This window comes from Collinsella sp. AF36-3AT (assembly GCF_003475205.1).
Lineage (GTDB): Bacteria > Actinomycetota > Coriobacteriia > Coriobacteriales > Coriobacteriaceae > Collinsella > Collinsella aerofaciens_AF.
Window position 1 is genome coordinate 115,344 of record NZ_QROZ01000003.1, and the last position, 57,671, is coordinate 173,014.

Genomic DNA, 57,671 nt, shown 5'->3' on the forward strand with positions numbered 1-57,671 from the left:
CTTGCGGAGGAACTGGTCCGCTTTGGCTTTGAGCCCACGCACATATACAGCTTTTGGCTTTACGACACCGCTTTGGTCGCTGCTTGGCTGACCGGCACGTACCCATGTGCACGCGCCGTTGCGCGTGCACATGGGTACGATCTGTATGCAGATCGTACCGATGTGCATTATTTGCCCTTCCGGGGATACCTCCTATCCAAGCTTTCCGGAGTGCTTCCCTGCTCGAAAGACGGGGAGGAATACATAAACGCGAACTGGCCGGGCCATGAGGGCAAGGTGACGACCTCCTATCTCGGAACGCGGGAGATGCCAGACAAGTCCGGCGAGCCGTTGACCTGCCCGTTGCGGGTCGTCTCGTGCTCGCGTATTGTCGACGTTAAGCGCGTGCCTCTTCTTGCTAAGGCTGTCACCCTTCTTGATGCCGAAGGGCTTCGCGTCGAATGGACCCATTACGGCGACGGCCCACAGCTCGAGGAGGCGAGGGCCGCCTGCTCGTTGCTGACGCACTCCACCGCGAAGTTCGCGGGGGCTTTGCCGAACGACGCGCTTTTGGGGGAGTACGCAGCGAAGCATTTCGACGTCTTCGTGAACGTCTCGTCAAGCGAGGGCCTGCCGCTTTCGATCATGGAGGCCTGCGGATTCGGCATTCCCGTCATCGCCACGGACGTTGGCGGAACCCACGAGATAGTAAGCGATGGCGTCAACGGCTTTCTCCTACCTAGCGACTGTGGACCGGAAGATGTCGCCGCGGCCATAAAGCGATTCGTCTTTTTGGGCAAGGCCGAAGGGTCTTCTATGAGGCGCGCTGCAAGGGCCGTTTGGGAGAGGGACTTCCGTTTGGAGGCCAACGTGGAGGGGCTTGTGCGCTCGCTCGGAGTCGATTACAGAAACGAAGGTGAATGATGGGCCAGATTGCGCAGAAGATGACCATGCTCAAAAGGTGGAGCAAAATGCTCACTGGCAAGACGGCTGTGGCCGTAGAGCAGAGCATGGGCAGGGCCTATAATGTCGGACAGTTGTCCGGGTACTACAACGATTTGACCGGCAAGGTCACTGGCAGTACTCTGCTCGACGAGGGCGGTGTCCCTGTTAGCGTCATCGCCGGTGGGGCGCGGGTGCATTTCCCCATCGCCATTTTCCAATACGGTTTGGGCTGTTACGACTTGAGCATTCTCAGGTCGGATGAAGTTGAGCGCTTTCTCGACGCACTAAGGGTATGCTCGGATTGGGCGATCGGCGCCCAGCGGGATGACGGCTCTTGGGACGCATTTGGTCCGATAGGCAGCGCTAAGTACTCCGTCTCCTCGATGGCCCAAGGCGAGGGGTGCTCGATGCTGCTGAGGGCCCATGCGGCTTTCGGGGACGAGTGCTATAGAGTTGCGGCGCTGAAAGCTGCCGAGTTCATGCTTATCGACATGGACAATGGCGGCGTGTCGTCGCATGACGGGGGAGAACTGTTCCTGGAGGAGTACCCTCAACGCCCCAGGCGCAGTGTCATGAACGGTTGGGTGTTTAGCCTTTTCGGTCTCTATGACGCATCGTTGGTCGACGCGCGCTTCGCCGGGCCATTCAAGCACTCTGCGGAGACGTTGGCTTGCCATTTGGATGACTACGACGCCGGCTTCTGGTCTTATTACGACATGGAAAAGCGTATCGCCTCTCCCGCCTACCATCATCTACATATAGCGCAGCTCCGCGCAATGGCGGATCTTTCAGGCGACGCAAGGTTCGCGGTGAAGGCCGAGGTATACGAGCGCTATCAGGAATCTCCGGCCAACCGCAGGAAGGCGATTGCTAAAAAGGCGCTGCAGAAGCTGATCGAGAAATCCGATGCGGTGATCGTCCAATGAAGAAGGCCCTCTATATCGTGACCTCGATGGACACCGGCGGGGCCGAGACGGTATTCATGAAGTATTACCGGGCTTTGGACAAGTCGCGCTATCAGCTCGACTTCTGTGTGTCGTCCGACGTGCCGGGCTTTTACGACGCCGAAATCGAGTCGATGGGCGGCAGAATTGTGCACACAGTCAAGAAGACCGAGGCCGGGCCGGTCGCTTCGTTCAAGCGGCTCATGCAGATAGCCCGGGACGGCGGTTATTGCTGTGCTGTCAGGTCGTCTCAGCACAGTCTTTCCTGTCTTGATTTGCTCGCCATGAGATTCGGAGGCGTGTCCAGAACCATATTCAGGTCAAGCAACACGGGTACAGTTTCGAACAGCAAAAAGGAGACCCTGCTGCACAATCTTTTCAAGCCCCTTGTCAGGGTTGCGGCGACCGACTTCGCCGCCCCGTCTACCGAGGCGGGCGTCTACATGTTCGGCAAGGCGGGGGTATCGGGGCCGCGTTTCCATCTCATGAAGAACGCGCTCAACCTCGAGGACTACGCCTATGACGCTTCGACACGGGACGATGTTAAGCGCGAACTGGGCGTTCCTGCCGAGTCCTATGTCGTCGGGCACGTCGGGAGGTTCAGTGAGCAGAAGAACCACCTCTTCCTTGTCGATGTTTTTGCTGAAATCGCCCGGAGAAGGCCAGACGCCGTCCTCATTCTCGTCGGCAAAGGCGAGACACGCACGGCCGTTGAGAGGCGCGTTGCCGAGCTCGGATTGACCGATAGGGTGGTGTTTGCCGGGGTTAGGAGCGATGTCCGCCGTCTCTATTCGGCTATGGACGTCTTCATCTTCCCCTCTGTCTACGAAGGCCTGCCGAACGTCGTCGTCGAGGCGCAGGCAAACGGACTCCCTTGCGTGATTAGCGACTCCATCACGCGGGAGGTTGGCATTTGCGAGAACGTCGTTTACAAAAGTCTGGGCGACGCTCTGGACGAATGGGCCGACGCCGCGCTCTCCGCGGATCGCATAGGGTCAAGCGCCAGTGCGAGGGATTTGAAAGGCTCGGGCTATGAAATCAATTCGGAGCTTCCCGGTTTCGTGAGGCTGGTATTCGGATGAACTTTATCGAAACATCGCTTTTCTACTTTCTTGTCGTTTTGCTTTCAGCGGCGCTTGCGCGCATGTCGGAAAACGGCAAAAGTAAGGCTGGGCTGGTCGCTGCCGTGGTTCTTCTTACCGCCGTCGGGGGCTTGAGGTCGTATGCGGTTGGGCAGGATACCCTGGGTTATAAAGAGGGAATCGAGTACTTCTACGCGTATGGGACCACGATGTGGAACCATACGTTCAGCGTTCCGTACGGTGTCTTCACAAGTGCGGTGCTCCATATCTGTAACAATTACTCGTTCTTGCTCGTCGTCGAGTCGCTGATCACCAACGCCTTTTTTGCTTTCAGGCTTTGGGATTTTAGACGAACGGCATCGCTCTCGTTTGCGATGTTCGTCTATACGGCAACGGTGTTCCCGCTGTCTATGTGTCTGACGTGCCAGATGATTGCAGTCTCGCTGGTTTTCTACGCAACCAGGTTTTTAGAACAGAATAAGCCGTTGCTTTTTTGCGCTTGGTGGGCTGTTGGCGCTCTTTTGCACGCGTCCGCCCTGATAGGGGTCCTATTCCTCATCTACTACCTATTTTCCAACAAAAGCAAGAGCCGATCGCAGTTCGCCGCGAAGATGCTTGCATCGGTTGCCCTGCTGTTCCTGGCAGCTTATGCGGGCTCTAAGCTCGTCGACCGGTATGCGCGTTACTCCGTGAACGAATCGAGCATCGGGTTGATGGTTTTTGCGCAGGCGACCGTCCTCGCGATCGCATATTTCGTCAGCCGCGAAACTGCGAATGTTGCCCCGGTTGAGAGCGACGGAACGTCGCGGCTCAAAGCCAACCGGATGCCGCTCGTGTTTTACGCTTTAGGCATTTTGGCTTCGGCGTCCTCTTATGTGATTGCCAACGCCGGCCGCATAGCCTATTACTTCACCGTATTAGGCCCCGTGATTTTCGGAGGCTTCGTGAAGGACGCTCGGAAAATAAAAGCCCGTTTTTGTCTTGGCTGTTTTCTAGTTGTCTGGTTCCTTTTCTACGCCTTTTATGCCTATCTGCTTCATACCGGGCTTGGTATCGAGTCTTATTCGTTCGTCTGGATGGGGTAAATAGTGCCCGAAACCGTTTCGGGCATATACGAGCAAAGTCTACGTTGGTGGTTTGCATACGCCCAGGGCTTGTTCCATGTGTAGCGCAGAGAATTAAAAAGTAAAACGCTTTGTTTAAGCTCGGACTTAAGGAAATTGTATATATGGAAAGCAAAATTAAAAAATACCTAAGTGACCCGTGGATGGCCTACTGTGCCTTTACGTCGAAGGGTCTAACGAAATGGGTTTCCGACAGGACGCACCTTCGATTGATGCATCGCGCCAAGTTGGGCATGTGGCCTAGCATAGACTCGCCGGTGACCTTCACTGAGAAGATGCAGTGGCTGAAGCTTAACGATCACAACCCTGCGTACACGACCATGGTCGACAAGTACCGCGCTAAGGACCTCATTGCCTCGCGTGTGGGCTCCGAGCACGTGGTCAAGACGTTGGGCGCCTGGAATTCCGCTGATGACATCGATGTGAGTGGGCTACCGGAGAAGTTCGTACTCAAAACGAATCACGACTGCGGCGGCGTGCTCATCTGCACTGACAAGGGACACTTCGATCTCAACAGTGCCAAGGACTTTTTTCGGGGTCATTTGAAGCAGAATTATTTTTACGGGTGCAGGGAATGGCCTTACAAGAACGTGAAGCCCGTCGTGTTCGCCGAGGAGTTCTTGGAGAGCGAGGGCGATAATGCCCGTGATGAAGACGATAACTGGGAAGGCATCGACGAGTTCGACTTCTTCTGCTTTGACGGGGAACCCCGGCTGATTTCTTATTGCCACGGGGACAAGAACGATTCTGAGAAGAGGTACAACGATTTCTACGACACTGAGTGGAATCTGCTGCCTTTGGCGATGGGATACGCGAGTTCCGAAGAGACGATCCCTGCCCCGGAGCAGCTCAGCGAGATGCTCGAGCTATCAAGGAAACTGAGTGACGGTGTACCTTTCTTGAGGGTCGACCTCTTCATCTGCAAGGGGCGCGTTCTCGTCGGCGAGCTGACTTTCTACCCGTGGGGCGGGTTTACGCCTTTCAGCCCCGCTGAGGCGGAGAGGACGTTGGGGCAAATGGTTTCTTTGCCCCAACGTGAAAACGAGGAATGATGGCAAACGAAAGCTGCATTCAGTGCGTGCGCATGGATAATCAGCCAGTAAGCGCGCTCCGGCGTTTCTTCATGGAGGTTTAGTATGTCCGACACAAAAGACCTCCGGGCGAGGTCGGCAAGCGCGGCAAAGTGGTCTCTGGCAACCGAGATTATCGCCAAAATCATCTCGCCTATCTCGCAGCTCGTCTTAGCGAGGCTGCTGGCGCCAGAGGCGTTTGGCATGGTGGCGACCGTCACCATGGTAGTGAGCTTTGCCGACATGTTCGCGGACGCCGGGTTCCAGAAGTACCTGGTGCAACACAGCTTCCGAGACAAAAAAGACCTGCATGCCAACGCTAACGTGGCCTTTTGGACGAACTTCGGCATATCGGTGGTCCTGTGGTGTCTCATTGCCATATTCAACGATCCGGTGGCCACCTTCGTGGGCAATCCGTCGCTGGGCTTTCCCTTGGCCGTGGCCTGCCTCTCTCTCCCGTTGACGTCGTTTTCGAGCATTCAGATGGCGTTGTTCCACCGTAATCTCGATTTCAAGTCGCTTATGCCGGTGAGACTGACGTCGACCTTACTTAACTTCGGCTCGACGCTTGTACTGGCGTTTATGGGATTTGGTTACTGGTCACTTATCGTTGGCACTTTGGCGGCGAATATTGTAAATGCAGTGGGGCTGACTCTGCTGTCTGAGTGGAAGCCGCGTTTTTTCTACTCCTTCAACATGCTGAAGGCTATGTTCTCATTCAGCGGATGGACGCTTTTGGAGTCGTTCACCATATGGCTTTCCTCTTGGGCGGGCACCTTTATCGTGGGGCATTTCCTGGGTGCGGCTGAGTTGGGATATTACAAGACGCCAGTCACCTTTGTGAGCGGGTGCTTCGGGATTATCACGAACGCTACGACGCCCATCTTGTTCTCGTCACTTTCGCGCCTTCAGTTTGATCGGGAAGAATACGTTGCTTATCTGCGACGCTTCCAGTTCATGGTGGCATTGTTCCTGTTGCCGTTGTCTGCGGGTATCTTCGTATTCCGCGAGCCTTTGGTGGCCCTGTTGCTCGGCGATCAGTGGGGCGAGGCGACGCTCATGTTCGGGTTGTATGGGCTGGTGCAGGGGCCGATGGTGCTGCTCTCATACTACAGCAGCGAGATGTATCGCTCTCTTGGTAAACCGCGCGTGTCTACGCTTGTGCAGGTGATGTACCTCGTGTTGATGACGCCGCTTATGACCGTGGCGGCTATGCAAGGGTTCGATGCCGTCGTGTGGGCTGATGCGGGATTGAGAATCCTTTTGATTGCTATCAACCAAGTGGTCACATATTTCGTTGTTGGCCTTTCGTTTGGGCGCACTATGTTGTCGCTCAAGGAGCCCATTTTCTGCACATCGATGATGTGCGCATTTGCATGGGTGACGTATGGACTCGCATCTAGCAACTGGCTTGGCGTCGGGTTGGACATTGTAGGGTGCGTCGTTGTCTATTTCGCGATTTGCTTTGCTTTGCCCAAGAGTAGGAGGGTGCTGCTGAAGCTGGTCAAGGGCGGCGGCTTTAAAACGTTTTGAGGTCTGTAATTAACTTGTTGGGAGTTCCATCTCAGGACTTCCTTAAAACGAAAGAGTGGGGTATATATGCAGGATAGAAAAGTCCTCGTCACTGGCGCCGCCGGCTTCATCGGGGCGTTTCTGGTGAAGCGGCTGCTCGAAACCACCGACGACGCGATCATCGGTCTGGACAACGTGAACAGCTACTACGACCCTGGCATCAAGGAGGCTCGCCTGCGAATGCTGGCGGAGGTGGACAAGGCGGGGCGTTTCGCCTTCGTGCGCGGCGACCTGTGCGATGCCGCGTTGATAGAGCGCCTGTTCGCTGAGAACGGCTTCGACGTTGTGGTGAACTTGGCCGCCCAGGCCGGTGTGCGATACTCCATCGAGAACCCCAAGGCCTACATAGACAGCAACCTGGTAGGGTTCTTCAATATATTGGAGGCTTGCAGGCGCCACCCGGTGAAGCATCTTGTCTACGCGAGCTCTTCCTCCGTCTACGGCGGCAACGAGAAAGTGCCTTTCTCGGAGGACGACCGTGTAGACTCTCCGGTGAGCCTGTACGCCGCCACAAAGAAGTCCAACGAGCTAATGGCCGCGGCCTACTCCAAGCTTTACTCCATCCCAGCCACGGGCCTGCGCTTCTTTACGGTGTATGGGCCCATGGGAAGGCCCGACATGGCATACTTCGGCTTCACCGAGAAGTTGCGTCGTGGCGATACGATTAAGATTTTCAACATGGGCGATTGTAAGCGCGACTTTACGTACGTGGACGATATTGTGGAGGGCGTGCGCAGGGTCATGGACGGCGCTCCTGAGGTCAAGATCGGTGTTGATGGTTTGCCAATGGCCGCTCATCGCGTGTATAACATCGGCAATTCGAATCCCGAGAACTTGCTGATCTTCGTTGATACGCTGCAGCGTGTGCTGGTTGAGGAGGGCGTGCTCCCCGCCGATTACGATTTCGAGGCGCATAAGCAGCTCGTTCCTATGCAGCCTGGTGACGTGCCTGTAACCTATGCGGATACTGGCGCCTTGGAGCGCGATTTTGGTTACAAACCCGCAACGCCGCTCGAGGACGGTCTTCGTGAATTCGCGAAGTGGTATCGCGAGTTCTACGGGAATTAGCTGGGTGATAGCAATGTCGAATGTATACAGCAGTGACCGTATTCGCTTTGGGGAGGGGTCTATTCTCTCAAACCATGCTTTGAGGTTTGTTTGGCTACTTCGAAAGTGCCAGAATTCGCACAATCCTTTATGGCATCTTTTTCGAAAGAGGATGGCTTGCAAATATGGTCTCGAGATCGCGCCTGCCACCTCGATTGGCGAAGGCTTGTATCTGGGTCACGCTTTTGGCATTACGGTAAACCCGAATGCCGTTATCGGTCGCAACTGCAATATGCACAAAGGTGTGACATTTGGTCGGGAAAACCGCGGCAAACGAAAAGGTGCGCCTGTTCTTGGCGATTGCGTTTGGCTTGGTGTCAACTCAACTATTGTTGGTGGCGTTCGTTTAGGCAACGACGTTCTCGTTGCACCGAACACTTATGTTAACTGCGACGTACCAAGCCATTCGATTGTGATTGGGCACCCATGCAAAATCATTTCTCGAGATGGGGCAACAGACGAATATATAAACAACAGGGTCTGAATAATAAAATCGGTTTTACATGTCTTATCCAGGATAGAGGGGGGTGTTCCTATAGTTTTGTCAACTGGGAAATGCTCTCCGTGCGACCGAATCGCGGCATGCTGACGCCAAGCCATTAGGCCGGTGGGCTTCAGTCTGCTCGGTGCGTTTCGGCTAGGCTGCGTAAGGCACCCTGTCTCGCATGACCGCGTAGATGACCTTCAGTCTCTTTCGCGCCAGCGCCTTGAGCGCCTTGCCGTGCGACATGCCCCGCTCCCGGCACCTGGTGTAGTAGTCGCCCCATCTCCCCTCTGTCCGGGTAAGGCAGTTACATGAGAATATGAGCAGGTTCTTCAGCCTCTTGTTGCCTTGGCGCGATGCCGTCACCGAGGAGATCGAGGTTCCCGACTGGCGGTTGCGCGGCGCCAGGCCGCAGTACGACGCGAGCCTGTCGTGACTGGGGAAGTCTTCGATGTCGATGGAGATCGCAAGCTCGGAAGCGGTTTTGGGCCCGATGCCCGGCACCGTCAGGAGGCATCGGTAGGTATCGTCGCCCTCGAGCAGGGCGGAGATCTCCGCCGTGATCGCCTCGATCTCCGCCGAGTTCTCGGATATCCTGCGCGCGAGCAGTTTCACCGCCCGGTCCTCGGCGGCGACGACCGACGCATCCGGCCTTGTCGAGGAGGTTGTCGAGCGGACGAGGGCCTCGATCTTACCGCGCGCCGCCCCACGCGTGAGCGCCGCCGCCCTGCGGGGCCCGGCGTCGGCTACCGACCAGGCCCCGCCGAGGGATGCCATGAGCCTCAGCTGGGGCCCGTCGGACAGGTCGACCAGTGCCTCGAAGGCGGGGCACGATTCCAGCAGGATGCTGCGCAGCCGGTTCTTATTCCTAGTGTTCTCGCAGGTCAGGAAGTTCCTCTGGGCGGCCAGCGCCCTCGCCGCCGCAATCGTCGGACCCGGGTCTCCGACCGGCAGGAGCGCGTCGGGGATGCCAAGCGCCGTCTTCGCGATGACCATCGCGTCTCGCTCGTCGGTCTTGGCGTCGCCGGCGAAGAGCCTGGCGGCCCCGTGCGCCGCGAGTCCCGGCAGGTACGCCGCCGACATCCCGGCCGCCCTGGCGCGGGCGAGCGCGAGGGCGCCTATGTTGCGCGACTGGTCGACGACCACGAGCGCATCGGGGAAGCGGCCGAACAGCGAGTCCAGGTCGTCCTCCCTGTTCGCGACGGGGGTGCTCAACAGCACCTCGCCATCTCGAGTCGCGACGCATGCCCAGTGGGACGATTTCCCGACATCGAGCCCGATGACGGCTTCCGGCATTCTAATTGGTGCCACGGTGGTATCCTCCAATCGGTAGGCCGATCGGAACCCCTCCCCGCGACACCCACATTACCTGGCCGTGGCGCTTGCGCCCGGCAGTTTCCTATCAGTCGTCCGGAGCGGCGAGCGCCCCCGGTGGCAACACCCCCCGGGCCCTCTACGGGGCAGGGGCAGACGGCCATCCGGAGGCGCCCGATCGGCGGCCCCTCGGGGCTTGCCCGTATCGTAGGCAATGCGCCGAATGCTCGCCATCGAAATTTATCGATGGCCTATTTCAGACTGTAATGGGGATCGTCTTCGCTAATTACAGCGAGTTAGCGACTCAGTGAGCTTTGGCGCGCTCTGATGCGAGCGGAAGGTGAAGCAAACTGGAACGGGTAGTAGATTCCCAGAAGCTATATGCAACGTGAGTGTCAAAGATAGCGCGTCTTAACGCATAACCCTGCATTCCTCCTTTCACCGACTGGCAAAACGATTCACACCTAATTGTCGACATTACCCACGCGATTTATCTTTGCCCCCGCATCGATCTCGCTAAACTAATAACTGCTGCTACCAGGGCATTTTCTGGTGCACATTCTATTGGCTCCTGCGAAGATCGGAGCGGGTATGTTTGCCGCCGAGTCCCACACCAGCCGTCATCACATCGCGATCGCTGCCATGGCCTGCCTATGCGTTTTGCTGGGCGGGCCTTCTTATGCCGCGGGCGCGGAGAGCCTCATCATCGCGGGCGCGACGTACTGCGAGCCGGGCGCGTCGGGCCCCGGCTGGGCCTGGACCGATGCCGACCACCTGGAGCTTGACGGCTACGCGGGTGGGGCCATCGGCGCCGAGGGCGACCTGGTGCTGACGCTTGCCGGGCAAAACTCCGTGACGGAGTCGCATGCGCCCGATGCGGACATCACGCTGTGCGGTATGGAGGTGTGGGGCAACCTGACGCTTCGCGGCACCGGGACCCTGACGGCGACGGGCTCGCAGTGCGGGATCCACGTTTCGCAGGCGCTCGTGGTGGACGGCTGCACCGTCGATGTCCGGGCGGACGGGGCCGATATTACGGACGAGGCGTTCGCCGGCGTGATCGCAGGCGACATGGCCGTGCGCGGCGGCGGGCGCATCGTTGCCGCGGGCGCCGGGTCCGGAGCGGGCGTGCGCGCCTACGGCGTGTATCTGCAGGATGCGGGCCTTGGCGCTGGCGCGGCCGGCTGTCGGCTTTCCGTCGATGCCTCGTGGCTCGATGCGACCGGTGCCGACGGCGGCGTTGCGTGCCTGGGCGGGTCGCTTGTGTCTGCGCGGTTTGTGACGCCTGCTGGTGGGGTCTTTGGTGCGGGTAGCGTGGTGGATGCCTCCGGTGCGGTGGCACCGCATGTGGTGGTTGAGCCCGATGTCGCCACGCCTCCGGCGGGGGAGACCGACGGGCGCGAGGTGCCCGGCGGCGCGGGCGAGCCGGCCGGCGGTGCCGGTCCTGCCGTTGAGCGGCCCGGTGCCGGGTCCGCGACGGATCCCGTCCTAAAGCCCGCGGCTGCGACGCCCAAGACAATCACGACAACCAAAACGACCGTGACCAAGACCATGGCGTCCACGCCATCCAAGGCCAAGACTGCTGGCGTCTCCACCGTCACGCTCCCCAAGACCGCCGACGGCAACTGGATCGCCGCCTCCCTGGCGCTATTCCTGCTGGGAACAGCGCTTGTGTTTGTTAACGTCGTGATTGCGGTTCTAGGTAGGCCAAAGCGTAACGGCGATTGACCGAAGTGCCATACACTTTCTAGGTAGGGGCAATTGCAACGTGTATGACGCATAGCAGGGGCGCGCCGGCTATTCAAAGAAGCTCGGAAGCCTCTATGCGTCTGTGCAAAAGCGCGTGAACGAGCTCATCTCTTGAGCCCCCAAGAAATTCGCGAGCGCATCAACTCGGGCGTGGTCACTCTGCTGGCCGCGCCCCTCTGCATCGCGCTGCTGCTGGTTTTACCATTTCTGATTTGGGATAGGCACCTTCGCTAGCTCCATGCAAGTGAATTGTGGTCCCACGTGGATTCTTTGGGCCCGATCGCGAGCGCGGGCCCGAAGGCTGTAGTAGCTGGCCCATGCCTGGCGCGACGGGTCGCAGACGCTTTCCTGGCTGCCGCCGTCCCAATAGGTGGGCACGTCCATGCGCGCTTTGGCCTGGGACGAGCCGTTGGCCTGGGTTACGTGGAAGGTCGTCGCGGTGCCCGCGGGGGCGTCGTTCCGCGAGACGGTGAAGGTGACGCCGTTTTGGGTTGCGGTGGCGGAGTGGGCGTAGCCGGTTTGTGCCGTGGCGGAGATGGCCTCGGGCGTGGGGGTGGCTTGGGCGCGGAGGGATGGGGCGGGGGTGCCGGTTGCGGCGGCGGTGCCGGGCGCGGCGGTGTCTGTGGCGTTGGCGGTGGGGGTGCCGCCAGCGCTTTCCGTGTTGACTGCGCTGGCGCCGGTGGATGTTGCGGTGCCGTCCTCTACGGTATCTGCTGTCGCATTTGCGTTGGTGCCGTCTTCGGCCTTGCCTGTGTCGCTGCTCGTGGCGTCGGCTTGCGCCTGCTGCTCGGCGGTTTCTTGAGGCTGAATCGCCTCCGCAATGGCTGGCATAGGCAACGTCGCGCCGACCATGGACGTGCACGCGATCGCGCAGAGCAGGTAGTAAAGGGGTCGTTTCATAGCGGAGCCTCTCGGTGAGCAGCCAATAGGGTCCGAAGGCAGCTCCAGGCCAGCACTCCGCACATATTTTGTTGGGGATTATTTTACGGGAACCCCAGTCAACATCAGCGAACTTTCTGGGGATTGTTGGGGAGGGGTGGTGGACTGGTGGGCTGGCGCCATAGGAGACGGCGCCAGCAACTAATACGGTTAGTCGGCGAATTGACATGGCGGCTGTTATTTATCGATGGCCCCGTCGTCAATAACACCCTGAATGGTCTTTGCGACATTAGAGGTCAAACGACCGACAGCAAGATCGGGGTTTTGATTGAGCCTCGTCTCTGCGACCAGTGCTGTTTCAAAATTTGAAGCAAGGTCACCAACGTGATGATTGGTTTTTAGATTCATTCCAAGTTCATCGCTAGCAAGCTTCTCAATATATCTACGTCGACTACCCGGAGCGTGACCATTTTCCACAATATCATTTTTATGGGGCAAAATAGTTGTCTCAAGTGCGCCGGGCTTATGCAGCATCAAGTAAAGCTCAAAGCTTGGATACGTCACGGCGACTTCAATTCTCTCTCTGCGGAAATCCTTTAGCAGCGTCGCGTACCCATCTGGATTGTTCTTAAAAACATCAACGTCAAAAACAACAACAACGCGATCGGAACCTTTAATGAAGTCGCTCCCATTAACCTGGCCATTCATAACGGCAATCGCGTGCTCCAACAGCTTCTTGGGTGAGGATTGGTTTTTCTCTCCTTCGGTTCTTTCGACCGGCTTTAGTTCAATTAGTTCCGGTTTACCCTCTTTGGCTAAACGTGTTGCAAGTGAGTCGAAGTGCCAATATTCGGTATTGGCTCCTTCTCCAATGAGAAAGCACTTTGATTTTGGCTTTTCGACTTTCCATTCGGTTCTACTGGACCAAGTGTCAAGAGAGTTAAGCGGTGGCATTTGGTTCCCCAATCAAACCGAGCGCATCTAGAGCCCTTCCTGTTGATAAAACCGGGACGCCGCCATAGCGACCCTCAAGGTATTGCTTATTGACGCGGGCATCGGATCTTGCCCCGTTGTCTGCAAACTTATCAAGCGGGAACAGGCTCGAATAGCCATGACGGTCACGTTCGACAAACCAGATCTCATCACGCCTGAAATAATCGAAACTCATGATCGTGTTTTCATGGGTTGTAAATATCAGCTGGCAGTCGTCTTGCGCATGGACACGGTTAAACAGTAAGACAAGTTGCTGGGTAAGCATGGGATGAAAGCTGCGATTAAGCTCGTCAACCAGGAACAACTTGTCTTTACTGCTTGTAAATAAGATGTCCATAAAATCGAACAATCGCTTGGTTCCGTCCGATTCCTCCCTAAAATCGAAGTCAAGGATGGAGCCTTCGTGCCGCAGCTTCAGCACCGTGGCACGAGGCTCGGACGCTCCCTTGCTTTCAATGCTCAGAAATGCGTCGTCGCTGCGAAACGTTACGTTCGACTCGGCCTTCGGGCCAGAGGGGATGTTGTCGGTCATGAAGCGTTTTACAGAAAGCAACACTTCCGAAGGAACATACTTTTCAAGTTCGTCCATCCCTATTTCTTGTTTACGGAGGCTGCTGATGCCCGTATCAAAGGAGGCCAGTACGTTGGCAACCTTGTCCAAATTGGCTCCGTGTCCGTAAAACTCAGAAGATGCAGGGCTTTGGTTGGCTCCGATAGCCGAAAAATTCAAATTAAACCAAGAAAAAACATCCGGTAAAGCCGCCAAGGTAGATCCCTCTAAATAGTTTCTACCATTAGCAAGCGCCGATAAAAATAGCTCAGACCCTATGCTTTCGCGGACACGATGGAGGAAATCTTCGCGATAAACATTAAGCCTGGTTTTATCAACATCGGATGCGCCTTGTTCGAGACCTCGACAGTTAACGGAATCCGAACCGATTCTTTCAAATAACAAATTTGATTTGTCGCCGAGCTCGTAAAGCCACTCCGAAACGATTGTTAGTTGAGCTAAATTGCAGCTAAAGCCATAGTCGAACGCGCGGCCATTTTTATAGAGCTGAATATCGAAAACCGACTCCTGTTCTTTAAGGCCAGAACCGCATTTGCAATACTCGACCTGGGCCCCTTGAGGAAGTGCGCCGCTTAAAACAACATGCCTCATAAAGAGGAGCGCGGTAAAAATCGTGCTCTTTCCGGAGGCATTGCCACCGTAGATAACGGCATTCCGTAAAACGCGAGCATTTTGCGGAGTTGCGCAAATATGATTTTTAAAGCGCTGAATTTTAGAGGTCGATACCATGTCCAACGTTATCGGGTCTTCGCCTACTGACCTAAAGTTCTTAAATGAAAATCTGATAAGCATGGCGTCTCCTAGGTGATCAGCTGCCTTGCATAAAAGAGGCAGTCAACAAAAGAATAGTATTTGACGATTTTTTCGTCAAATATATATGAGGTTGATGACGCTTGCCCATCATGCTTCCAATTTGCCGCATATTTCCGAAATTGGTCTTTGTTACAGGCTTCATTCCACTGTTGAATCAATTAGATAATGGACAAAATTGCAGAATCTGTCTCCGTGCATAAACGCCGACGGGGGCGAAATCGTTCATATCGGCAATTGGTAGGTCAGTTTGTGTTGTTTACGGCTTGCGCCTGCTGCTCGGCTGTTGCTCGGTTGTTGCGCGTGCTGTTGCCCGAGGCTGCATGGCTTCTGCGATGGCCGCCATGGACATCGTCGCGCCGTTCATGGACGTGCACGCGATCGCCCAGAGCGGGTAGTAAAGGGGTCGTTTCATAGCGGAGCCTCTCGGTGAGCAGCCAATAGGGTCCGAAGGCAGCTCCAGGCCAGCACTCCGCACATATTTTGTTGGGTTTATTTTCGTCTCATATCGGGTTCGTGCGTGCGGCGTGCCAGCACTCCGCACATATTTTGTTGGGTTTATTTACGGGAACACCAGTCAACATCAGCGAACTTTCTGGGAAAGGTTGGGGAGGGGAGCGCGGGGTGGGCGAGGCGTGCTTGCCCAGGCGTTCAGTTCTGTGCTTATTTGCTATGCGCGATATGTTGCTATCTCGCGCCGTCTCACGATCTCACTGAAGTTCGGCCGGCGCTGGATCCACTGTAGACGTTGAACTTTCCCATTATGTTTCGCTCCATATCCTGCTCCCCTTAGGTCGGATATCCGATCGGAGCATAGTTCCGTTTAAGAAGTTGGTGAAAGTGCGTTAACGGGATTGGCGAAAGCGCGTTGGCGCATTCGGTGAGCTGCATTTGCGAAAGTGGTTGGTTTTAGATTGGCGCAAACGGACGCGATCTACGTCGAGTGCCGCCGCGCTGGAGGCGCGTGATGGAAGGGTGCTGCCCGAGGGTGGCGGCGATCCTCGAGGAGGGTGAGCCGGACGCCCTGACATACTACGACCTCCCGCCGTTGCCCCGGAGGCACCTGCGCGCTAATAACGTCCAGGAGCGGGCGAACCGCAAGATAAAGTGCGGGTCGAGGATGATGCAGCCCTTCCCCTCGGCGGCATCGCTGGCGCGGCTGGCCGGTGCGGTCATGTGCGAGCAGGACGAGATATGGCAGGAGTCCAGATACTGCTCGGAGGCAAAGATGAGTGAGCTCTGCGACGAGGCCCGCACGCGCGGGGTCGACGGGACTGTCGACTGGGCGCGGTTGGAGGTCGAGGCCGGGAAGATGATCGAATCCGGCCTCGAGCTTGCGGACAGGATCGAAGCAGTACAGGATATCAACCGTATTCCAGTTTTTTGGGCGCCGGGCCGACTCGCTTCGGATCGGGCGCTACACCAACTTTCTCGATACTACCCGATCCTATCGTTAGGCTTTCTTTTGATGAAATCCTAACGATAGCAAATTACTCTAAGGCCAAGACTCGTGTATTTCTTCTCGATAGTTGTTGTTCTGGGTATTTGGGGGCTCCTAGCGCACTGGACGGGACTTCCTCAAAGCTCAGTGAGGGTTTATCAATTTTTGAGTGCATGCTGTCCTAGCGAATGTACGGAGGAGTTTAACGGGCGCGGGACATTCACATCGCTTCTTGTAGATGCGCTAAATGGCGGCGCGGCAGACCTGATAGAGCATGTTACTCTTGGTGGGGTCTGCACGTTTATTGATGAGTCTCTCGGGCCATGGGACCAGCTGCCTGTGTTTAGGACTAATGTGAATTCTTTTATTTCGCTGAGGAAAGACGTTCCCCAGGTTCCCGATGGCGTGTTGGGACAGCTGCCATTTTTGTTTGACGCGCCCGGTGCTAAACTGCCCTTGGATCCATCTTTTGAGCCTACCAACATTCCTGATTGGGAAGAGCATCGAATTGTGGAGCCCTATACGACTGAGGATAATTTGGGGACGTTCAAGATCCTTCAGCAGTTGGAGGGTATTCGCCTTGTCCGTTCTGTGGAGTCGGAGCATATGTATCATGCTGCTATGGAGTCCAAGTCTTGTGAACTGACGGCTCTGGGCAAGCGGTATTGGCACCTTACCACTACGGGCAAGATTTAGCTGCTTGTCGGATTCAATTGCGTTGCTTTCAGACGGGTTAAAATTGTAACGGTTGTTATTTTCAGGCGTTATAGCTTTGTCTGTATATGAGGTGTTTTGTAAATGCTGTTCAACTTAATTGTACGTGCCAATGAGACACAGCCCATGTTGACTTCTAGGATGTTCGAGGGAACTCCTGAGCAGTTGACGAGCGCCTATAGGACTGGCACTGGTTTTGACTTTAATGCCCTCGCTCAGCTTCCTACTGTTATGACGCGCGAATTTGAGTCGGATGATATGGGTGCCGTGGCCACACTTGGATATATGGATACCCCGTCTATCAACCCCGTGATCTCCAAGCCTATTCTACGGTTTCCATCGCAGGCATTGTTGAATCTTGGTCTACTTGACGAGAACTGCTGGCAAAACAAACGTACTCATTGGAGACTTTGTGAAGGCGACCCTTTTCGTCTGTTTTTAAATTTTCTTGATAACTCCCCCTTGACGGTCGGATCTGAAAGGTCTAGTGCTCATGATCCAAATTTAATTGCCGTCATGATGCCATTCACCGACGACCCTTCAATAGATCCTGTATATTCGGCGTTGATCGAAGGCTCTAAGAGGGCGGGCAAGATATGTAAACGCGCAGATGAGATATTGACGCCTACCGATATTACGGAAGACATATTTAAACTGATTGCGTCTAGCTCTTCGGTAATTGCAGACATTACTGGCCTGAATTCAAACGTTATGTTCGAAGCGGGCTATGCGATTGGAATGGGTAAGCAGACCGTTTTTATACACCAAGGTGATGTTCCTAAGCTGCCTTTTGATGTTAGTCATAGGAGGGTATTTAGGTACAACCGGAATAAGGACGGATTGACTATACTTTCAGACATGATTTTCAAAATCTTGATGAATGCTCAATGAGTGCTTTCTTGAGCACTGCCGAATGCCGCGATTCTGCTGCGTCGATATTGCGCTTGGACACCGGGGCAGACTTGGCTTCGGTGTCCATTTGTTGCTAGTTGCCGGCCTCACGGTGCTGTCGTATGTCGCTCTCGCGCATGCCGACTCAGCACGCGTTGTGCGATCCCGCTCATCTATCAAACGTCGTGACTTGTCGAATTGTTAGGCAATCTGTTCGCTCACGGTCTCATAATCAAATAAACGCAACCCCTCTTCCACGGAGACCAGATGTCTGAGCCGATCGTCGGAAAACTTGCCTGCTGCAACATCATTAACTGCGCAACTATTACGTTAAAACCCAATGTAACCACTGTTTTGCACGGAATGGACAGGGCGATGCATATGACGGGGTCGAGGCCGTAAAAGTTAGTTTTCGAAAGAATCTTGACGGCACCTTATTCGTAGGGTTTTCGCCTACGGTGAGGTCGTGAACATCAATCGCAAGCGCGGAACTATCAATCGGGGCCGAAAAGAAGGGCGAGCTGAAGTGCTGCATGTTGCTGCTTCCGAAAGCATCCAAGTGGGGGCTTGCTGGCGGTCTAGGGCGTACACTATGGGTGAAGCCATTACGGCGGGCTGGCTAATTGTTAGAAGGTGAGCATGGGATACATAATCCGTTCATCGGAAAAGACATCTTCCTCGGCTAGCGAGATGGAGACTAAGGCGCTCCTCCATCTGCTCTGTGAGGATGGAGGCAATGGAAACATCATTGGGTTTGCCATCGACTTCTTCAACGATGTTACAGGGATGGATCGGAACGCCCTTAGGCTTTATGATATACAGTCTAAGGGCACCGATTCTGGCCCATCGGCTTTAGGCCAAGAGTTGGTTACCTTATATAAGAATTACATCAGCGAATTCAAGAGGTTCTTTGTTGCTCAAATTCTTTTTGTGCGTAGCGTGACTAGGCCAGTCCTTGGGGACCAGTTGCTCACTGAGTTCAGGTACCGCGATATGACGGAAGCTGCTCAGATAAAGCTCCGTTCAAGTTTCGTGCAGATGTGCAGAGATAAGACATACATTGATAATGACTTCTTGGACGATGAAGCCATAGATGCCTTCCTTGATCAGGTCCTATTTGTTGTTGCAAAACCTGATAAGGAAGATTATATTCGTCCTCTCATCAAGACAAATAATGCTCTGGGCACGACAGACAGAGATTTGCGGGCAATATTCGCTGAAATTAGAAAAAAGCAACTCGGCATAAAAACCTCTTCAAAGGTCGAGGGACTTGAGCTTAAGAGTCCGTCTGAGGCCTACAACTCCGGTCGCATTCTTAGGAGATCTGATATTGAGCTACTTGTCATCTCGCGAGTACTTAACAGAAACCCATTAAAGGCAGGCGTGCCTAAACCCTTTGAATCAATTTACAACGGCTTCGAAGAGGATTATGCAGAAGAAATGCTGGAAGGTTGTCAAAACGATCTCGCCAAGCAAATGTTCACTACACCTGAGGCGTCTGCCTTTTGGAAACTTCTGAACGACATTGTGACAGCAATAAAAAATGATCCGGACAAAGGTGTCGAAGAAATTTATAGGGAAATCCCCTTATCTACTTTGGATAGCTGTAGGCAAATGGATGCTCTGTCGCATCAGTACTTTATATCGATTGTTAAGGAGGGGCTGAAAATTGATAAAGATTAAGGCTGTCTATATCGGAAATGGCGCAGAGTCCTATATTGAGGATAGGTTAACTGATGGCACCAACGTCATCTATAGTCTCGATAATAACCGTGGGAAAACAGTCTTGATGCAGGGTGCGATGTATGCTCTCGGTGCAATACCGACGTTTCCTGAGCGCTTCCCTTATAAGGAGTACATTTATATCGTTGACCTTGATATCGACGGCAATGAGGTGTCTGTTCTGCGAAGCCGAAATACTTTTGCTGTTAAGACATCTGATAGTCTGAGCCTTTTCGATAGCGAGGCGGATTACTCTCGATACTGGAGTGAGAATTTCAGACGTTTGCCGAGCATCGTTAAAAACGGGCGATTGACGTCAGTTGGCCTTCAGCTCTATACGCAGATGGCGTTTATCGGACAAGATGATATTTCATCCGCAAAGATAACTGCTGGTCAGTTTAATAAGGATGATTTCACTGAGATGCTTTATGCCATTGCGGGGTTTGACGGGAGGGAACTTGATTCGGCCGAGGAGATTGCGCTCAAACGCCGAAGAGATGAACTGAAGGGGCTAATTAAATCGTTGGCCAAAGAAGCATCTGCGTTAAACGCGCGAGGTACGGCGCTGTCCGCAATTAGCGCAACAACTGACGCGCGTGACATGCAAGAGTTCCTAAAAGAACTTGATTCCGCACGTGCCGAGGTTACCGATTTAAGGAAGACGCGCAGTCGTTATCTGGCTCGTTTGACCAAGAATCAAATAGTTCTCGACGAGCTTAATTCATTGAGACGCGAAGTAAAATCGGGTAAGCTCGTGTGCCTAAAATGCGGCAGCGTCTCAGTCGGATATCAGATGGCCGACTCGGATGTTATTTTCGATGTCACATCTCCTGACATGAGAACTCAAATTATCAATACACTTAAGGAGCGCATCTATGCAATCGAGGCAGACCTCGATGCCCTGGAACGCAATCTGCGGAAGTCGCAGAATCGCTTGAGCGGTCTTCTTTCCAAAAATGATGAATTTAGCCTGATGGATGTTGTTGCATGCAAAGATGAATATCTAAATGAACAGGAAATAGATCAAAAAATGCAGGAGGCTCAAAGGGAACTGGATGACGTTAAGGATAAGCTCGAATCAGACAGAGTTCTGACAAGTGAAATCGCAAAACTGAGAAAAGAGTTTATGGACGACCTTCTTGGAAAGATGAATCTGGCAAGAAGGGCAATCTCGGATAATACTGAGGAATCTTCTTACGAAAGTTTGTTCAGCACCAAAGCAAACGTTTATTCGGGGAGCGACGGCACCATCTATTTTGCCGCTAGGACCTTTGCGATTGCTTCCAAGATCGATCACGGCATGCCAATAATGATTGATTCGTTCAGGGCCGACGATCTTTCTTCCGACCGCGAAGACCGGCTTTTGGATCTCCTGGGTAAACTTGACAATCAGATTATCCTAACAACGACGATTAAACGCGAAGAAAGTGCCGGCCCCGATGCGTCAAAGTACGAGAGAGACCCGCGCGTCTATGCTATTAACTATTCGAACCATGAAATCAATAGGATAATGAGTGATGTCTATAATGATCGTTTTGCCGAAAAGGCGGCAGACTTCGGATTGGTTCTTAGATAGAAGCCCTCTATTTTATGTCTATTGTTCGTGTCACGCGAGACCTGTTGATTGCGATATTGTGTATGGCGCCGGAGCCGATATGGGCTCCGGCACCCTTTTGTCGCTGGTGGGTGATCGATTCTAGCCACCGTATCTTGTAGCTAGAAATGAATTGTTACGACGACCCAGGGCGAAGCTATAAAGCGTGGTCGTCAAATTAGTTCTAATCAGCACTCTGAGCTAATCACCCATCGTCCCGATGGCAGAATCCGCGCAAAGGATTCCCATGGGCACGATCCCTTCCCGCCGAGAGGATAGGGGCTTGACGCAATTGCGGCTGCGGGCATGGATTAGCGTGTCCGCAGCCGCAAACGCCTGCCGGAAGCATGCGGCAAATTCTGGAACCTCCGAGCACAACGGCTTTTCCGAATAAAGGATCCGCAGGTAGAAACATTGTGGCATTCCGGAGCGCTCGGCACGCCAGGGATTTGCCGCATACTTCCGAGTTTTGGGCCTCGTACCCTTTGCTCCAGATGCAGCAAACACTTGATTGATGCTATTTAAGGTCTATAATCAAATAAAAAATCTGAAATATCTTTTCAAAACAATGAAAGGAATTTTGAGGACGATGCTTTGCCAGTTTACCTTCAGGAACTATAGATCCTATCGCGACGAAACTGAGCTTTCCATGCAGGCAACATCTATGAGGGAGTTCGAGCGCTCCCTTATAGAGTGTCCTGACGGGCAGAGTTTCCTTCCGGTGGCTGCGGTTTATGGGCCTAACGCTGGCGGCAAGTCCAACCTGCTCGAGGCTCTTGACTATATTCGTTCGGCGGTGGCAAGGCCGATCAGATTGCTGTCTGCCAGCACTGATGCGCCAGAGGGTAACCGTCCTTCGATACCCCGTTGCTCTGCGTTTGAGTTCGATGACGTGTCTGCTGCCGAGCCCACCGAGTTCGAGCTCTACTATCGCGCGGGTGAGCACGAGTACCGCTATGCCCTGTCCGTGCATGCGGACGAGATCGTGTCCGAAGGCCTGTGGCGGCGAAAATTGGGAGCGTCACGCACGGCGATGCTGTTCGAGCGTGAGGGCGCAGAGGTTGAACTCGGCCCCACGCTGCGTAAGCTCGTGACGGCTGCGAGATTCAACCCGAGACTGCCGTACCTGTCGTTTCTCTGCATCAACTTTGACGCGCCGGTGGTCAAGGAAGCTGCCAGCTGGTTTCTTGACGGGGTGTTCCTGAACTATAACAGCTCCTATCTGGAGCAGATGCTCGAACAATTGCTCGACGAGGATGACTCACCCGACGTCACGCGTTTTTTGCGCGCCGTTGATGTGCGTATTGATGGCTTCAGAGTGGAGAGGGCGCCGGAGTGGCGCGGCCAGCGCGTCTTCGTGAGGCACAAGGTGAGCGGCAAGGCGTACGAGCTGCGTTTATCCGAGGAATCTGCCGGAACCCAGAAGCTCATGGGGTTGGCTGCGTATCTGATGACAGCGCTTGAGCGTGGTGGCACCGTTGTGGTAGACGAGCTCGACGCCAAACTGCACCCGAAGCTTCTTCGCTATGTGATTCTGCTGTTTAAGGATCCTGGGGTCAACAAGAGTGGCGCGCAGCTCATCTTCTCGTCCCAGGATGTTTCAACCATGCGAAACGATGTGTTCCGCCGTGACGAGATATGGTTCGCTGCGCGCGGCGAGGGGGAGGCGAGCCAACTGTGGTCTCTCGCCGACATCCACGAGGCAAACGGTAATCTGGTAAGCAAGAACGCGGCTTTCGACAAGCAATACCTGTCCGGTCGCTACGGCGCCGATCCGTATCTCACCCGCATCGAGGAGTGGGATTAGCATGGTGGCGAAGAAGTCGAAGGGCTGGCGTAGCGGCAAACGAGAGGGCCGCTCGCGCATGGTTCAGATGACGCGTCATCTTGTAGTGAGCGAGGGCAAGGAGACCGAGCCTCGCTACTTTGAGGGTGTGCGTGCGGCGTTGGGTGCGGCGAACGAGCGTAAGGTTGCCATTGTCGTTAAGGGGACCGGCAAACATACACTTGACCTACTTGACTTTGCCGTCGAACACTGCCGCTATGCGCCCGAGACATTCGACCATGTGTGGCTCGTGTATGACAAGGATGACTTTCCTGCGTCCGACTTTGACGCGATGGAGCGCAAATGCGACGAGCTCTCCGATGGTTCGAGGACCTTCCATGCGTTGTGGTCGAACCCCTGCTTCGAGCTGTGGCCTCTTCTGCACTTTCGCTACACGACCGCGCATATGTCCGCGTCCGACTGCCAGCATGCCCTCGCGCAGGAGATGTCGAGAGACCTGGGCATCGAGTACCGCAAGAACTTGGACGGGCTGTTCGAGGTGGTGGACGGCAAACGAGGCGAGGCATTGCAGCGTGTTGGGCGCCTCGTCACATACCATAGGGGGCTGGGTAACGTTAAGCCATCTGCGCAAAACCCTGCAACTAAGGTGGGCGAAATTTTCGATGTAATCGGGCCGTATCTGGCTGGCTAGTCGAGTCTGTGGATTGGCTTTCCGGTTAGGGCGATTGGCGGATTGTGATGCGCGATTGCAAATCCGGTGCGTAGGAGAAGTGCGGAGAAAAATCGAAACTCGCCGAGCATAGCCCGATTTCAGGCAACAAAACCGCAGGTCGCCGGAGCTCAAAACCGGGGCCTGGTCAGCAGGTCTCGGTTTTTCACCCCACTTCCGAATTGGTCGCTCATTTTGCACTCTCGAAGTCCCCACATCCTCTAAAAAAGTTCTTAATACAGCCTTAAAGGCGCTCCGGCTCGCGTTGACAGCGTACAATACGCGTGTTTGACTAGGCCGTAGCAATAATTAGGGGAGGGGTGCGCCATGGAGGTGCTGGTTGTTGGCAACACTGCATATGTTAACGATGACTTTTGTGCCAAGGCGTTCCCTGGGGACCACGTTAAGGTTGTAGCCGCGCAGGAAGCGAGCCGCGACGAGTCGTTGCCCTGTGCTTCGTGGAAAGAGATGCTCCAACACCTGGATCAGGCCTATGAGTTCGATCGCGTGGTCTATCTGTCTTATTACCTTACCCCTCATACCGATACCGTGGGCGATATCGAGCTGCTGCGCTCGGTCTTTCGTGCGTGCATGGGTCGTCGGGTCCAGCTGCTGTATGTAGCGGGGCCCGCGGGCGCCGAGGGCGCCCCCGATGTCGCGGGGCAAACGGGCAAGGGGATTATCGCCCGCGCGGGCAACGACCTGTGCCGCTACTACGCTAAACGCGGGGGCGTTCAGGCAAAGATTCTGCGTGCGCCGTTCCTGTATACCGCCTCCGCCGCACTGGAGGATCCGTTTTTGGTGCCGCTGTTCGATGCGTGCTCAACCGGATCGGTCGCGCTGCAGGGCGCGGAGGACTCGGCGTTTCCCCTGTTGTGTGCCGAGGAGCTCGCGGTGTTAGTGCGCCGCATCTTTGACAGCTGGGACGCCTCCTTTGAGACGCTCGACGTTGCCGATAGCTTCCATCACACGGCGCGCGAGGTGGGCGAGGCGCTCAAGGGCTTGTTCCCCGGTCTTGCCGTGGCCTATGGCGATTCTGCCGGCTATGCCCTGCCCGCCAGCGATGTCGTTCGCGTGCGCTATGGCTGGTTTCAGCGCTATGACCTGCTGCGCGATCTTTCGACTATTCAGGCGCGTTGGGCCGGCAACCAAACAAAGAAGGTCAATCCGCTGCGCGCGGCCATCGACCGCATCCAGGTGCATACGTTGCCCGTCAAATGTCTGGAGACGGTGCTTGCCTTTGCGCTCTTTGAGTGCCTGACCCGCTTGTTTGCTCAGTCCTCCCAGCTCAACGTTCTCGACTATCGTCTGCTTTATGTGGTGTTGATCGGCACGCTGTATGGCCTAGACTTTGGCCTGGTTGCTGCCTTGCTGGCTTCCGTTGGCTTGGCGATAGACTTCTTTGTGCTCTATGGCTACACCTTTGAGGGGCTGTTTTACGAGCCGTCCAACTGGCTGCCGTTTATCGCGTACTTTGTGGTTGGCGCCGTGTGCGGCTATGTTCAGCTGCGCAACAGCGAGGCCATTCGCGTTGAGCGCGATCAAAACGAGCTTGTGCGCAATCGCAATACGTTCCTGACGCAGCTGTATCACGATGCCATCGAGGACAAGCGCGCCTACAAGCGCCAGATCGTGGGACGCCACGACAGCTTTGGCAAGATCTTTGCCGTGACGCAGGAGCTCGACGTGCTCAACCCGCGCGATATTTACCGCAAGTGCTGCGAGCTTTTGGGCGAGATCCTCGAAAACGATTCGGTGGCAATCTACCATGTTTCGGGCGGGGCGTTTGCACGTCTGGTGGCGGCGAGTCCCGCGATTGCCGACGATGCCGCGCGCTCGCTTACGCTTGAGCAGCTCAAACCCATCTTGGGCGACGGGGGCTCATCGGGCCTGTGGGTGAATCGTGGGCTTACGCCGGGCCTTCCCATGTTTGGATACGCCATCGAGCGCGACGGTGCGCCCGCCGTGTTGATCTTTGTGCGTCGCGCAGCCGAGAGCCAAATGACGCTCTATTACCAAAACCTGTTCCGTATCCTGTGTGGCCTGGTCGAAAGCGCGCTGGGACGTGCCTTTGATTATGAGGCCGTTGCGCGGGATAGGCGCTGCGTTGCCGGTACATGCGTGCTCAAGCAGGCGGCCTTTGGTCAAGAGCTTGCTGCCGAGCAGGCACTGGCAGACAACAAGATGGGGAGCTTTGTGCTCCTGCGCGTGGTGCCGGGCATGGAGCCCATCGGCGAGCTGGTGGGCGCGATTGGCTCTGCGATCCGCGAGAGCGATGCCGCGGGCTTGGTCGACGGCGACACGCTCTACCTGCTCATGCGCCAGGCAAAAGCATGCGATTTGCCCATTATCCGCGAGCGCCTGAGTGCGAAGCAGATCGCGGTGGAACCCGTCGATGGCGAGGGTATCGTGGCGCTGCTGCAGCGCATTGGTAGCGTCGGCGACGGTGAGGGGGATGCCGCGTGATCTCGCTTGTCGTAGCTGCCGTCTTGTTGCTGATGCATGCGCTGGTTTGCCTGGTGCTGTGGACGCTTATGAAGTTGGGCCTGCTGCCGGTTCGCGGGCACATGCTGGCTGTAATAGTGCTCGTGCCGTTGTGGGGCCCGCTGCTGGTAGTGCTGCTTATCGCGCGCAGCGCCGTGTTTGGCGCGGATCTTAAGGACGCCACGTTGGAATCGCTGCGCATTAACGACGAGCTGCATCGCAACATCTTGGTGCACGACCGCGATGCCGATGCGGGCGTGGTTCCGCTCGAAGAGGCGCTGATTGTCAACGACCCGGCAGACCGGCGCCGTTTAATGCTCTCCATGCTCACCGAGGAGCCCGATGCGTATTTGGCGCAGCTGCAGGCGGCCAAGCTTAACGACGACGTCGAGGTGGCGCACTATGCCGCGACGGCGGTGGCGCAGATCTCCAAGGAGTCCGATCTTAAGCTGCAACAGCTGGAGCGAGCCTTTAAGACCGACCCGAGCGAGCAAAACCTCAACGCATACTGCGATTTTCTTGGTGAATACTTGGACTCGGGTTTGGCTGAGGGCCGCGTGGCTCAGATTCAGCGCCAGCAGTATGCGCGCCTGCTTGCGCGTCGCTGCGAGCGCGAGGACTCCTTTGAGCTGCGCATTCGATACGCCACGGCCCTGGCCGATGTCGGACAGATCGACGAGGCGCAGGCCGTGACCGACCAGCTGGTGCTCGACGTGCCCGAGGAGCAGGAGGTTTGGATGCTTTGCCTGCGCCTTGCGGTGATGCGCCGCGACGGTGACGAGGTCCACCGCGTGATCGATGCGATTGACAAACAGCATGTATACTTGAGCGCCGCCAACCGCGAGGAACTGGCGTTTTGGCGCAACGGAGAGGAGGCCCGATGAGCGTGATACAGCATATCCGCGACCGTGCGGGCCATTTTCGCTGGATGGGCCTGCTTGTGGTGTGGGCTGTTTTTATTGCCATGGCGGCCGTGCTGTTGATCGAGCGCGCCGGTGTGCAGTACGGCGCCAGCCAGCATAAGCTGGGGATGCTTGCCTCCAACGATGCGGTACCGGCTGGGTCGGCGATGTTTGGCCAAAAGCCCACGTGCCTGGTCATTACCGATACTAATCAGGATGGCGTCGAGGACGTAAAAGAACAGTTCGACCAGATCCTGCTCGACATGAAGATCGCGCACCGCGACGTGGACCTTGCCCTGGACGGCGCGGATGCCATACCCTCGCTGACCTCCTACGATCGCGTGATTTTGCTTATGCCGTCGCTCGATGGACTCGGTACGCATCTGACCGACATCATGAGCTGGGTGAGCGCCGGCGGTTCGCTGATGCTCGCCATGACGCCGGATAACTCGGGCTACCTGCAGGTGATTGCTCCCAAGCTTGGTATTGAGTCGGCCGGATATGATTACGTGACGGCCGAGAGCATTGTGCCGAGTAAGGACTTTATGCTGGGCGGGGGAGAGCGCTACGACCTCTCGGACCCCTTCAATTCGTCGCTTTCTGTTTCGCTGCGCGAGACGGCGCACGTGTGGGCGTCGACTGGCGATGCAGGCACTCCGCTCATTTGGTCGAACGATTGCAGCAGCGGGCGCACCGTGGTGTGCAATATCGGCATCTACGACAAGGTCATGCGTGGCTTTTACGCCGCGGCGATCAGCCTGCTGGGCGATGCCACGGCCTATCCGGTCATCAACAGCGCCGTCTTCTATCTGGACGACTTTCCCAGCCCCGTGCCCTCGGGCGACGGCACCTACATCAAACGCGACTACGGGCTTTCCATCGCCGACTTTTATGCCAAGGTCTGGTGGCCCGATCTGCAAAAGCTCGCGCAAAAATACGGCATTCGCTATACCGGCGTGATGATCGAAAACTACGAGGATGCGGTCAACCAGACCGAGCCCGCGCGCCAGGCCGATACCACACAGTTCCGCTACTTTGGCGGCATGCTGCTGCAGATGGGCGGAGAGCTGGGCTTTCACGGCTACAATCATCAGCCTCTGGCGCTCTGGGATACCGACTACGGCACGCTGTACGACTACAAGATCTGGAAGAACAAGGAGACGCTCGTCGCATCGCTCAACGAACTTATCGCCTTCCAGGACGAGGTGCTGCCCAACGCGCACGGTTCGGTCTACGTGCCGCCGTCGAATATCCTTTCGGCCCGCGCGCGCAAGCTTATCGGCGCCGACGTTCCGCGCATTAAGACCATCGCCAGTACGTATTTTGAGGACGGCACCGACCTGCCGTACGTGCAGGAGTTTGGCGTGGCGAGCGATGGCATTGTGGAGCAGCCGCGTATTGTCTCGGGCGGCATGATCGACGATTCCTATATGCGCCTGGCAGCCGTGTCCGAGCTCAACATGCACTACGTGAGTACGCACTTTATGCACCCGGACGATCTGCTGGATCCCGATCGCGGCGCCAAGGAGGGCTGGGAGGTCTACAAAGGCGGTCTGACCGACTACCTGGAGTGGCTTACCAAGTCTGCGCCAGACCTGCGTCGCCAGACCGGCTCGGAATGCTCCGGTGCTATCCAGCGCTTTTCGTCCGTGACGGTGAGCGTGGATACAAGTGCGGATGCCTGGACGCTCAGCCTGGGCAATTTCCACGACGAGGCGTGGCTCATGTTCCGCGCCAACAACGGCGAGCCGGGTGCGGTTACGGGTGGCGAGATGACGCATCTGACGGGCGACCTGTATCTGGTTAAAGCCACGGACAAGACGGTGACTATTGCGCGCAAGGAGGGTGGCGACAAATGAGGATCTGCTTGGTACTCGAGGGTTGCTACCCCTATGTGCACGGCGGCGTGTCCACCTGGATGCACGGCTACATTACGGCCATGCCCGAGCATGAGTTTGTGCTGTGGGTGATTGGCGCGCACGCCGAGGACCGCGGCAAGTTTGTCTACGAGCTGCCCGGCAACGTGGTCGAGGTGCACGAGGTGTTCCTGGACGATGCCCTGCGGCTTTCGGGCGAGCAGCACGAAGCCAGTTTTGACGACCGCGAGCGCGAGGCGCTACGCCGCCTGGTGTCGCTCTCCAATCCGGACTGGGACGTGCTGTTCGATATCTTTCAGCGCCGTCGCGTGCATCCGCTCTCGTTTTTGCAGAGCCGAACGTTTATGGACATCTTCCGCGACGTGTGCCTGGCCGAGTACCCCTACACGCCCTTTGCCGATGCATTCCACACCATGCGCTCCATGTTGCTTCCCGTGCTCTACCTGTTGGGCAGCGAGGTGCCGGCGGCCGATGTGTACCATGCCATCTCGACCGGCTACGGTGGCCTGCTCGCCTGCCTGGGCTCAAGCGTTCACCATGCGCCGGTGCTGCTGACCGAGCATGGCATCTATACCCGCGAGCGCGAGGAAGAGATCATTCGCGCTGACTGGGTGGTGCCGTCGTTTAAGGATCGCTGGATTCGCTTTTTCTACCTGCTTTCGGAGGAGATCTACCGCCGCGCCTTCCGCGTGACGAGTTTGTTCCATAACGCCCGCAAGACGCAGATCGATATGGGCTGCGATGCGGGTAAATGCCTGGTCATCCCCAACGGCATCCAGTTCGACCGCTTTAAGGACATTCCCTTAAAGCCCGATGACGGCTGGGTGGACATTGGCGCGGTGGTGCGCCTGGCGCCCATCAAGGACGTCAAGACCATGATCTATGCGTTCTTTGAGCTGCACGAGCGCCTGCCCAAGGTGCGCCTGCACATTATGGGCGGCGTGGACGACGAGGAGTACGGCGCTGAGTGCCACGCGCTGGTCGATACCCTGGGCGTGCGCGACCTGATCTTTACCGGCCGCGTCAACGTGGTCGAGTACATGGAAAAGCTCGACTTTACCATTTTGACGAGCATCTCCGAGGGCCAGCCGCTCAGCGTGCTGGAGTCGCTTGCAGCGCGCCGTCCCTGCGTGACGACCGAGGTGGGCTGCTGTCGCGAGCTGCTCGAAGGCGCCCCGGGCGACGACTTTGGCGTGGCCGGATTTGTGACGCCGCCTATGTATCGCAAGGGCTTGGCCGATGCCATGGAGCGCATGTGCGTGAGCCGGGCCCGTCGCATTGAGATGGGGGAGCGCGGCCAGCGTCGCGTTGCCACGTACTTTTTGCACGAGCAGATGCTCGCCAACTATCGCGCGCTGTACAACGAGACGGCGCGTGCGTTTGACCTGCCCAGAGAGGGGGAGTAGCCGGTGGCCGGAATCGGTTTTGAGCTCAAGCGCCTGTTTAGGCGCAAGGGTCTGTTTGCCACGATGCGCGCCTATGGCTACGCTGGCATTGTGTGCACGGGCCCCATGCTGCTGGGCGTGCTGCTCCAGGTTGGTGTCTTGGTGCTGTGTGGTCTGTGGGGTGTGGGCCGCGCCAACCAGGATCTGCTGGTGTGCATGGTGACCTATACGCTGCTGGCCTCACTTACGCTCACAAGCTTTTTCTCCATGCCGGTCACGCGCTTTTTGGCGGACATGCTGTTTGCCGAGCGCGAAGAAGAGGTCCTGCCCTCGTTTTGGGGTTCCAACGCCATCATGCTCGTTGCGGGCACGGTGCTCTGCGGCATCTTTTTGCTGTTCTCGGGCGCCACGCTGCTGCAGGGGCTGCTGTGCCTATGGCTGTTCAACATTATGATCGTCAACTGGAACGGCATGAGCTATCTCACGGCCATCAAGGATTACCGCGGCATTCTGTGCAGCTTTGCTGCGGCCATTGGCGTGGCGTGCCTGTGCGCCCTGACCGCGCTGGCGCTGGGGCTGCCGCCGGTCGAGGGCCTGCTGGCGTCAATCGCCCTGGGCTACGGCGTCATGCTCGCCTGGGACGTGGTGCTGCTGTACCGGTATTTTCCTTATAGCGATCGCAGCCCCTGGCTCTTTTTGCGCTGGCTCGACCAATTTATGCCGCTGGCGCTCACGGGCCTGTTTACCAACCTGGGGCTCTTTGCGCACCTGGTGATTATTTGGGCAGGGCCCATTGGCGTGCAGGTCAAAGGCCTGTTTTACGGCGCGCCCTATCATGATGTGCCGGCGTTGCTTTCGTTTTTGACCATTCTGGTCACGACCGTCAACTTTGTGGTGTCGGTCGAAGTCAACTTCTATCCGCGCTACCGCGACTACTACAGCCTGTTTAACGACGGCGGCGTGGTGGGCGACATCGTGGTGGCCGAGGAGGAGATGCTCTCTACGCTTAATAGCGAACTACGCTTTTGCGCGCTCAAGCAGCTGTTTGTGACTGCGGCTGTCATTTCGCTCGAGACCACGGTACTCTCGGCCCTGCCGCTGGGCTTTAACAACCTTATGCACGGGTATTTTCGCACGTTATGCGTAGGCTATGGCCTGTATGCCGTGGGCAACACGATCCTGCTTATCTTGCTGTACTTTACCGACTACAAGGGAGCCGTTCTGGCCTCGGGCCTGTTTGCCGGTGTGGCCGGGCTGGCGACCGCCGTGTCGTTGCTTTTGCCGCAGCAGTTTTACGGCTTTGGCTTTTTGTTGGGTGCGGGCGTGTTTTTTATCGTGGCCCTGCTGCGGCTCGATACCTATACTGCCAACTTACCGTATCGTATCCTGAGTCAGCAGCCCATGGTGGCGACCGACAAAACGGGTCGCTTTACGGAGTTGGGCCGCTTGCTCGACCGTGCCGAGCAGCGCTATGAGGAGTGCCGCCATAAGGGTGAGCCGCACGGCGCGTTTGAGCGCACGGTGGTCCGTGTGTATCGCAACCATTGGGGAGGTTCTGATGGCCGATAGGATGATGTCTCGCCGTCGCCTGTTTGAGGCGGCTGCCGGTGCGCTGTTGCTTTCGGGCTGCTCGGTGCAGGAAGACTCCTCGACCAAAAAGGTCAAAAAGCAGGACAAGATTAAAAAGGCCGAGTCCTCGGACGGTACCAAGCACCTACGCGATAAAGACGAGCTGTACGAGGTCTACGACGACTCGGGCATTGTGACCATGTACCTGACGGTCTCGCGCGGCAACAGCTCCGAGAACACCGACCACAGCTGGGCCGAGATCAATACGTACTCGGTGTATGACTATGCCGACATGGGCGTGACGCGCTATCAGGTTATGGGCCTGCTGCAGGCGGGCGACGAAGACGGCCCGGTGGCCGGCGAGGTTGGCTATGGCGAGGAAGCGCCCAATGCTACCGTGCAGGTGCGCGGTCAGACATCGAGCATGAACTCGCAAAAGAATTACAAGGTGGAGCTCAAAAAGGGCAAGGGTACCTGGCGCCAACAGCGCGCGATTGCGCTCAACAAGCACATGGGCGAGGGTATGCGTTTTCGCAACAAGATGGCCTACGACCTTATCCGCGGGATTCCCCAGATGATGGGCCTGAGCACGCAGTTTGTGCATCTGTGGGTGTGCGACCAGACCGAAAAGTCCAACGATACCTTTGAGGACTACGGCCTGTTTACGCAGGTGGAGCAGCTCAACAAGACGGCGCTTAAGGCACATGGCATGGATAAGAGTGGGCACCTGTACAAGGTGAACAGCTTTGATTTCCATCGCTACGAGGACACCATTAAGCTTGCTGACGATCCCGACTACAACCAGGCAAGCTTTGAGGGCATGCTCGAGATCAAGGGCGATACGGACCACACCAAGCTCATCGAGATGCTCGATGCGCTCAACGACGAATCGCAAAAGATCGATGAGGTGCTCGACACCTACTTTGATACCGAGAATCTGGTCTATTGGCTGGCGTTTCAGATCCTGACGGGCAACTGCGATACTCAGAACCGTAACTGCTATCTGTACAGCCCGCTCAACTCCAATACGTGGTACATCCTCGATTGGGACAACGATGGCATGCTGCGTAAGATGGAGCTTTCTCTTATCGGGTTTTCGGACTATGCGAGCTGGGAGCGCGGCGTAAGCAACTACTGGGGCAACGTGCTATTCAATCGTGCACTGCGTAGCAAATCGTTCCGCAGCGAACTCGACCGCGCCGTAAAGGACCTGCGCTCGTATATGACCGAGGCGCGCCTGAGCAAGATGATCAAACATTATCGCGAGGTTACCGAATCGCTGGTCTTTGCTTCGCCCGATATCGACAATCTGCCTGTCACCAAGGACGAATACGAGCAGATTGCCGCGGCGATTCCCTCCGAGATCGAGGAGAACTATAAGAGCTTTCGCGAGAGCTATAAAAAGCCCATGCCGTTCTACATTGGCGTGCCGCAGATTGATAACGGTAAGCTGCGCATTAACTGGGATGCGTCCTACGACTTTAAGGCGCGTGACATTCGCTATACCGTGGAGCTGGCGCGCGACTATGCCATAAGCGACGTGCTTTTTAAGGCCGAGGACGTGCTGCTTCCCGAGGTGACCTGCGATGCGCCCGATACCGGCCAGTATTTTGTGCGCGTGCGTGCCACCAACTCCGACGGCTATACGCAAGATGCGTTTGACTACTATGTAACCGACGACGGCAAGCACTACGGCATGAAGTGTTTTTACGTGCAAGACGACGGTAAGGTCGTGGAGGATACGTATGAGGAGGGCTAGCGCGCTGCTTGAGCGCCTGGTGGCACCTCCCGCACGCACCACGCAGGAGCGTTATCGCCACGAGCTCAAATATCTCATTAACGAGGGTGAGCACGCCGCGCTTGCCTGCCGCATGGCGCCGGTGTTTAAGCTGGACAAGCATGCGCGGGCGGGTGGCTACACCATTCGCAGCCTGTACTTTGAAGACTACTGCAACTCGGCCTACGAGGAAAAAGACGCCGGTATTCTCATGCGCAAAAAGTATCGCGTGCGCATCTATAACGGCAGCGACAAGGTGATTAAGCTCGAGCGCAAAAAGAAGTACGGTAGCTGGATTTACAAGGAAGATGCTCCGCTCACGCGTGGCGAGTTTGAGCAGATTCTGGCCGGCGACTACGACTTTTTGCTGCGGAGCGCCCATCCGCTCTGCCGCGAGTTCTACATCGAGTGCATCTGCAACATGATGCGCCCGCGGACCATCGTGGACTACGAGCGCGAGCCGTGGGTGATGGACGAGGGCACCGTGCGCATTACGTTTGACATGAACGTGCGTGCCGCGGTGGGAAGCTTCGATATCTTTGACGCGACCTTGCCCGCGCTGCCGGTCCTGGAGCCCGGCAAGCTGGTGATGGAGGTCAAGTTTACCGAGTTTTGCCCGCAGCTGGTGCGCGATATGGTGCCGCCGGGCGCGGCCGAGCTCACGGCGGTCTCCAAGTACTGCCTGTGTTACGAAAAGACTGCCTACCTGCGCGGATTTAATTACTGGCAATCGGATTTTGAGAACCGAGGGGATATTTAGACCATGAGCACCAGGGACTTTTTTAAGAACTCCGTCTTGGAGGCGTTTGGCCAGGTCGACCCTGCCAAGATCGGTCTATCGCTGCTCGTGGCGCTCGCCATGGGCATCCTGATCTATTACGTGTACAAGCGCTTTTTTACCGGCGTGGTGTATTCGCGCAGTTTTGCCGTGACACTCGTGGGCATGTGCGTGCTTACCTGCATGGTCACGCTTGCGATCTCGACCAACGTGGTCATCTCGCTCGGTATGGTCGGTGCTTTGTCCATCGTCCGCTATCGTACGGCGGTTAAGGACCCGCTCGACCTGCTGTATCTGTTTTGGGCCATTACCACGGGCATTACGGCGGGCGCCGGCATGTATGCGCTCGTGGGGCTTACTGCCGTGGTAATTGTGGTGATGATCGCGGGGTTCGCTTCGCACCAGGACAAGGCGCGCGTGTACATGATGGTGATCCATTATACGGGCCAGACCACGGGCGACGATATCGTGCGCGCCTTTGGTCGCACCAAGTTCACGTTGAAGTCCAAGACCATGCGCGGTGACAAGGTGGAGATGGCCGTCGAGGTGTTCTCGGACGGCGTTGACATGCCCTACGCCGATGCGATTCGCGCGCTCGACGGCGTTGAGGACCTGACGCTCATCCAGTACAACGGCGAATATCACGGCTAGTTTGGTTCAGTTTTATTTAAGGGGCGGTGTCGCTTGGACGTGCAGCAGCTTGAAGAGACCTGGGCCGTGAGGGCCGGCGCACGTGAAACGTGTCTTGTTGCGGCCTCGCATGTGCCGGCGGCGCTGTCGATGCTGGGGATTGTGCAGCCCGGCGATCGCTTGGTGGCCTTTGCGGACGACTTTGCCGATGCATTTGCCTGCGGCTTTGATGGCTGCGATGTTGCGCTGGTGGGGGAGCCCGCGGCTGCGGCGTTTGCTGCTGCGTCCGAAGGCTTTGATGCTTCGTTTGATGCCGAGGGGCCGCACCTGTGGTGGTTCGTCAACTCCATCGGCGGGTTTGGTCTGCGTGTGCCCGACCTTCGCGCTCTGGGCCGCGCCGCTCGTGAGCCGCATGCGCTGCTCGTGGTGGATAACACCGTGGCGGGCGTCTTTGGCTGTGATCCGTTACGCTTGGGCGCCGTTCTGTCGCTCGAGGCGCTCGATCGCGTGTGTGCCGGCGTGGCGCCGCGCAAGCTCGTCGCCGCTTCGGTGGCGCGCTCGCGGCTTAAGCGGCATCGCGTGGATGCCGCCGCCGAGTGTGCGTATGCGCTTCTTGCGGATTGCGGTGCGTCTGCACTCGACCTTTCTGTTAATGAGGCTTGCATGCTGGAGCGAGGGCTGTCTTCGCTCGACGCTCGCATGCAGGCCCACTTCGACCGCGCCCGTGCGCTGGCCGAGTATCTGGCCGCCAACGAGATGGTACGCAACGTGCGCTATCCCGGGCTGACCTCGCATCCCGACCATGCCATCGCGACCGGCATCCTGGAGCACGGTTTTGGCCCGGCAGTAGAGTTTGACCTTATCGAGCGAAGTGCGGGTGAGCTGTTCGACACATTGCCGGGGGAGTTTCGCACATCACCCGCCGGCGGCTCAACAACGCGCCTTTCGGCCCCGCGCGGTAAGCGGGGGAGCGCCATCCGCCTCTTCGCCGGCACCGACGACCCTCTGCAGGTGGCTGCCACTCTCGATAACGCCCTTCGCAAGTAGCTAATCGGGGTCTGTGTCACGAAAACGGCCTATTTACTACGTTTAAGCAATAGGGGTCGACCATACCCGCCTATTTTGAAAATTAGCAAGCTGTTTACCAGCGGTTTTGTTTTCATGAAATCTGGTGTGGTCGAGGGTGTCCAACTAAACGTAGTAGATGGGCCCGTTTTGTGGCGCGAGCCTCAACCCGAGGGCGCTGTGGGCTAAAAACCGCCCAAAAGGACTACTCCGCGTTGATGTTGGCGATGAGGGCGTCGGCCTTGGCAGCGATGACGTTGTTGATATCGGCCTGCAGCTCCTTGTAGACTGCTATGGCTCGCTCGCCGGCCGGCGTGAGCGTGGATCCGCGGGCGCCGTCGCGCTCGATGAGTTTGCATCCCAGCTGCCCTTCGGCCTCGTTCACGATGCGCCAGGCCTTAGAATACGCCATGCCCATGCTTTTGGCGGCGCGGTTGAGTGAGTGCTCCCGGGCAATACCCTGCAGCAGCAAGACGCAGCCATGGCCGAACACGCCCGGCAAATCCTTGTCGCACGCTTGAATGACCAACTTTGCCGTCGTCTTGTACTCCATGTGCTCCACGTCTCCCCGCTAAAGTGTTTGCTGGGCAAACGCAAAGCCTGCGTCAAACCCTCGTGTGCTCTTTCTAAACCATGCATTGTAGCAGTCAAAGTGCGTTAAGATACTTCCCCAGTATTGGGCGCCCAAGGTTGGGCTGGGTCCTACGAGGCCTGCAGCCGACCGGTCGCATGGAAAAAGGAGAAACATGGCTACGTTCTTTCCCGGTGAGTCCCACACGTTTTCGGAGTATCTGCTGGTCCCTGGTTACTCGTCCTCGCAGTGCATCCCCAACAACGTCTCTCTTAAGACGCCGCTAACCCGCTTCAAGCGCGGTGAGAAGCCGGCAATCACCCTGAACATCCCCATGGTTTCCGCCATCATGCAGTCCGTCTCGGGCGTCGACATGGGTGTCGCGCTCGCTACCGAGGGTGGCCTGTCCTTCATTTACGGTTCTCAGACCCCCGAGTCCGAGGCTGCTATGGTCAAGGCCGTTAAGGATCACAAGGCTGGTTTCGTTCAGTCCGATTCCACGCTGACACCCGACATGACCATGGAGCAGGTCATCGAGCTCAAGGAGAAGACCGGCCACTCCACCATGCCGGTCACCGACGACGGCACTCCCAAGGGCAAGCTCCTGGGCATTGTCACCAGCCGTGACTATCGTCCCAGCCGCGATGACCACCAGAAGAAGGTCTCCGAGTTCATGACCCCGCGCGAGCAGCTCATCGTGGGCGACAAGAACATCAGCCTCAAGGTTGCCAACGACGTCATCTGGGACAACAAGCTCAACGCCCTGCCTATCGTCGACGACAACGATCACCTTATGGGCATCGTCTTCCGCAAGGACTACGACAGCCACAAGACCAACCCCAACGAGCTGCTCGATAACGACAAGCGCTATATGGTCGGCGCCGGTATCAATACTCGCGACTATGCCGAGCGCGTGCCGCTGCTCATCGAGGCCGGTGCCGATGTCCTGTGCATCGATTCTTCCGAGGGCTTCAGCGAGTGGCAGAAGCGCACCATCGAGTGGATCCGCGCCAACTACGGCGAGGACGTCAAGGTCGGTGCCGGTAACGTCGTCGACGCCGAGGGCTTCCGCTTCTTGGCCGACTGCGGTGCCGACTTCATCAAGGTCGGTATCGGCGGCGGTTCCATCTGCATCACTCGCGAGACCAAGGGTATCGGTCGTGGCCAGGCCACCGCGCTGATCGACGTCTGCCGCGCCCGTGACGAGTACTACGAGGAGACCGGTGTTTACGTGCCCGTGTGCTCCGACGGCGGTATCGTATACGACTACCACATGACGCTCGCCCTTGCCATGGGCGCCGACTTTATGATGCTGGGCCGCTACTTCGCCCGCTTTGACGAGAGCCCGACCGAGCGCGTCAACGTCAACGGCCAGTACATGAAGGAGTACTGGGGCGAGGGTTCTGCGCGTGCCCGCAACTGGCAGCGCTACGACCTGGGCGGCGCCGCGAAGCTCAGCTTCGTCGAGGGCGTCGACTCCTACGTTCCCTACGCCGGCTCCCTCAAGGACGGCGTGGGCGGCACGCTCTACAAGGTCAAGTCCACGATGTGCAACTGCGGCGCCCTCTCGATCCCCGAGCTCCAGGAAAAGGCACGCCTGATCCTGGTCTCCTCGACCTCGATCGTCGAAGGCGGAGCCCACGACGTAGTCGTCAAGGACTCCCAGCAAAGCGTCAGCTACCGCTAAGCGGCTTTCCCAGGCACCGCACCTTGCCGTTCAAACCGTCGCTTGCGTACCTAAGTACGCGGCGCTCCTCTTTCACGGCAATCTGCGGCACCTGGAAAACCCGTTCGTGCTAGAACGAGTTTCAGACAAAGGTTGATTCCCAACCACGTTATTTAGATAAAGCGAGATGCCTGCAAGTCGCAGGCATCTCGCTTGTCGTATTTGCTATCATCAGTCGAGTCAACCTTAGGGTCGGGCGGCTTAGCTTTGTTCGCTACAAGTTCCGCACGCAAAGAAGAGCACTAAATGTGCTCTTCGTCTTGCGCAGGACTGTTCGCAGTAGCGAATAAAGCTAAGCCGACCGACCCCAGCAAGATTAAAGGAGCTGATATGTGCGATTGCACAGATCATAAGGATGAGATCCCTGCCTACGACGCGCAGGCCATTGAGTCCCGGTGGATGAAGACGTGGGACGACGAGAACCTCTTTGCCGTCGACACCGACGCCACCAAGCCCAAGAAGTATGTGCTCGAGATGTTCCCGTATCCGTCGGGCGACCTACACATGGGCCACGCGCGCAACTATACCATCGGCGATGCCATGGCCCGTCAGGCCCGCATGCGCGGCTTTGACGTGCTGCACCCCATCGGCTTTGACGCCTTTGGCCTGCCCGCCGAGAACGCCGCCATCAAGCACAACACGCAGGCTGCCGCCTGGACGTATAAGAACATGGACCAGGCGCTCGCCACGATGAGGCGCATGGGCTTCTCCTACGACCTGGATCGCACCGTTAAGACCTGCAGCCCCGACTACTATCGCTGGGGTCAGTGGATCTTTGAGAAGATGTGGGAAAAGGGCCTGGTCTATCGTAAGAAGAATCCGGTTAACTGGTGCCCCACCTGCAAGACCGTTTTGGCTAACGAGCAGGTGACCGAGGGCAAGTGCTGGCGTTGCGGCACCGAGCCCGAGAAGCGCGACCTTGAGCAGTGGTACTACAAGATCACCGAGTACTCCCAGGAGCTGCTCGACGACCTGGAGAAGCTCCCCGGCTGGCCCGAGCGCGTCAAGCAGATGCAGGCCAACTGGATCGGTCGCTCTGAGGGCGCCGAGGTCGACTTTACCCTGTGCGATGCCGATGGCGAGCCCATCGAGGGCGATGAGGGCAAGATCACCGTCTTCACCACGCGTGCCGATACCCTTTTTGGTGTCTCCTTCTTTGTCCTGGCTCCCGAGTACGCGCGCCTGCACGAGCTCGTCGAGGGCACGGAGTACGAGGAGGCCGTCACCAAGATCGTCGAGGACTCCAAGCACATCTCTGCCGTCGAGCGTGCCCAGGGCACCCTCGAGAAGCACGGTGCCTTTACCGGCCGCTATGTGGTGAACCCCGTCAACGGCGAGAAGGTCCCCGTGTGGGTTGCCGATTATGTCGTTGCCGACTACGGCACCGGCGCCGTCATGGCCGTTCCCTGCGGCGACCAGCGCGACTTTGAGTTCGCCCGCAAGTATGACCTGCCTATTGTGCCGATCATCCTGGACGATGACGATCGCGCTGCCGTCGAGGCCAGCGGCGAGACCATCGATACCTTCCATGCCGAGACCGTCGACTGGGATTGCGCCCACGCTGCCGAGGGCACGCTCGTCCAGTCCGGCAAGTATACCGGCATGCGCGGCGGCAAGCACTCCGAGGGCGAGGCTGCGATCGTGGCCGACCTCGAGGCCATGGGCTGCGGCCGTCGCAAGGTTGAGTTCCGTCTGCGCGACTGGCTCATCAGCCGTCAGCGCTACTGGGGCAACCCCATCCCGGCCATTCACTGCGAGCACTGCGGCATCGTGCCCGTGCCCGAGGACCAGCTGCCGGTGACGCTGCCCGAGAACCTGGACCTGGGTGCCGGCGAGACCCTCGCCGAGTGCAAGGAGTTCTACGAGACCACCTGCCCGGTCTGCGGTCGCCCGGCCAAGCGTGAGACCGATACCATGGACACCTTCACCTGCTCCAGCTGGTATTACCTGCGCTATACCGACCCGCACAACACCAAGCTGCCCTTCTCCCGCGAGGCGGCAGACCGTTGGATGCCCGTCGATAACTACATCGGCGGCATCGAGCACGCCATTTTGCACCTGCTCTACAGCCGCTTCTTTACAAAGGCACTGCGCGACCTGGGTTTGCTGAGCGTTGATGAGCCCTTCACCAACTTGCTGTGCCAGGGCATGGTCAAGGACGAGAATGGCGACACCATGTCCAAGTCCAAGGGCAACGTCGTGCCCCCGAGCTCGGTCATCGAGCCCTACGGTGCCGACACCATGCGTCTGGCGATCCTGTTTATCGCCCCGCCCGAGAAGGATTTCGACTGGGATCCCAAGGCCGTCGAGGGCGCTAACCGCTTCATTAAGCGCGCCTGGCGTATCGTGTGGCAGCTCGTCCAGTCCGGCGACGCCAACGTGGTCTTTGACAAGTCCGCGCTTGACGAGACCGCGATGAAGCTCTACCGCGAGCGTCATCGCACCATCGCCAAGTGCACCGAGGACTTCGATCGCGGCCAGTTCAACACCGCCATCTCGGCCGTCATGGAGCTCGTCAACGCGGCGAGCGCCTACCTCAACGCCACCGAGGGTACCGCTCGCGACAAGGCGCTGTGCTACGGCGTGGCTAAGGATATCGTGAGCGTCCTTGCCCCCATCTGCCCGTTCTGGGCCGACGAGCTGTGGCATGAGGCGCTCGGCTGCGAGGGCAATGCCTACACCGCCGCCTGGCCCGAGTTCGACTTGGCCGAGTCCATCGAGGACACGGTGCAGATCGTCGTACAGGTGCTCGGCAAGGTCCGCGGCCGCATCGACGTCGCCCGCGACGCCTCCAACGAGGAGATGCAGGCTGCCGCTGAGGAAGCCGTCGCCAAGTGGCTCGAGGGCAAGACGGTCGTCAAGGCCATCTGCGTGCCCGGCAAGCTGGTCAACCTGGTGGTCAAATAAGCTCTGCGCGTAAAGCTGACATGCAATAAACGAGGGGCGGTCCGGTTGGGTCGTCCCTCGTTTTGTGTTGTCTGCCCTGCTTAGTCAGTGCGTCGCACCGTCTTCTACGGGATGTGTACCAGGTCCCTAAAGTAAACGTTGCCTGTTGCCTCTTCGAACATCCAGATGTTGAGGTAGATGTCGTTGAGGTCGTTGTTCACATCAAAGTCCGGGTCGTCGAAGGTGCCCACAAAGGTGAGCATGGCGCGCGTTTCCTCGCCCGCTGCGACCGGCTGGCGCATGCGCACATCGCGGACCACGCCGTCGACGTAAGCGTAGGAGTCCACATCGCCAAACATCATGTCGACATCGGTGTTGTTTGTCACCGCAAAGACCAACGCGGCGTCGCCGTAGCCATCCGTGTCCTTGCCCACGCAGATAACATGGACGCTCTCGTCTGCCTCAAGGTCGATGGGGAACTGTTCTTGGGGGTCGGGACTCAGGCCCTGGGGATCGACGATGTCTTCGTTTATTTTGTCGAAGCTTTCCGATGGCGTCTTTTTCTCGATGGCTTTGGTGCTGCCAGGGTTCGGTTCGCATGTTCCGGTTTTGCCATTCGTGTTGCCGCAGCCTAAGAGGGCCAACGAGCACGTTGCGATGGCGAGCGCAGTTATGCAGGGGGTGCCTAGACGTTTCATGTGTGCCTCCTTGCCGTAGAGGATTTGGAATGGTTCGTCGTTGCGCGACTTGCTGGCTGGCTTGTTGCAGAATGCCCCTTAGCGTAAGTCTGATCGATAGGGGCTCGGGGAGGAATGCCCTTGGGGTCCGAACGGGCCTGTGGAATGGGACGCATGGCCCGTTTTGGGACTGTTGAGGGCGCGCCGCATGGGGTTCCTCGGTCAATTGTCCTATTCTTGTGGAGAACCTGTGCGCACGCTGACCTGCAGATTCGTACTGTGCTTGCGCGTTTCCGCAGCTATTGGTATAGTTTGCTTGCAAATGAAGTTGTAATTTAAAGAAGTGGGGTTTCGGCCCCGCTTCTTTTTTGTATGGATGGAGGTGCCGCAATGGTCAAGACCAAGACCGAGCAGGCGATCATCGACGCGCTCGAGGCCGTCGCTCCCCAGCACGATGTCGACATCGTCGACGTCGAGCTCGTGGGCGCCACCAAGGCCCCCTGCGTGCGCGTGCGTATCGAGGGTGCCGAGGGTCAGAGCCTGTCTCTCAACGACGTCACGGCCAACACCAAGTGGGTCGGCGATGTGATTGAGGAGCTCGACCCTATCTCTTCGAGCTATACGCTTGAGGTGTCGAGCCCGGGCATGGCGCGCCCGCTGCGCCGCCCGAGTGACTTTGCCCGCTTTGTGGGCGAGAACTGCGAGCTCACCTCTACAGCCACCGAGGGCCGTCGCAAGTACGCCGGCAAGATTGCCGCTGCGACCGAGACCGAGGTGACCCTCGAGCTCGAGGACGGCGAGTCCGTTACCCTCGATTTCTCTAATGTTAAAAAGTGCAAGTTGAAGCCCACCTACGACTTCAAGCCCGCGAAGGAAGGAAAGTAAGATGGCAGCATCCGACATGATGTCCGCCCTGATGGAGCTTTGCCAGGAGAAGCACATCGACCAGCTCTACCTGATCGACCGCCTGGAGCAGTCGCTCGCCAAGAGCTATGCCGAGATCCTGCATCTTGAGTGGGGCGCCAAGGTGACCATCGACCGCACCACCGGCAAGATCTACGTCTACCGCCTGGAGCCGATCGACGATTCCATGGACGAGGAGGGCAACTTCACCGAGTTCGAGGAGATCGACGTCACCCCTAAGAACACGAGCCGCATCGCTGCCCAGCACGCCAAGGCCGAGATCAACGCCATCGTGCGCAACTCCGCCCGCGAGCAGATCTACGAGGAGTTCTCCGGCCGCATCGGTGACCTCATCAGCGGTACCGTGCTGCAGTCCACGCCCGACTTCACGATCGTCAAGATTCGCGAGGGCGTCGAGGCCGAGCTGCCGCACTTCGATCAGCGCCGTTACGAGAACGAGCGCAACGAGCGCCCGATGGGCGAGCGTTACCTGCACAACCAGCACATCAAGGCCGTGATCATCGACGTTCGCGACCCCAACTCCAACCTGCAGCCGGTTCGTGGCGAGCACAGCCGTCCGCCGATTGTCATCTCCCGTACCCACCCCGAGCTCATGCGTCGTCTGTTTGAGCAGGAGGTGCCCGAGATCTATGAGGGCACCGTCCAGATCAAGTCGATCGCCCGCGAGCCCGGCCAGCGTTCCAAGGTCGCCGTCCACTCGCTCGACGACCGTCTGGATCCCGTGGGCGCCTGCGTCGGCCCCAAGGGCAGCCGTGTTCGCGCTGTCGTGGGCGAGCTCCGTGGCGAGCGCGTCGACGTCATCCTGTGGGATGCCGATCCTGCCGTCTACGTTGCCAACGCCCTGTCGCCTGCCAAGGTCACCCGCGTCCTCATCGACGAGGAGAAGGCCTACGCCGGCGTCATCGTGCCCGATGACCAGCTGTCCCTCGCCATCGGCAAGGAGGGCCAGAACGCCCGCCTCGCTGCGCGCCTGACCGGCTGGCACATCGACATCAAGTCCGAGACGCTTGCCGCCGACATCCTCAAGAACGTTCCCGTTCACGAGGAGCCCGCCGCCGACCTGATCGGTGACGAGGAGGACGAGGACGTCCGTCGCTGCGAGTATGTGTCCGAGGACGGCATCCAGTGCCGCAACCAGGCTCGTCCCGGCTCCCGTTTCTGCGGTGTCCACGACACCGACGCCTTCGATGATGCGGAGGACCTGATCTAGCGCGCGGTCGCGCCGGGCAGGTCCTGGCGCGTCTCCCACGCTCGTTCAGTCTCTAGGCACCCAAGGTGCCAGAAAGGGTAGGTGAAGTCATATGGCAAAAGTCCGTGTGTCCACCCTGGCCAAAGAGTTCGGCATGACCTCCAAGGAACTGATGGGTCATCTCGCCGATATGAAGATTCCCGCTAAGTCCGCATCCTCCACCTTGGAGGACGCCTATGTCGCCATGGTCCGCAAGCAGCTCGCCTCGGTGATCGAGGCCCGCGCTCAGGAAGTCGAGGCCGCCAAGCAGGCCGAGGAGCAGGCTGCCGCCGCCGAGGAGGCTGCACGCGCCGCCGAGGCCGAGCGCGAGCGCATCGCCGCCGAGAAGGCACGCGAGGAGGAGCGCCGTCAGTTTGCCGCAGCCCAGGCTGCCGAGGAGGCTGCCCGCGCCGAGGCCGAGGCCAAGAAGAAGGCCGAGCAGGAGCGCCTTGCTCGCGAGAAGGAGGAGGCTGCTCGCGAGGCCCAGCGCCGCGCCGTTCCCGCTTCCGACTCCGGTTCGCGCTTCCGTTCGCTGCTCGACCAGATCGCCGCACAGGAGACCGTGCTCAAGGAGAAGAAGGACGCCGAGGACAAGGCCAAGGCCGAGCGTGCCGCCGAGCGCGGTAACCGTCGTGGCGGCAACAACGACCGCCGCGGAGGCCGTCGTAACGATCGTAACGCCTCCGACAGCAACTCCGAGCGCAACGCCTCCGAGAGCCGTCCGCACAGCCATCGCACCAACGCCAGCAACAACGTCGCTGCCGGCATGGACTTCCCCAACCCCGACAAGCAGGGCAAGGGCAAGAAGCGCAAGGGCGGTCACAACAACGAAGAGGACCACTACAGCCGTATGGCTCGCGAGGCCGAGGAGTACAGCCGCGAGAAGGTGCTCGAGGAGGCCCGTGCCGCCGTCGAGGAGGCCTCTCGCGAGTCCACCGGTCGCCGCAAGAAGCGCAAGGAGAAGCGCGAGCGCGAGGCTGCCAAGGCTCAGGAGGAGCGCAAGATAGAGGAGGCGCTGGCCCAGGGCGTGAACCCCGAGGAGCTCGACGCCATCAAGGTCTCCCAGGGCGTTACCGTCCAGGAACTCGCCGAGGCACTTGACGTTCCGGCCAACGACATCATCAAGCGCCTGTTCCTGTTGGGCACGCCGCTCACCATGACACAGTCCATGTCTGACGACCTCGTCGAGCTCGTTGCCGACGACCTGGGCCGTCAGATCAAGATCATCACCCCCGAGGAGGAGAACACCTTCTCGTTCTACGACGATCCCGCCGACCTTAAGCCGCGTGCACCGGTCGTCACCGTCATGGGCCACGTCGACCACGGCAAGACGAGCCTCCTCGACGCCATCCGTCACACCGGCGTCGCTGCCGGCGAGGCGGGCGGCATTACCCAGGCAATCGGCGCTTCGCAGGTTATGATCAACGACCGCAAGATCACCTTCATCGATACCCCGGGTCACGCCACCTTTACGGCTATGCGTGCCCGTGGTGCCAAGGTGACCGACATCGTCATTCTGATCGTCGCCGCCGACGACGGCGTCATGCCCCAGACGGTCGAGTCGATCAACCACGCCAAGGCTGCCGGCGTACCCATCGTCGTCGCCGTCAACAAGATCGATAAGCCGGGTGCCAACCCCGACCGCGTGCGCCAGGAGCTCACCGAGTACGGTGTCATCCCCGAGGAGTGGGGCGGACAGAACATGTTCGTCAACATCTCGGCGAAGCAGAAGATCGGTATCGACGATCTTCTCGAGACCGTGCTGCTCCAGGCCGATGTACTCGAGCTCAAGGCCAACCCGGACACCTTTGCCTCCGGCAACGTCCTCGAGGCCAAGCTCGACAAGGGCCGCGGCTCGGTCGCTACCGTGCTCGTGACCCGCGGTACCCTGCACGTGGGCGATACGCTGGTCGCCGGCCTCACCTACGGCCGCGTCCGCGCCATGCTCGACCCCAAGGGCCGCACCGTCACCGAGGCCGGTCCCTCCGACGCCGTCGAGATCCTGGGCCTGCAGTCCGTGCCCAACGCCGGTGACGAGTTCCGCGTGTTCGAGGACGAGCGCGAGGCTCGCGCCCTTGCCGACGAGCGTTCGCTCAAGGCCCGTATCGAGGAGCAGAGCCGCGTCAAGCACGTCACGCTCGAGAACCTCTTCGAGACCATTGCAGACGCCGAGGTCAAGGAGCTCAACCTGATCATCAAGGCCGACGTCCAGGGTTCCATCGAGGCCCTTCAGGATTCGCTCGACAAGATGGATCAGTCCGAGGTTCGTATCAACACGATCCACTCCGCCGTTGGTGCCATCAACGAGACCGACGTCGTCCTGGCCGACGCCTCCAACGCCATCATCATCGGCTTTGGTGTCCGTCCCGACGGTAAGGCCCGCTCCGCTGCCGAGCGCGAGGGCGTCGAGATCCGTTGCTACGACGTCATCTACAAGTGCCTCGAGGAACTCGACGCTGCCCGTATCGGCATGCTTAAGCCCACCGAGGTCGAGGTCTCCACGGGTACCGCGACCGTCCTGGACACCTTCAAGGTGCCCAAAGTCGGTATCGCCGCCGGTGTCCGTGTCGAAGAGGGCGAGATCGCCGCGACCGATTCCGTGCGTCTGGTGCGCGACGGCATCGTGGTCTTCAACGGCAAGATCGCCTCGATGCGCCACTACAAGGACGAGGCCAAGAGCCTCAAGAGCGGTTCCGAGGGCGGCATTGGCCTGGAGAACTTCCAGGACATCAAGCCCGGCGACCAGATCGAGGGTTACCGCATCGACCAGGTTGCCCGTACCGAGTAGGGGGTGGCGCTATGAAGCAAACGCAGGCAATCCGTCGTCTGGGCGAGCAGCTTCGCGAGAAGCTCGGTTATATCCTGCTCTTTGAGGTTTCCGATCCGCGTCTTGACCTGGTTACTTTGACCGCGGTCGAGGTCGCGGTGGACCGTTCGTTCGCGCGTGTGTTCGTGTCGTGCGATGCGAGCCGCTACGACGAGGTCATGGAGGCGCTCGCAAGCGCTAAGGGCCGTATTCGCAGCCTGTTGGCTCGCTCGCTCGATTGGCGTGTTACGCCCGAGCTCGATTTTCGCATCGATCGCTCGACCGATGAGGCCGAGCGCATCACGCGTGCGCTGGAAAACGTTCCCGCCACGCTTGCGATCGAAAAGGACGAGGACGGCTATCCGATAGCGGATGCCGCCCAGGAGGCAGCTTTAGATGACTAATTCCGCCGACCTCGCCTCGTGCGAGTCTGCAGATATTCAGCGACGCATCCTCGAGCTCATCGAGGGTGCGTCCTCCATTGCGATTTCGGGACACACTTCTCCCGATGGCGACGCCCTGGGCTCCGTGTTGGGTCTGGGCCTCTCGCTTATGAAGTTTTTCCCTAACAAGGACATTGCCCTGCTGCTGGCAGACGATGATCCGGTTCCGCGCATCTACCGCTTTATGGAAGGCTCCGATCGCCTGGTACCGGCATCTGCGTATACCGGCAATCCGGACCTGTTCATCTCGGTGGACGTGCCGGTCGTCGAGCGTCTCAATAATTCCGCCGAGGTGCTTCGTCGCTCCAAGCATGTGGTGTGCTTCGATCACCATCCGGCGCGCGAGGAGTTTGCCGAGCTCAGCCTGAGGCGCGTCGAAGCTGCAGCCTGCGCCATGATCATCGACCGCTTCTTGGACAATTGCGGCATTGTCGCACGTGATGGCGTTGCGACCTGCCTGCTGTGTGGTTTGGTTACCGATACCGGCCGTTTTCAGTACCAAAACGCCGATGCAGCCGCGTTCCATGCAGCCTCGCGTCTGGTTGCCCACGGTGCCGATCCGGCGCGTGTGGCACTCGAGGTCTACCAGAGCATGCGCGTTGAGTTTTTGCACCTCAAGTCCATCGTTATGGGCCGCATTAAGACGGTGGCCCACGGGCGCGTCGCGTATAGCTACGCGTACCAGAGTGACCTTGAGGCGTGCGGTGTCACCTCGGATGAGTGCGACGGTCTGGTTGACGTGGTGCGCTCGGTGATGGGCGTCGAGGTCTGCCTGTTCCTGAAGGGCATTGAGGGCGATACCAAGGTGCGCGGCAACCTGCGCTCCAAGGGTGACCTCAACGTGTCCGAGATCGCTGCTGCCTTTGGCGGAGGCGGACATCCTGCTGCCGCCGGTTTCTCCAACAACGGAACGATTCTCGAGACGCTCACCGTGGCACTTCCCATGCTGGCCGAACTGGTAGGGGAGGATCCCGCTTCGGTGACCGTCGAGCTTTAACTTTTTGGATGGTACATGGCTCGTCGTACGCCTTCTCAACTGAATATGCTGCTCGCCGTCGATAAGCCGGTGGGCTGCACGTCCCACGATGTGGTTTCGCAATGCCGGCGCGCCCTCCATGAGCGACGCGTCGGCCATGCCGGCACGCTCGACCCCATGGCATCGGGTGTCATGGTGGTGGGTGTGGGCCAGGCCACCCGTCTGCTGGGCATGCTCACGCTCGATACCAAAAGCTATGTCGCCGACATCTCGTTTGGCGCCGAGACCAATACCGATGATGCGGAGGGCGAGGCGGTACGCACGGTGGCTGTTGCCAACGAGCTCCGCGATCCTGCCTATGCCCGTGAGCGCTTGGCCGCTATGCTGGGTCCGCAGATGCAGGTGCCGCCGGCGTTTTCGGCTATCTCGGTCAATGGCGTTCGCGCCTACAAGTCTGCTCGCGAGGGCAATGCGGTGGACCTACCTCCGCGCCCCGTCGAGGTCTATGCCGCCGACCTGATCGCCGTGGGAGGCGAAGGTGATACGTGTGTGTGGACCGTGGCGTTCTCAGTGAGCAAGGGTACCTATATCCGTGCGCTCGCTCGCGATTTGGGCCGCGCCTGCGAGAGCGCCGCGCACATTTCCGCGCTGCGCCGCACGGCCTCCGGTGTTGTTTCCATTGGCGCTTGTCATGCGGTCGAGGAGCTTTCTCCCGAGTCCGCGGCTGGCTTTGCCCTGGATCCCATTGCGGCCTTGGGCGCCACGCGTGTTGACTTGCCGGGCAATCTTGCCGACGACCTGCTCTACGGCCGACGCATTCCCGTTGAGCGTGCGCTTGCCGATTTCGATTCCGCGAAGGCGCCTTTTGCGTTGGTGCTCGATGGGGGACTCAAGGCGCTTGCCCGCATTGAGAGTGGCCGCTTTGTCATGGAGCACGTGTTTCCGCAGGCAATCGGCGGTGTTCGATGATGTTGTCCGCTCGTGAGCTCGCGCGTATCTTTTTCGAGGGCGAGTCGGACGAGGCCCGCATCGTCACTGCCGATGCGTTTGATGAGTGCGAGCACTTGGGTGCTGCATCGATTGCCATCGGCGTGTTCGATGGCGTTCACCGTGGACACCGGGAACTCATCGAAGCGCTTGTCCGTGATGCCCGTGCCCATGACTGCAAGGCTGTCGTGGTCACTTTCGATCCCGATCCGGACGTTGTGGTGAGTCCTTCGCCCGCTCAAAAATTGATGACGACGGCCGACCGTCTACATGCCCTGGCTCAAACCGGGGTCGATGCGGTGGTGGCCGTTCCCTTTACGCCTGAGGTTGCGGCGCTTGACCATGTTGATTTTCTCTCGCTGGTGTCGCGTCTGGTCGACATTCGATCGATTCGCGTTGGCAGCGACTTTAGGCTGGGTCGTGGCGGTGCTTCTGGTGTTGCCGAGATGCGCGCCTGGGGTGTCGAGCGCGGCGTTGACGTATACGGGCACGACTTGCTTTGCGAGGGCGGTGAGGCCATTTGCGCCACCCGCATTCGTCATGAGCTGGGACAGGGCCATGTGGAGCTTGCTGCTGAGTTGCTCGGCCGCCCGTATATGGTGCGCGGCGGTGTTATTCGCGGCCGTCACGAGGGTTCTGGCATGGGCTTTCCCACGGCAAACCTACATGTTCCCGACGGCATTCAGGTGCCTGCCGATGGCGTGTATGAGGGCCTGGTGCTGGTCAACGACATCGTGTGGCCCGCTGCCGTTAACGTCGGACTGCCGCCGACGTATGCTGACGATGCGGCATCTGCGCATCTCGAGGCCAATTTAATTGGTTATACGGGCGACCTGTATGGCGCTTCCGTTTCGCTGGCGTTTACGCGCTGGCTGCGTCCGTCGCGCGTGTTCGATTCGCTGGATGAGTTGATCGCGACCGTCGAGGGTAATATCGAAGATATTCGTCACAACTTGGGCGAGCAGGGGGTGAGCGTCCGTGATTAGCGATGAGGAAAAAGACCAGGTCCGCGCTGCGTCCGACCTAGTTGCCATCGTGCAGGAAACGGTTGAGCTCAAGCCCCGCGGCCATGAGTTTTGGGGCTGCTGCCCCTTTCATGGCGAAAAGACGCCGTCCTTCCACATAATCCCTGCCACGCAGGTGTGGCATTGCTTTGGCTGCGGCGAAGGCGGCGATGTCTTCACCTATATCATGAAGCGCGAGAACCTGAGCTTTCCCGAGTCAATCCGATATTTGGCCGATCGCGCGGGTATTGAGCTGCATGACACCGGAGATCGCCGCGAGCGCGGTACCAAGCGTGCCCGAATCTACGATCTGTGCGCCGAGGCCGCCCAGTTCTACCACACCATGCTTATGCGCGGTAAGGACGGCCGTCCGCGCGAGTACTTTGCCAGCCGCGGCATGGGTGGCGACGTCTGCCGCCGCTACTGCCTGGGCTTTGCGCCTGGCCGCAACGCGCTGGTGTCGCACCTGTCCCAGGCGGGTTTTACCCCGCAGGAGATGATCGATGCCAACGTTGCCGTGAGCCGCGGGCGCGGGCAGCTTGCCGACCGCTTCTACGACCGCGTGATGTTCCCCATCTTTGACGAGCAGGGTCACAACATTGCCTTTGGTGGTCGCATCATGGGTGACGGCCAACCCAAGTACCTCAATACCGCCGAAACGAGCGTGTTCCATAAAAAGCGAAACCTCTACGGCTTTAATTGGGCCAAGGAGTTTATCGTCGCGCAGGATACCGCCATCGTGGTGGAGGGCTATACCGACTGCATCGCCTGTTGGGAAGCGGGGATTAAAAACGTTGTCGCCACGCTGGGCACCGCGCTCACGGAGCATCACGTCAAGACGCTCACCCGCTTTGCCAAGCGCATCGTGTATATGTTTGACGGCGATGCTGCCGGTCAAAAGGCCGCTCGCCGTGCGATTCAGTTTATCGAGCAGGATTCTATGGACCTGCGCTGCGTGGTACTGCCCGACGGTAACGATCCCATGGAGTTCATCACGGCGCACGGCGGAGGGGAGCTGCAGAAACGCATTGACGCCGCGGAGCCGCTCATGGACTTCGTGTACCGTTCGCTTCAGGAGTCGAGCGACATCTCCACGCCGGGCGGTCGCGCCAAGGCGCTGGAGGATGCGCTGACGCTTATCTATCCGCTGCGCGACAGCTATATGATCGACACGTACTTTATTCAAATTGCCGACCTGTTGGGTTTGGATCTGGAGACAGTTCGTGCGAGCTCGGGCCGTGTGTTTCGCGATGTCGCCAAGCGCGAGGATGCCGAGCGCCGCCGCGAACAGAACTATGAGCGCCAGCGGGCGCAGGCTGAGCGGTCCGGTAGCGCGGGCGGTCGGGCGTCGGGTTCTCGCGATGCCGGTCGCGGTGCTTGGGCGTCGGGCGCGACGCCGGCAGTAGCGGCGCCGGTCGAGGAAGAGCCGTACGACTATGTCCCGCTCGATGCCTACGGTGCCGCGCCCGTGGAGGTCGTCGACGACCTGCCGCCGATCGACGTGCCTGATGGTATGGGTGCTGCACCTGTGACTGATGGTTCGGGCGCTCCGGCTGCGGCGGCGCCGATGGTTCTTACTGATCTTGAGCGTAAGTCCTTGGCAGGGGAGCGTGAGCTGCTGACCATGCTCACGAGCTACCCCGACCTGTTCCGCACGTATGCCGACCGCATCTGCTCTATCGAGTGGGTTGACCCACGTCACGAGTCCATCGCATGGGCCGTTCTGGCAACTCCGCCGGGAACCGATCCTGCAGCCTGCATGGATGCGGCGCGCTCGGTGTGTCCCGAGGCGGCAACGCTTGTGAGTGCCGGGCGCATCTCGGCGACGAGCAAGCACCCCACCGAGACGAACATCGTGTTTATGCTCGATACGCTCGAGCTCTACACCATCAAGCGCCGCATGCGTGCCGCACAGGCCAAGCTGCGCCAGGACCGTTCGCTCGACGATGAGGCCCGTCGCGCGCTGACCGTGCAGGCCGCGCAGGATTCGCAGCGTCAACGCGAACTGCAAAAGTCGATCGGCGGCGTGGCGGACCCGTTCCGTTTGATCGGTCTGGAGGCCGCAGGCACCGAACAGGCCTAGATGTTGTGGTCAACCAGCGTATTCTTGCCTATATCCAGTCCTCTTTTTGGGTATAGACGTCAATGTGTGTGCTAAAGTATTGAGTCCTGTGGACTATGAAGGGAGAATCTGTGCCAAAAAAGACTGAGAGCACGGGTACTGGGCTGGAATCCTACGTTGCAAAGCTCATGGGCAACGGCTCAAACAGGACTTCGGTAACCGAGGACGAGATTCAGGTCGCCCTGAAGGATATCGATGTTTCTGACGAGCAGCTCACCGCGGTGTATTCCGCGCTGCGCAACAGCGGCATCCAGATTATCTCCGCGAGCGGTAACGACGACGCCCCCATGGACGTCGACGATGACGATAACGATACCGATACTGACGATTTCGATGATGACGACGAGCACGATTCCGGCTCGCTTGACGATCACGAGCTCAAGATGGCCCGTCAGGCCGATGCCGAGATGGGTTCTTCCAAGAGCAAGAAGAAGCGCACCGTGCGCACGTCCCGTTCACGCTCCCGCGTGCGTGGCATCGATGCCTCCACGGTGATGCTGACCGGCGACCCGGTTCGTATGTACCTCAAGGAGATCGGCAAGGTCGACCTGCTGACCGCCTCCGAAGAGGTCGATCTGGCCATGAAGATCGAGGCCGGTCTCGAGGCCACCGAGAAGCTCGAGGCTGCCGATGCCGGCGAGCTCGAGCTCACGCGTGCCGAGATGCGTCGTCTTACGCGCATTGAGAACGTGGGCCTCGAAGCCAAGCAGGCACTCATCAGCGCAAACCTGCGTCTGGTTGTCTCCATCGCCAAGCGCTATGTCGGCCGCGGCATGCTGTTCCTGGACCTGATCCAAGAGGGCAACCTCGGTCTGATTCGCGCCGTCGAGAAGTTCGACTACCAGAAGGGCTTCAAGTTCTCCACGTACGCCACGTGGTGGATCCGTCAGGCCATTACGCGCGCTATCGCCGACCAGGCCCGTACCATCCGTATTCCCGTGCATATGGTCGAGACTATCAACAAGCTCGTCCGCGTGCAGCGCCAGCTCCTTCAGGACCTGGGTCGCGACCCGACCCCCGAGGAGATCGGTGCCGAGATGGACATGAGCGCCGACCGCGTCCGCGAGATCCAGAAGATCTCGCAGGAGCCCGTGTCGCTCGAGACCCCCATCGGCGAGGAAGAGGATTCCCAGCTGGGCGACTTCATCGAGGACTCCCAGGCAATCGTTCCGCCCGATGCCGCCAGCTTCTCCATGCTGCAGGAGCAGCTCACTCAGGTGCTCGACTCGCTTGCCGATCGTGAGCGCAAGGTTATCGAGCTGCGCTTTGGCCTTGTCGACGGACATCCCCGTACGCTCGAGGAAGTCGGCCGCGAGTTTGGCGTCACGCGCGAGCGTATCCGCCAGATCGAGTCCAAGACCTTGGCCAAGCTCCGCCACCCCAGCCGTTCGAGCAAGCTGAAGGACTATATCGAAAGCTAGTCAAGCAAGAAGCGCCCTCAAGCACATCCGCCTGGGGGCGCTTTCATGTAGTCATTGGGGACGTTCTTGAATGACTAGTCATTCAAGAACGTCCCCAATGACTAGGTCGGAAAAATTCTCAAAAAAGTTCTTGCCCTAAGCTGATTCGTCCGTATAATAAACTTCGTTGCTTGAGAGCACGCACCTATTCCTCGGTAGCTCAATGGTAGAGCACGCGGCTGTTAACCGCGCTGTTGTAGGTTCGAGTCCTACCCGGGGAGCCAGAATTTCTCAGCCCATTTCGCTGGGCTTTTTAATTCCTCGGTAGCTCAATGGTAGAGCACGCGGCTGTTAACCGCGCTGTTGTAGGTTCGAGTCCTACCCGGGGAGCCAGGTTGTAAAACCCGTCGCTTAAGCGGCGGGTTTTTTCATGCCGCGACCACTTGACTCGAACGTTGCCATATCAACATTTCGTGTCGAGGATGTAATCCCGCGACCCACCACCTCAACATGGCGCGGTCGTTGTAAAATATTGCAATGATTGCTCCCACGACATGGTGCCGCGAGCACCAGATAAGGAGATTCTTGTGTCTGAGACCATTAACGGCAGCCTGAGCGTCTCGAACGACGTTATTGCCGATATTGCCGGTTATGCCGCGATGACGTGCTATGGCGTCGTCGGTATGGCTGAGCAGCTCCAGGGCGCCGAGAGCGTGCGCCTGCTTGCCGGCCAGCGCCTCCGCAAGGGCGTGCTTGTCTCCGCCGACGAGAACGGCCTTACGGTCGATCTTCACGTCGTGCTCGAGAACGGCGTCAACATGAAGTCCGTCTGCCACAATCTTTCGAGCTCCGTTGCCTTCACCCTGCAGGAGATCGCCCAGATCGATCCCGCCAGCCTTAAGATCGGCATCCATATCGACGCGCTCAAGAGCCGTCTGAACTAGCATCCGAAAACGGAGATTCAAATACCCATGATTGCAAAGACCATTCGCACCTGTTTTCCGATCGCTGCGGCTGCCGTTTCCGACAAGGCCGAGGAGATCAACAAGCTCAACGTCTTTCCCGTGCCCGACGGCGACACCGGCACCAACATGTCGCTCACGCTCGCCTCGGTGACCAAGGAGCTTTCTGCCCTTCCCGCCGATGCCGACATGGAGGCCATTGCCGGCGCCATCACCCACGGCTCCCTGATGGGCGCCCGCGGCAACTCCGGCGTCATCACTTCGCAGATCCTGCGCGGCGTGGCCGAGGGTCTTGTCTCTGCCGACGAGCCCATTACGTCCGCCAACATTGCCTATGCGTTCCGCCGAGCCGTCAAGGTCGCCTTCCAGGCCGTCCGTAAGCCCATCGAGGGCACGATCCTCACGGTGCTGCGCGATGTCTCGACCAAGGCCGACGAGTGCGAAAAGAAGAAGTTCTCGGCCGAGGATGCGCTCGACGCTATCGTCGTCGAGGCCTACCAGTCCGTCGCCCGCACGCCCGACCTGCTGCCCGTTCTGAAGGAGAACGGCGTGGTCGACTCCGGCGCCTTCGGCTTTGCTATTTTCCTTGAGAACTTTGTTGCCGCTGCGCTTGGCCGCAGCACCGTTGTCGAGGATTTCTCTGCCACGTTTGATTCCGCTGGCTCTGCCCGCGACGCGGCCCTTGGTCGTGTTGAGATCGAGGCCAACGACGACTGGGAGGGCTCGGAGTTCCGCTACTGCAACGAGTTCCTCTTTAAGGCCGACGCTCCTTTTGACGAGGACGAGTGCCTCAAGTTCCTGGGCTCCATGGGTGACTGTGAGTTGCTCGTGGGCGCCTACCCCGACTACAAGATCCACGTGCACTCCAACACCCCCAACCTGGTGCTCGAGCACATGCTGCAGCTCGGTCAGATCTACGAGGTCTTTATCCACAACATGGAGATGGAGGCCCACGACCGTACCGCCAAGATTCATGAGGACCAGGAGAAGGCTGCCGAGCCCGCCAAGGCGCTGGGCTTTGTCGCCGTTGCCGCCGGTTCGGGCGAGGCCGACATCCTCAAGTCCCTCGGCGTCGACGTGATCGTGTCGGGTGGTCAGACCATGAACCCCTCGACTGCAGACCTGCTGGGCGCCGTCGACCAGGTCAACGCGACCTCGGTTATCATCCTGCCCAACAACGGTAACATCCGCATGGCTGCCGAGGCCGCCGCCTCTGCCTGCACCGACAAGAAGGTCGCCGTCGTTCCCACCAAGACCGTTCCGCAGGCCTTCTCCGCGCTGTTCGCGGTCCTGCCCGATTCCGATCTCGAGGACGCCGTCGCCGCTATGGTTGACGCCATCAGCGAGGTCCGCGATGGCGAGGTCACCCGCGCCGTGCGCGACTCCAGCGCCTCGGACGGCTCCCCGATTCACTCCGGTGACGTCATGGGTATCATTGCCGGTTCCATCGATGTGGTCGGCTCCGATGTGAAACAGGTCACGCTCGATTGTATCAACCGTATGCAGGAGGAAGAGGAGGGCGACGCGCTGACGATTCTGGCCGGCGAGGAGCTGTCCGATGAAGCCTTCCAGGAGATCGTCGACGCTATCGAGGAGGCTCAGCCCGACCTGGAGATCGACGCCCATCGTGGCGAGCAGCCGCTCTATCCCGTGATCTTCTCGATCGAGTAGGCATCTGCCCATGTCTGAGCTCTGCTCCGTGCCGCGCGTCTCGGATCGCTTTGCCCAGAGCAATGCGCTCGACGAGGATATCGCGCGACTCAAATATGTTTCGGGTAAACGTGAGGAGGCCCTTCGCCGTCTGGGAATTCGGACGGTGGGGGACCTCCTTCTGCATATCCCTCATCGATACCTGGACTTTACGCGCTCCTGGTCCATCGAGATGGCGCCCATCGGTACCGTGTGCACCATCATCGCCACGGTCGACCGTATCGTTCAAAAGAAGCCGCGTCCGCGCATGCAGGTGACCGAGGTCTCACTCGTTGACGAGACGGGCGTGCTGCAGGTCGCCTTTTTCCGTCAGCCTTGGATTGCCCAGCAGCTTAAGCAGGGCGACCGCCTGGCCGTGATGGGCAAGGTCGAGTTTGCCTACGGTTTTAAGCAGATGGCCTCGCCGCACTTTGAAAAGCTCGATGACGGGCGTGCTGCGGGCACCATTTTGCCGGTCCATTATGTGAGTGACGGCGTGAGCCAGGCATGGATGCGCCGCATCGTAAGTGGCGCGCTCGAGGTCGTCGGCAATCCCTTCGACCCGATTCCCGCACGCTTGCGCGTTAAGCGTCGCCTGATGAGCAATGCTCGTGCGCTTCGATCGATCCACTTTCCCTCGAGCATGGCTGAGCGCGATATCGCGCGCGCACGGCTTGCCTACGAGGAGTGCCTTTACCTGCAGCTGGCGCTGCGCCTGCGCAACGACGGCAGCCTGGTCGATGTGGTGCCCTACGCCCACGCCGCGGGCGAGCACCTGGCCGCGCTCAAGCAGGCCCTGCCATTTTCGCTGAGCGACGAGCAGGAGGCCGCGTTCCAAGATATCCTGCGCGATATGTGCGATGGCGGGCGCGTGATGAACCGCCTGCTGCTGGGCGATGTCGGTACCGGTAAGACCGCCGTTGCCGCCTGCGCGCTGGCTGTGGCTACCGATAGCGGCACGCAGGCCTGCGTTATGGCGCCCACGGGCGTGCTGGCGCGTCAATATGCCGATAAGACCGGCCCCTTGCTCTCGCAGGCTGGCATGACCTGGGCGCTCCTGACGGGCGCCACGCCAGCGGCCGAGCGCGAGCGGATCCATGCCCAGCTGGAATCGGGCGAGCTCGATGTCCTCTTTGGCACCCACGCGGTGCTTTCGGATAACGTGGCGTTCAAGCATCTGTCGCTCGTGGTCATCGATGAGCAGCACCGGTTTGGCGTCGGCCAACGCAACGCCCTGCGTGCGAAGGGCCCTGGTGCCGATCTGCTCGTTATGACGGCAACGCCCATCCCACGTACGCTGGCGCTTTCGGTCTACGGCGATCT

The 57,671-nt window shown here is 58.5% G+C and carries 46 protein-coding genes and 2 tRNA genes (2 of these 48 cut by a window edge); 42 read left to right on the forward strand and 6 right to left on the reverse strand.

Features of this window, described 5'->3' with window-relative positions; genetic code table 11:
• The 8 genes from DW003_RS04325 to DW003_RS04360 all read left to right on the forward strand — a co-directional run.
• Positions 1-903: the 3' portion of a glycosyltransferase gene (locus tag DW003_RS04325; protein WP_117638202.1), read on the forward strand. It extends 390 nt beyond the left edge of the window; 903 of the gene's 1,293 nt are visible here — the last part of the coding sequence; the start codon falls outside the window, past its left edge; the stop codon is at positions 901-903.
• Positions 903-1,850, forward strand: a complete 948-nt coding sequence (locus DW003_RS04330) for a D-glucuronyl C5-epimerase family protein (RefSeq protein WP_158571656.1) — start codon at positions 903-905, stop codon at positions 1,848-1,850. Before DW003_RS04325 ends, DW003_RS04330 begins: the two co-directional genes overlap by 1 nt.
• Positions 1,847-2,950, forward strand: coding sequence for a glycosyltransferase family 1 protein (locus tag DW003_RS04335; protein ID WP_117564575.1), 1,104 nt, complete (start codon positions 1,847-1,849; stop codon positions 2,948-2,950). The genes DW003_RS04330 and DW003_RS04335 overlap by 4 nt, the downstream gene beginning before the upstream one ends.
• Entirely contained in the window at positions 2,947-4,035 is a 1,089-nt protein-coding gene (locus tag DW003_RS04340) for an EpsG family protein (protein WP_117638204.1), read from the forward strand. The genes DW003_RS04335 and DW003_RS04340 overlap by 4 nt, the downstream gene beginning before the upstream one ends.
• Before the next feature lie 143 nt (positions 4,036-4,178).
• Complete coding sequence (locus tag DW003_RS04345) at positions 4,179-5,126, forward strand: ATP-grasp fold amidoligase family protein (RefSeq protein WP_117564573.1); 948 nt, start codon at positions 4,179-4,181, stop codon at positions 5,124-5,126.
• An 84-nt stretch (positions 5,127-5,210) separates the two neighbouring features.
• Complete coding sequence (locus tag DW003_RS04350; RefSeq protein ID WP_117564572.1) at positions 5,211-6,677, forward strand: lipopolysaccharide biosynthesis protein; 1,467 nt, start codon at positions 5,211-5,213, stop codon at positions 6,675-6,677.
• Positions 6,678-6,743: 66 nt separating this feature from the next.
• Positions 6,744-7,784 carry an NAD-dependent epimerase/dehydratase family protein gene (locus tag DW003_RS04355; RefSeq protein WP_117638206.1) on the forward strand — a complete coding sequence of 347 codons (1,041 nt, stop codon included), beginning with the start codon at positions 6,744-6,746 and terminating at the stop codon, positions 7,782-7,784.
• A gap of 151 nt (positions 7,785-7,935) precedes the next feature.
• The gene (locus DW003_RS04360; protein ID WP_118387747.1) at positions 7,936-8,307 is read left to right on the forward strand and encodes a serine acetyltransferase; all 372 of its coding nucleotides are present in this window, start codon (positions 7,936-7,938) and stop codon (positions 8,305-8,307) included.
• A 153-nt stretch (positions 8,308-8,460) separates the two neighbouring features.
• On the opposite strand, the gene DW003_RS04365 is transcribed toward DW003_RS04360, so the two are convergent.
• On the reverse strand, positions 8,461-9,618 hold the full coding sequence (locus DW003_RS04365; RefSeq protein WP_231500848.1) for an IS110 family transposase: 1,158 nt from the start codon (positions 9,616-9,618) through the stop codon (positions 8,461-8,463).
• Between the two features lie 594 nt (positions 9,619-10,212).
• Here DW003_RS04365 and DW003_RS04370 point away from each other — a divergent pair.
• Positions 10,213-11,349, forward strand: a complete 1,137-nt coding sequence (locus DW003_RS04370) for a hypothetical protein (protein WP_118387749.1) — start codon at positions 10,213-10,215, stop codon at positions 11,347-11,349.
• A gap of 219 nt (positions 11,350-11,568) precedes the next feature.
• Here the strand turns inward: DW003_RS04370 and DW003_RS04375 are convergent, their stop codons facing one another.
• From DW003_RS04375 to DW003_RS04385, 3 genes are all read right to left on the reverse strand, one after another.
• On the reverse strand, positions 11,569-12,270 hold the full coding sequence (locus tag DW003_RS04375) for a hypothetical protein (protein ID WP_118387751.1): 702 nt from the start codon (positions 12,268-12,270) through the stop codon (positions 11,569-11,571).
• A 216-nt stretch (positions 12,271-12,486) separates the two neighbouring features.
• Complete coding sequence (locus DW003_RS04380; protein ID WP_118387753.1) at positions 12,487-13,203, reverse strand: RloB domain-containing protein; 717 nt, start codon at positions 13,201-13,203, stop codon at positions 12,487-12,489.
• Positions 13,190-14,605 (reverse strand): ATP/GTP-binding protein, encoded by a 1,416-nt coding sequence (locus DW003_RS04385; RefSeq protein ID WP_118387754.1) that lies wholly within the window; start codon positions 14,603-14,605, stop codon positions 13,190-13,192. Before DW003_RS04385 ends, DW003_RS04380 begins: the two co-directional genes overlap by 14 nt.
• Before the next feature lie 1,006 nt (positions 14,606-15,611).
• On the opposite strand from DW003_RS04385, the gene DW003_RS04390 reads away from it, so the two are divergent.
• The 17 genes from DW003_RS04390 (at position 15,612) to DW003_RS04470 (ending at position 35,929) form a co-directional block, all read left to right on the forward strand.
• Positions 15,612-16,103, forward strand: a complete 492-nt coding sequence (locus DW003_RS04390) for a transposase (protein WP_233545503.1) — start codon at positions 15,612-15,614, stop codon at positions 16,101-16,103.
• 315 nt (positions 16,104-16,418) lie between these two features.
• The gene (locus DW003_RS09860; RefSeq protein ID WP_147352179.1) at positions 16,419-16,760 is read left to right on the forward strand and encodes a hypothetical protein; all 342 of its coding nucleotides are present in this window, start codon (positions 16,419-16,421) and stop codon (positions 16,758-16,760) included.
• A gap of 102 nt (positions 16,761-16,862) precedes the next feature.
• Positions 16,863-17,669, forward strand: a complete 807-nt coding sequence (locus tag DW003_RS04400; protein ID WP_118387758.1) for a hypothetical protein — start codon at positions 16,863-16,865, stop codon at positions 17,667-17,669.
• Between the two features lie 639 nt (positions 17,670-18,308).
• Positions 18,309-19,352, forward strand: a complete 1,044-nt coding sequence (locus DW003_RS04405; RefSeq protein WP_118387760.1) for a hypothetical protein — start codon at positions 18,309-18,311, stop codon at positions 19,350-19,352.
• Entirely contained in the window at positions 19,339-20,967 is a 1,629-nt protein-coding gene (locus DW003_RS04410; RefSeq protein ID WP_118387762.1) for a hypothetical protein, read from the forward strand. Before DW003_RS04405 ends, DW003_RS04410 begins: the two co-directional genes overlap by 14 nt.
• Before the next feature lie 150 nt (positions 20,968-21,117).
• Positions 21,118-21,264 carry a DUF2188 domain-containing protein gene (locus DW003_RS10145; protein ID WP_118387850.1) on the forward strand — a complete coding sequence of 49 codons (147 nt, stop codon included), beginning with the start codon at positions 21,118-21,120 and terminating at the stop codon, positions 21,262-21,264.
• 442 nt (positions 21,265-21,706) lie between these two features.
• A complete protein-coding gene (locus DW003_RS04420) occupies positions 21,707-22,792 on the forward strand; it encodes an ATP/GTP-binding protein (protein ID WP_158573184.1) in 1,086 nt (361 codons plus the stop codon).
• 1 nt (position 22,793) lies between these two features.
• The gene (locus DW003_RS04425) at positions 22,794-23,462 is read left to right on the forward strand and encodes an RloB family protein (RefSeq protein ID WP_117818377.1); all 669 of its coding nucleotides are present in this window, start codon (positions 22,794-22,796) and stop codon (positions 23,460-23,462) included.
• A gap of 345 nt (positions 23,463-23,807) precedes the next feature.
• Complete coding sequence (locus tag DW003_RS04430; RefSeq protein WP_118387766.1) at positions 23,808-25,946, forward strand: DUF4118 domain-containing protein; 2,139 nt, start codon at positions 23,808-23,810, stop codon at positions 25,944-25,946.
• Positions 25,943-26,848 (forward strand): tetratricopeptide repeat protein, encoded by a 906-nt coding sequence (locus DW003_RS04435; RefSeq protein WP_118387768.1) that lies wholly within the window; start codon positions 25,943-25,945, stop codon positions 26,846-26,848. The genes DW003_RS04430 and DW003_RS04435 overlap by 4 nt, the downstream gene beginning before the upstream one ends.
• Positions 26,845-28,725: a DUF2194 domain-containing protein gene (locus DW003_RS04440; RefSeq protein WP_118387770.1), complete on the forward strand. Its 1,881-nt coding sequence runs from the start codon at positions 26,845-26,847 to the stop codon at positions 28,723-28,725. The genes DW003_RS04435 and DW003_RS04440 overlap by 4 nt, the downstream gene beginning before the upstream one ends.
• On the forward strand, positions 28,722-30,149 hold the full coding sequence (pelF, locus tag DW003_RS04445) for a GT4 family glycosyltransferase PelF (RefSeq protein WP_118387772.1): 1,428 nt from the start codon (positions 28,722-28,724) through the stop codon (positions 30,147-30,149). The genes DW003_RS04440 and pelF overlap by 4 nt, the downstream gene beginning before the upstream one ends.
• Before the next feature lie 3 nt (positions 30,150-30,152).
• Positions 30,153-31,697 carry an exopolysaccharide Pel transporter PelG gene (pelG, locus tag DW003_RS04450; protein ID WP_118387774.1) on the forward strand — a complete coding sequence of 515 codons (1,545 nt, stop codon included), beginning with the start codon at positions 30,153-30,155 and terminating at the stop codon, positions 31,695-31,697.
• The gene (locus tag DW003_RS04455; RefSeq protein ID WP_118387776.1) at positions 31,687-33,456 is read left to right on the forward strand and encodes a CotH kinase family protein; all 1,770 of its coding nucleotides are present in this window, start codon (positions 31,687-31,689) and stop codon (positions 33,454-33,456) included. The genes pelG and DW003_RS04455 overlap by 11 nt, the downstream gene beginning before the upstream one ends.
• Positions 33,443-34,234, forward strand: a complete 792-nt coding sequence (locus DW003_RS04460; protein WP_118387778.1) for a polyphosphate polymerase domain-containing protein — start codon at positions 33,443-33,445, stop codon at positions 34,232-34,234. The genes DW003_RS04455 and DW003_RS04460 overlap by 14 nt, the downstream gene beginning before the upstream one ends.
• Positions 34,235-34,237: 3 nt before the next feature.
• On the forward strand, positions 34,238-34,903 hold the full coding sequence (locus DW003_RS04465; RefSeq protein WP_118387780.1) for a DUF4956 domain-containing protein: 666 nt from the start codon (positions 34,238-34,240) through the stop codon (positions 34,901-34,903).
• Positions 34,904-34,942: 39 nt separating this feature from the next.
• Positions 34,943-35,929 (forward strand): PLP-dependent transferase, encoded by a 987-nt coding sequence (locus tag DW003_RS04470; RefSeq protein WP_233545512.1) that lies wholly within the window; start codon positions 34,943-34,945, stop codon positions 35,927-35,929.
• A 223-nt stretch (positions 35,930-36,152) separates the two neighbouring features.
• Here the strand turns inward: DW003_RS04470 and DW003_RS04475 are convergent, their stop codons facing one another.
• On the reverse strand, positions 36,153-36,500 hold the full coding sequence (locus tag DW003_RS04475; RefSeq protein ID WP_118387784.1) for a winged helix-turn-helix domain-containing protein: 348 nt from the start codon (positions 36,498-36,500) through the stop codon (positions 36,153-36,155).
• Between the two features lie 193 nt (positions 36,501-36,693).
• Between DW003_RS04475 and DW003_RS04480 the strand changes: the two genes are divergently transcribed.
• Positions 36,694-38,205, forward strand: coding sequence for an IMP dehydrogenase (locus tag DW003_RS04480; RefSeq protein WP_118387786.1), 1,512 nt, complete (start codon positions 36,694-36,696; stop codon positions 38,203-38,205).
• 369 nt (positions 38,206-38,574) lie between these two features.
• Positions 38,575-41,151: a leucine--tRNA ligase gene (leuS, locus tag DW003_RS04485; protein ID WP_118387788.1), complete on the forward strand. Its 2,577-nt coding sequence runs from the start codon at positions 38,575-38,577 to the stop codon at positions 41,149-41,151.
• A gap of 104 nt (positions 41,152-41,255) precedes the next feature.
• On the opposite strand, the gene DW003_RS04490 is transcribed toward leuS, so the two are convergent.
• The gene (locus DW003_RS04490) at positions 41,256-41,828 is read right to left on the reverse strand and encodes a hypothetical protein (protein ID WP_118387790.1); all 573 of its coding nucleotides are present in this window, start codon (positions 41,826-41,828) and stop codon (positions 41,256-41,258) included.
• A gap of 369 nt (positions 41,829-42,197) precedes the next feature.
• Here DW003_RS04490 and rimP point away from each other — a divergent pair, with 369 nt between their 5' ends.
• From rimP to recG, 14 genes are all read left to right on the forward strand, one after another.
• Positions 42,198-42,692, forward strand: a complete 495-nt coding sequence (rimP, locus tag DW003_RS04495) for a ribosome maturation factor RimP (RefSeq protein ID WP_118387792.1) — start codon at positions 42,198-42,200, stop codon at positions 42,690-42,692.
• A 1-nt stretch (position 42,693) separates the two neighbouring features.
• Positions 42,694-43,941, forward strand: a complete 1,248-nt coding sequence (gene nusA / locus DW003_RS04500) for a transcription termination factor NusA (RefSeq protein ID WP_006234042.1) — start codon at positions 42,694-42,696, stop codon at positions 43,939-43,941.
• Between the two features lie 91 nt (positions 43,942-44,032).
• Positions 44,033-46,747, forward strand: a complete 2,715-nt coding sequence (gene infB / locus DW003_RS04505) for a translation initiation factor IF-2 (RefSeq protein ID WP_118387794.1) — start codon at positions 44,033-44,035, stop codon at positions 46,745-46,747.
• Between the two features lie 11 nt (positions 46,748-46,758).
• Positions 46,759-47,169 carry a 30S ribosome-binding factor RbfA gene (rbfA, locus tag DW003_RS04510; RefSeq protein WP_118387796.1) on the forward strand — a complete coding sequence of 137 codons (411 nt, stop codon included), beginning with the start codon at positions 46,759-46,761 and terminating at the stop codon, positions 47,167-47,169.
• The gene (locus tag DW003_RS04515) at positions 47,162-48,205 is read left to right on the forward strand and encodes a bifunctional oligoribonuclease/PAP phosphatase NrnA (RefSeq protein ID WP_099431635.1); all 1,044 of its coding nucleotides are present in this window, start codon (positions 47,162-47,164) and stop codon (positions 48,203-48,205) included. The genes rbfA and DW003_RS04515 overlap by 8 nt, the downstream gene beginning before the upstream one ends.
• Positions 48,206-48,220: 15 nt before the next feature.
• A complete protein-coding gene (gene truB / locus DW003_RS04520) occupies positions 48,221-49,153 on the forward strand; it encodes a tRNA pseudouridine(55) synthase TruB (RefSeq protein WP_117583416.1) in 933 nt (310 codons plus the stop codon).
• Positions 49,150-50,157 (forward strand): riboflavin biosynthesis protein RibF, encoded by a 1,008-nt coding sequence (gene ribF / locus DW003_RS04525; protein WP_233545505.1) that lies wholly within the window; start codon positions 49,150-49,152, stop codon positions 50,155-50,157. The genes truB and ribF overlap by 4 nt, the downstream gene beginning before the upstream one ends.
• Positions 50,150-52,258: a DNA primase gene (dnaG, locus tag DW003_RS04530; protein WP_117583417.1), complete on the forward strand. Its 2,109-nt coding sequence runs from the start codon at positions 50,150-50,152 to the stop codon at positions 52,256-52,258. The genes ribF and dnaG overlap by 8 nt, the downstream gene beginning before the upstream one ends.
• A gap of 110 nt (positions 52,259-52,368) precedes the next feature.
• A complete protein-coding gene (gene rpoD / locus DW003_RS04535; RefSeq protein WP_055286388.1) occupies positions 52,369-53,718 on the forward strand; it encodes an RNA polymerase sigma factor RpoD in 1,350 nt (449 codons plus the stop codon).
• Between the two features lie 188 nt (positions 53,719-53,906).
• A tRNA-Asn gene (locus DW003_RS04540) sits at positions 53,907-53,981 on the forward strand.
• 34 nt (positions 53,982-54,015) lie between these two features.
• Positions 54,016-54,090, forward strand: a tRNA-Asn gene (locus tag DW003_RS04545).
• Between the two features lie 161 nt (positions 54,091-54,251).
• Positions 54,252-54,641, forward strand: a complete 390-nt coding sequence (locus DW003_RS04550) for an Asp23/Gls24 family envelope stress response protein (protein WP_187361832.1) — start codon at positions 54,252-54,254, stop codon at positions 54,639-54,641.
• A gap of 27 nt (positions 54,642-54,668) precedes the next feature.
• Positions 54,669-56,330, forward strand: a complete 1,662-nt coding sequence (locus DW003_RS04555) for a DAK2 domain-containing protein (protein WP_117583418.1) — start codon at positions 54,669-54,671, stop codon at positions 56,328-56,330.
• Between the two features lie 10 nt (positions 56,331-56,340).
• On the forward strand, positions 56,341-57,671 hold the 5' portion of the coding sequence (gene recG / locus DW003_RS04560) for an ATP-dependent DNA helicase RecG (protein WP_118387798.1). Its footprint extends 847 nt past the window's final position; 1,331 of the gene's 2,178 nt are visible here — the first part of the coding sequence; it begins with the start codon at positions 56,341-56,343; the stop codon falls past the right edge of the window.

Bases quoted from the DNA above. Each gene is read 5' to 3' on its own strand.
- DW003_RS04400 (WP_118387758.1), top strand. From the start codon at position 16,863: ATGCTGTTCAACTTAATTGTACGTGCCAATGAGACACAGCCCATGTTG.
- DW003_RS04490 (WP_118387790.1), bottom strand. From the start codon at position 41,828: ATGAAACGTCTAGGCACCCCCTGCATAACTGCGCTCGCCATCGCAACG.
- nusA (WP_006234042.1), top strand. From the start codon at position 42,694: ATGGCAGCATCCGACATGATGTCCGCCCTGATGGAGCTTTGCCAGGAG.
- DW003_RS04460 (WP_118387778.1), top strand. From the start codon at position 33,443: ATGAGGAGGGCTAGCGCGCTGCTTGAGCGCCTGGTGGCACCTCCCGCA.
- DW003_RS04465 (WP_118387780.1), top strand. From the start codon at position 34,238: ATGAGCACCAGGGACTTTTTTAAGAACTCCGTCTTGGAGGCGTTTGGC.
- DW003_RS04440 (WP_118387770.1), top strand. From the start codon at position 26,845: ATGAGCGTGATACAGCATATCCGCGACCGTGCGGGCCATTTTCGCTGG.
- DW003_RS04330 (WP_158571656.1), top strand. From the start codon at position 903: ATGGGCCAGATTGCGCAGAAGATGACCATGCTCAAAAGGTGGAGCAAA.
- DW003_RS04340 (WP_117638204.1), top strand. From the start codon at position 2,947: ATGAACTTTATCGAAACATCGCTTTTCTACTTTCTTGTCGTTTTGCTT.
- DW003_RS04455 (WP_118387776.1), top strand. From the start codon at position 31,687: ATGGCCGATAGGATGATGTCTCGCCGTCGCCTGTTTGAGGCGGCTGCC.
- DW003_RS04515 (WP_099431635.1), top strand. From the start codon at position 47,162: ATGACTAATTCCGCCGACCTCGCCTCGTGCGAGTCTGCAGATATTCAG.
- DW003_RS04550 (WP_187361832.1), top strand. From the start codon at position 54,252: ATGGTGCCGCGAGCACCAGATAAGGAGATTCTTGTGTCTGAGACCATT.
- rimP (WP_118387792.1), top strand. From the start codon at position 42,198: ATGGTCAAGACCAAGACCGAGCAGGCGATCATCGACGCGCTCGAGGCC.
- DW003_RS04555 (WP_117583418.1), top strand. From the start codon at position 54,669: ATGATTGCAAAGACCATTCGCACCTGTTTTCCGATCGCTGCGGCTGCC.
- DW003_RS04370 (WP_118387749.1), top strand. From the start codon at position 10,213: ATGTTTGCCGCCGAGTCCCACACCAGCCGTCATCACATCGCGATCGCT.
- rbfA (WP_118387796.1), top strand. From the start codon at position 46,759: ATGAAGCAAACGCAGGCAATCCGTCGTCTGGGCGAGCAGCTTCGCGAG.
- DW003_RS04360 (WP_118387747.1), top strand. From the start codon at position 7,936: ATGGCTTGCAAATATGGTCTCGAGATCGCGCCTGCCACCTCGATTGGC.
- infB (WP_118387794.1), top strand. From the start codon at position 44,033: ATGGCAAAAGTCCGTGTGTCCACCCTGGCCAAAGAGTTCGGCATGACC.
- DW003_RS04345 (WP_117564573.1), top strand. From the start codon at position 4,179: ATGGAAAGCAAAATTAAAAAATACCTAAGTGACCCGTGGATGGCCTAC.
- DW003_RS04385 (WP_118387754.1), bottom strand. From the start codon at position 14,605: ATGCTTATCAGATTTTCATTTAAGAACTTTAGGTCAGTAGGCGAAGAC.
- DW003_RS04380 (WP_118387753.1), bottom strand. From the start codon at position 13,203: ATGCCACCGCTTAACTCTCTTGACACTTGGTCCAGTAGAACCGAATGG.
- DW003_RS04405 (WP_118387760.1), top strand. From the start codon at position 18,309: ATGGGATACATAATCCGTTCATCGGAAAAGACATCTTCCTCGGCTAGC.
- DW003_RS04350 (WP_117564572.1), top strand. From the start codon at position 5,211: ATGTCCGACACAAAAGACCTCCGGGCGAGGTCGGCAAGCGCGGCAAAG.
- DW003_RS04355 (WP_117638206.1), top strand. From the start codon at position 6,744: ATGCAGGATAGAAAAGTCCTCGTCACTGGCGCCGCCGGCTTCATCGGG.
- ribF (WP_233545505.1), top strand. From the start codon at position 49,150: ATGATGTTGTCCGCTCGTGAGCTCGCGCGTATCTTTTTCGAGGGCGAG.
- DW003_RS04375 (WP_118387751.1), bottom strand. From the start codon at position 12,270: ATGAAACGACCCCTTTACTACCTGCTCTGCGCGATCGCGTGCACGTCC.
- truB (WP_117583416.1), top strand. From the start codon at position 48,221: ATGGCTCGTCGTACGCCTTCTCAACTGAATATGCTGCTCGCCGTCGAT.
- leuS (WP_118387788.1), top strand. From the start codon at position 38,575: ATGTGCGATTGCACAGATCATAAGGATGAGATCCCTGCCTACGACGCG.
- pelF (WP_118387772.1), top strand. From the start codon at position 28,722: ATGAGGATCTGCTTGGTACTCGAGGGTTGCTACCCCTATGTGCACGGC.
- DW003_RS04480 (WP_118387786.1), top strand. From the start codon at position 36,694: ATGGCTACGTTCTTTCCCGGTGAGTCCCACACGTTTTCGGAGTATCTG.
- DW003_RS04425 (WP_117818377.1), top strand. From the start codon at position 22,794: ATGGTGGCGAAGAAGTCGAAGGGCTGGCGTAGCGGCAAACGAGAGGGC.
- DW003_RS04335 (WP_117564575.1), top strand. From the start codon at position 1,847: ATGAAGAAGGCCCTCTATATCGTGACCTCGATGGACACCGGCGGGGCC.
- DW003_RS04475 (WP_118387784.1), bottom strand. From the start codon at position 36,500: ATGGAGTACAAGACGACGGCAAAGTTGGTCATTCAAGCGTGCGACAAG.
- DW003_RS04430 (WP_118387766.1), top strand. From the start codon at position 23,808: ATGGAGGTGCTGGTTGTTGGCAACACTGCATATGTTAACGATGACTTT.